Annotated in this window: 49 protein-coding genes (2 of these 49 cut by a window edge); 24 read left to right on the plus strand and 25 right to left on the minus strand. The window is 55.6% G+C overall.

Features of this window, described 5'->3' with window-relative positions; genetic code table 11:
- The 4 genes from CXF87_RS16125 to CXF87_RS16140 form a co-directional block, all read left to right on the plus strand.
- Positions 1 to 197, plus strand: partial view of a dodecin gene (locus tag CXF87_RS16125; protein WP_008959783.1) — the 3' portion only. 10 nt of this gene lie to the left of the window's left edge; only the last 197 of its 207 coding nucleotides appear in the window; the start codon falls outside the window, past its left edge; the stop codon is at positions 195 to 197.
- A 175-nt stretch (positions 198 to 372) separates the two neighbouring features.
- Entirely contained in the window at positions 373 to 1,746 is a 1,374-nt protein-coding gene (gene trkA, locus CXF87_RS16130; protein WP_008959784.1) for a Trk system potassium transporter TrkA, read from the plus strand.
- Between the two features lie 52 nt (positions 1,747 to 1,798).
- The gene (locus CXF87_RS16135; protein ID WP_101147329.1) at positions 1,799 to 3,247 is read left to right on the plus strand and encodes a TrkH family potassium uptake protein; all 1,449 of its coding nucleotides are present in this window, start codon (positions 1,799 to 1,801) and stop codon (positions 3,245 to 3,247) included.
- Between the two features lie 54 nt (positions 3,248 to 3,301).
- Positions 3,302 to 4,579: a TraB/GumN family protein gene (locus CXF87_RS16140; RefSeq protein WP_101147330.1), complete on the plus strand. Its 1,278-nt coding sequence runs from the start codon at positions 3,302 to 3,304 to the stop codon at positions 4,577 to 4,579.
- A gap of 16 nt (positions 4,580 to 4,595) precedes the next feature.
- Here the strand turns inward: CXF87_RS16140 and CXF87_RS16145 are convergent, their stop codons facing one another.
- The gene (locus tag CXF87_RS16145) at positions 4,596 to 5,399 is read right to left on the minus strand and encodes a tRNA-uridine aminocarboxypropyltransferase (RefSeq protein ID WP_101147331.1); all 804 of its coding nucleotides are present in this window, start codon (positions 5,397 to 5,399) and stop codon (positions 4,596 to 4,598) included.
- A gap of 179 nt (positions 5,400 to 5,578) precedes the next feature.
- Between CXF87_RS16145 and bioB the strand changes: the two genes are divergently transcribed.
- From bioB to bioA, 6 genes are read left to right on the plus strand one after another with little or no spacing between them, the layout of a single operon-like run.
- Positions 5,579 to 6,658 carry a biotin synthase BioB gene (bioB, locus tag CXF87_RS16150; protein WP_101147332.1) on the plus strand — a complete coding sequence of 360 codons (1,080 nt, stop codon included), beginning with the start codon at positions 5,579 to 5,581 and terminating at the stop codon, positions 6,656 to 6,658.
- Positions 6,645 to 7,808: an 8-amino-7-oxononanoate synthase gene (gene bioF / locus CXF87_RS16155; protein WP_101147333.1), complete on the plus strand. Its 1,164-nt coding sequence runs from the start codon at positions 6,645 to 6,647 to the stop codon at positions 7,806 to 7,808. The genes bioB and bioF overlap by 14 nt, the downstream gene beginning before the upstream one ends.
- Positions 7,790 to 8,536 carry an alpha/beta fold hydrolase gene (locus tag CXF87_RS16160; RefSeq protein WP_101147334.1) on the plus strand — a complete coding sequence of 249 codons (747 nt, stop codon included), beginning with the start codon at positions 7,790 to 7,792 and terminating at the stop codon, positions 8,534 to 8,536. Before bioF ends, CXF87_RS16160 begins: the two co-directional genes overlap by 19 nt.
- Complete coding sequence (gene bioC, locus CXF87_RS16165) at positions 8,533 to 9,315, plus strand: malonyl-ACP O-methyltransferase BioC (RefSeq protein WP_035564635.1); 783 nt, start codon at positions 8,533 to 8,535, stop codon at positions 9,313 to 9,315. The genes CXF87_RS16160 and bioC overlap by 4 nt, the downstream gene beginning before the upstream one ends.
- Positions 9,312 to 10,001: a dethiobiotin synthase gene (bioD, locus tag CXF87_RS16170; RefSeq protein ID WP_035564637.1), complete on the plus strand. Its 690-nt coding sequence runs from the start codon at positions 9,312 to 9,314 to the stop codon at positions 9,999 to 10,001. Before bioC ends, bioD begins: the two co-directional genes overlap by 4 nt.
- The gene (gene bioA / locus CXF87_RS16175; protein ID WP_035564639.1) at positions 9,998 to 11,269 is read left to right on the plus strand and encodes an adenosylmethionine--8-amino-7-oxononanoate transaminase; all 1,272 of its coding nucleotides are present in this window, start codon (positions 9,998 to 10,000) and stop codon (positions 11,267 to 11,269) included. The genes bioD and bioA overlap by 4 nt, the downstream gene beginning before the upstream one ends.
- A 119-nt stretch (positions 11,270 to 11,388) precedes the next feature.
- Here the strand turns inward: bioA and CXF87_RS16185 are convergent, their stop codons facing one another.
- The 7 genes from CXF87_RS16185 to CXF87_RS16215 form a co-directional block, all read right to left on the minus strand.
- Positions 11,389 to 11,829: a lysozyme inhibitor LprI family protein gene (locus CXF87_RS16185; RefSeq protein WP_198556119.1), complete on the minus strand. Its 441-nt coding sequence runs from the start codon at positions 11,827 to 11,829 to the stop codon at positions 11,389 to 11,391.
- Between the two features lie 157 nt (positions 11,830 to 11,986).
- Positions 11,987 to 12,700 carry an SIR2 family NAD-dependent protein deacylase gene (locus CXF87_RS16190; RefSeq protein WP_035564641.1) on the minus strand — a complete coding sequence of 238 codons (714 nt, stop codon included), beginning with the start codon at positions 12,698 to 12,700 and terminating at the stop codon, positions 11,987 to 11,989.
- A gap of 43 nt (positions 12,701 to 12,743) precedes the next feature.
- A complete protein-coding gene (gene aceK / locus CXF87_RS16195; RefSeq protein WP_101147335.1) occupies positions 12,744 to 14,504 on the minus strand; it encodes a bifunctional isocitrate dehydrogenase kinase/phosphatase in 1,761 nt (586 codons plus the stop codon).
- 86 nt (positions 14,505 to 14,590) lie between these two features.
- A complete protein-coding gene (locus CXF87_RS16200) occupies positions 14,591 to 15,085 on the minus strand; it encodes a CIA30 family protein (RefSeq protein WP_101147336.1) in 495 nt (164 codons plus the stop codon).
- 83 nt (positions 15,086 to 15,168) lie between these two features.
- Entirely contained in the window at positions 15,169 to 16,608 is a 1,440-nt protein-coding gene (gene eat, locus CXF87_RS16205; RefSeq protein ID WP_101147337.1) for an ethanolamine permease, read from the minus strand.
- A 128-nt stretch (positions 16,609 to 16,736) separates the two neighbouring features.
- Entirely contained in the window at positions 16,737 to 17,573 is an 837-nt protein-coding gene (gene eutC / locus CXF87_RS16210; RefSeq protein WP_101147338.1) for an ethanolamine ammonia-lyase subunit EutC, read from the minus strand.
- A complete protein-coding gene (locus tag CXF87_RS16215) occupies positions 17,563 to 18,978 on the minus strand; it encodes an ethanolamine ammonia-lyase subunit EutB (protein WP_101147339.1) in 1,416 nt (471 codons plus the stop codon). The genes eutC and CXF87_RS16215 overlap by 11 nt, the downstream gene beginning before the upstream one ends.
- A 210-nt stretch (positions 18,979 to 19,188) precedes the next feature.
- Between CXF87_RS16215 and CXF87_RS16220 the strand changes: the two genes are divergently transcribed.
- Positions 19,189 to 20,151 carry a helix-turn-helix domain-containing protein gene (locus CXF87_RS16220; RefSeq protein WP_101147340.1) on the plus strand — a complete coding sequence of 321 codons (963 nt, stop codon included), beginning with the start codon at positions 19,189 to 19,191 and terminating at the stop codon, positions 20,149 to 20,151.
- Here the strand turns inward: CXF87_RS16220 and mdoH are convergent.
- The 3 genes from mdoH to CXF87_RS16235 all read right to left on the minus strand — a co-directional run bounded on the left by mdoH (position 20,134) and on the right by CXF87_RS16235 (position 26,935).
- A complete protein-coding gene (mdoH, locus tag CXF87_RS16225) occupies positions 20,134 to 22,653 on the minus strand; it encodes a glucans biosynthesis glucosyltransferase MdoH (protein WP_101147341.1) in 2,520 nt (839 codons plus the stop codon). The genes CXF87_RS16220 and mdoH overlap by 18 nt on opposite strands.
- Positions 22,646 to 24,232, minus strand: coding sequence for a glucan biosynthesis protein G (locus CXF87_RS16230; protein WP_101147342.1), 1,587 nt, complete (start codon positions 24,230 to 24,232; stop codon positions 22,646 to 22,648). Before CXF87_RS16230 ends, mdoH begins: the two co-directional genes overlap by 8 nt.
- Before the next feature lie 357 nt (positions 24,233 to 24,589).
- Positions 24,590 to 26,935: a putative bifunctional diguanylate cyclase/phosphodiesterase gene (locus CXF87_RS16235; protein WP_101147343.1), complete on the minus strand. Its 2,346-nt coding sequence runs from the start codon at positions 26,933 to 26,935 to the stop codon at positions 24,590 to 24,592.
- 495 nt (positions 26,936 to 27,430) lie between these two features.
- Here CXF87_RS16235 and CXF87_RS16240 point away from each other — a divergent pair, with 495 nt between their 5' ends.
- The 4 genes from CXF87_RS16240 (at position 27,431) to CXF87_RS16255 (ending at position 30,495) form a co-directional block, all read left to right on the plus strand.
- A complete protein-coding gene (locus CXF87_RS16240; RefSeq protein WP_232774945.1) occupies positions 27,431 to 27,778 on the plus strand; it encodes a helix-turn-helix domain-containing protein in 348 nt (115 codons plus the stop codon).
- Between the two features lie 314 nt (positions 27,779 to 28,092).
- Positions 28,093 to 28,725, plus strand: a complete 633-nt coding sequence (locus tag CXF87_RS16245; protein WP_101147345.1) for a class I SAM-dependent methyltransferase — start codon at positions 28,093 to 28,095, stop codon at positions 28,723 to 28,725.
- Between the two features lie 96 nt (positions 28,726 to 28,821).
- The gene (locus CXF87_RS16250) at positions 28,822 to 30,216 is read left to right on the plus strand and encodes a PepSY-associated TM helix domain-containing protein (RefSeq protein ID WP_101147346.1); all 1,395 of its coding nucleotides are present in this window, start codon (positions 28,822 to 28,824) and stop codon (positions 30,214 to 30,216) included.
- Positions 30,217 to 30,219: 3 nt separating this feature from the next.
- The gene (locus CXF87_RS16255; protein ID WP_101147347.1) at positions 30,220 to 30,495 is read left to right on the plus strand and encodes a TIGR03643 family protein; all 276 of its coding nucleotides are present in this window, start codon (positions 30,220 to 30,222) and stop codon (positions 30,493 to 30,495) included.
- A 128-nt stretch (positions 30,496 to 30,623) separates the two neighbouring features.
- On the opposite strand, the gene CXF87_RS16260 is transcribed toward CXF87_RS16255, so the two are convergent.
- Positions 30,624 to 31,541: a LysR family transcriptional regulator gene (locus tag CXF87_RS16260; protein ID WP_101147348.1), complete on the minus strand. Its 918-nt coding sequence runs from the start codon at positions 31,539 to 31,541 to the stop codon at positions 30,624 to 30,626.
- A 92-nt stretch (positions 31,542 to 31,633) separates the two neighbouring features.
- Here CXF87_RS16260 and CXF87_RS16265 point away from each other — a divergent pair, with 92 nt between their 5' ends.
- The 3 genes from CXF87_RS16265 to zigA all read left to right on the plus strand — a co-directional run bounded on the left by CXF87_RS16265 (position 31,634) and on the right by zigA (position 37,884).
- On the plus strand, positions 31,634 to 35,050 hold the full coding sequence (locus tag CXF87_RS16265; protein WP_101147349.1) for a molybdopterin-dependent oxidoreductase: 3,417 nt from the start codon (positions 31,634 to 31,636) through the stop codon (positions 35,048 to 35,050).
- A 35-nt stretch (positions 35,051 to 35,085) separates the two neighbouring features.
- Entirely contained in the window at positions 35,086 to 36,414 is a 1,329-nt protein-coding gene (locus tag CXF87_RS16270) for a short-chain fatty acid transporter (RefSeq protein WP_101147350.1), read from the plus strand.
- Positions 36,415 to 36,657: 243 nt separating this feature from the next.
- A complete protein-coding gene (gene zigA / locus CXF87_RS16275) occupies positions 36,658 to 37,884 on the plus strand; it encodes a zinc metallochaperone GTPase ZigA (protein WP_101147351.1) in 1,227 nt (408 codons plus the stop codon).
- Positions 37,885 to 37,965: 81 nt separating this feature from the next.
- On the opposite strand, the gene CXF87_RS16280 is transcribed toward zigA, so the two are convergent.
- The 6 genes from CXF87_RS16280 to CXF87_RS16305 all read right to left on the minus strand — a co-directional run bounded on the left by CXF87_RS16280 (position 37,966) and on the right by CXF87_RS16305 (position 44,050).
- Positions 37,966 to 39,279 (minus strand): TRAP transporter large permease, encoded by a 1,314-nt coding sequence (locus CXF87_RS16280; protein ID WP_101147352.1) that lies wholly within the window; start codon positions 39,277 to 39,279, stop codon positions 37,966 to 37,968.
- On the minus strand, positions 39,279 to 39,785 hold the full coding sequence (locus CXF87_RS16285) for a TRAP transporter small permease (protein ID WP_035587466.1): 507 nt from the start codon (positions 39,783 to 39,785) through the stop codon (positions 39,279 to 39,281). The genes CXF87_RS16280 and CXF87_RS16285 overlap by 1 nt, the downstream gene beginning before the upstream one ends.
- Before the next feature lie 65 nt (positions 39,786 to 39,850).
- Positions 39,851 to 40,849, minus strand: a complete 999-nt coding sequence (gene dctP / locus CXF87_RS16290) for a TRAP transporter substrate-binding protein DctP (protein WP_101147353.1) — start codon at positions 40,847 to 40,849, stop codon at positions 39,851 to 39,853.
- 170 nt (positions 40,850 to 41,019) lie between these two features.
- On the minus strand, positions 41,020 to 41,658 hold the full coding sequence (gene leuD, locus CXF87_RS16295) for a 3-isopropylmalate dehydratase small subunit (protein WP_101147354.1): 639 nt from the start codon (positions 41,656 to 41,658) through the stop codon (positions 41,020 to 41,022).
- Positions 41,658 to 43,097 (minus strand): 3-isopropylmalate dehydratase large subunit, encoded by a 1,440-nt coding sequence (gene leuC, locus CXF87_RS16300; RefSeq protein WP_101147355.1) that lies wholly within the window; start codon positions 43,095 to 43,097, stop codon positions 41,658 to 41,660. The genes leuD and leuC overlap by 1 nt, the downstream gene beginning before the upstream one ends.
- Positions 43,098 to 43,243: 146 nt before the next feature.
- On the minus strand, positions 43,244 to 44,050 hold the full coding sequence (locus tag CXF87_RS16305; protein ID WP_101147356.1) for a GntR family transcriptional regulator: 807 nt from the start codon (positions 44,048 to 44,050) through the stop codon (positions 43,244 to 43,246).
- 214 nt (positions 44,051 to 44,264) lie between these two features.
- On the opposite strand from CXF87_RS16305, the gene CXF87_RS16310 reads away from it, so the two are divergent.
- Genes CXF87_RS16310 through CXF87_RS16335 form a run of 6 tightly spaced genes read left to right on the plus strand, consistent with a single transcriptional unit; the run spans position 44,265 to position 49,659 of the window.
- Positions 44,265 to 44,660 carry a nuclear transport factor 2 family protein gene (locus CXF87_RS16310; RefSeq protein ID WP_101147357.1) on the plus strand — a complete coding sequence of 132 codons (396 nt, stop codon included), beginning with the start codon at positions 44,265 to 44,267 and terminating at the stop codon, positions 44,658 to 44,660.
- A 40-nt stretch (positions 44,661 to 44,700) separates the two neighbouring features.
- Positions 44,701 to 45,594: an isocitrate lyase/PEP mutase family protein gene (locus CXF87_RS16315; protein ID WP_101147358.1), complete on the plus strand. Its 894-nt coding sequence runs from the start codon at positions 44,701 to 44,703 to the stop codon at positions 45,592 to 45,594.
- Positions 45,595 to 45,651: 57 nt separating this feature from the next.
- Positions 45,652 to 46,317, plus strand: a complete 666-nt coding sequence (locus tag CXF87_RS16320; RefSeq protein ID WP_101147359.1) for an isochorismatase family protein — start codon at positions 45,652 to 45,654, stop codon at positions 46,315 to 46,317.
- A 15-nt stretch (positions 46,318 to 46,332) separates the two neighbouring features.
- Entirely contained in the window at positions 46,333 to 47,286 is a 954-nt protein-coding gene (locus CXF87_RS16325) for a polysaccharide deacetylase family protein (RefSeq protein WP_101147360.1), read from the plus strand.
- A gap of 4 nt (positions 47,287 to 47,290) precedes the next feature.
- Positions 47,291 to 48,238, plus strand: coding sequence for a polysaccharide deacetylase family protein (locus CXF87_RS16330; RefSeq protein ID WP_232774946.1), 948 nt, complete (start codon positions 47,291 to 47,293; stop codon positions 48,236 to 48,238).
- Positions 48,238 to 49,659, plus strand: a complete 1,422-nt coding sequence (locus CXF87_RS16335; RefSeq protein ID WP_101147361.1) for an FAD-dependent oxidoreductase — start codon at positions 48,238 to 48,240, stop codon at positions 49,657 to 49,659. The genes CXF87_RS16330 and CXF87_RS16335 overlap by 1 nt, the downstream gene beginning before the upstream one ends.
- A 226-nt stretch (positions 49,660 to 49,885) precedes the next feature.
- Here CXF87_RS16335 and CXF87_RS16340 read toward each other — a convergent pair whose 3' ends face one another.
- From CXF87_RS16340 to tcdA, 7 genes are all read right to left on the minus strand, one after another.
- Positions 49,886 to 51,415, minus strand: a complete 1,530-nt coding sequence (locus CXF87_RS16340; RefSeq protein WP_101147362.1) for a sensor domain-containing diguanylate cyclase — start codon at positions 51,413 to 51,415, stop codon at positions 49,886 to 49,888.
- Between the two features lie 123 nt (positions 51,416 to 51,538).
- Positions 51,539 to 53,566: a RecQ family ATP-dependent DNA helicase gene (locus CXF87_RS16345; RefSeq protein WP_101147363.1), complete on the minus strand. Its 2,028-nt coding sequence runs from the start codon at positions 53,564 to 53,566 to the stop codon at positions 51,539 to 51,541.
- A gap of 81 nt (positions 53,567 to 53,647) precedes the next feature.
- Complete coding sequence (locus tag CXF87_RS16350) at positions 53,648 to 55,390, minus strand: SulP family inorganic anion transporter (protein ID WP_101147364.1); 1,743 nt, start codon at positions 55,388 to 55,390, stop codon at positions 53,648 to 53,650.
- 69 nt (positions 55,391 to 55,459) lie between these two features.
- Positions 55,460 to 55,888, minus strand: a complete 429-nt coding sequence (locus CXF87_RS16355) for a TIGR01244 family sulfur transferase (RefSeq protein ID WP_101147365.1) — start codon at positions 55,886 to 55,888, stop codon at positions 55,460 to 55,462.
- 29 nt (positions 55,889 to 55,917) lie between these two features.
- Positions 55,918 to 56,826, minus strand: a complete 909-nt coding sequence (locus CXF87_RS16360; protein ID WP_101147366.1) for an MBL fold metallo-hydrolase — start codon at positions 56,824 to 56,826, stop codon at positions 55,918 to 55,920.
- A 166-nt stretch (positions 56,827 to 56,992) separates the two neighbouring features.
- Positions 56,993 to 57,211: a DUF1653 domain-containing protein gene (locus tag CXF87_RS16365; protein WP_101147367.1), complete on the minus strand. Its 219-nt coding sequence runs from the start codon at positions 57,209 to 57,211 to the stop codon at positions 56,993 to 56,995.
- A protein-coding gene (gene tcdA / locus CXF87_RS16370; RefSeq protein ID WP_101147368.1) for a tRNA cyclic N6-threonylcarbamoyladenosine(37) synthase TcdA crosses the window boundary here: on the minus strand, positions 57,208 to 57,671 show its 3' portion. The gene runs 418 nt beyond the window's last position; the window shows 464 of its 882 coding nt (coding positions 419-882); the start codon falls outside the window, past its right edge; its stop codon occupies positions 57,208 to 57,210. The genes CXF87_RS16365 and tcdA overlap by 4 nt, the downstream gene beginning before the upstream one ends.

The following is a 57,671-nucleotide window of genomic DNA, read 5'->3' on the forward strand; positions in this document are numbered from 1 at the left end:
ACACCTACAAGCATGTAGAACTGACCGGATCTTCCGAGAAAGGTATTGAAGAAGCGGTACAGAATGCATTGGCCAAAGCATCAGAAACGATTAAGCACATGCGTTGGCTAGAAGTGGTCGACACCCGTGGCCACATTGAAGATGGCCAAGTGGCTCACTGGCAGGTCACGGTCAAAGTCGGCTTTACGCTAGAATAATCCTCACCTGCTTTTCAGCGGCGGCTGGTTTACACTGGCCGCCGTCTTTATTGCAGCGCATGATAAACGCTCCTGAATGAAAGTTTACGTCTTGAACGTCAGGACTGGGTCTTAAGACTGCCTCCTGGTCTTAGCGACATCGCGCTGGCGCTTTTAATGGAACCGATGCTCAGCAATGAAAATCATCATTCTCGGCGCCGGCCAAGTCGGCGGCACCCTGGCAGAACACCTCGCTCGCGAGGAGAACGACATCACTGTCGTTGATACCGACGCCAAAAAACTGCGCGACCTACACACCAAACTCGATATCCGCACCGTGACCGGCGCGGGCTCTTACCCTATTGTGCTGCGTCAGGCAGGCTGCGAAGACGCCGATATGCTGATCGCCGTCACCAACAGCGACGAGATCAATATGATCGCCTGCCAGGTCGCCCATACGCTGTTTCGCACTCCGACCAAGATCGCCCGGGTGCGTGCTACGGCGTATTTAACCCGTAAAGGCCTTTTTGCCCACGAAGCGATTCCCATTGATGTCCTCATCAGCCCCGAGCAGGTGGTCACCGACCACGTGCGCCGCCTGATTGAACACCCCGGTGCGTTACAGGTATTGGAGTTTGCCGGTGGTCTGGTGCAGCTGGTGGCGGTAAAGGCATTCTACGGCGGCCCGCTGGTGGGTCAGGATTTAGCCTTTCTACGCCGCCATATGCCCAACGTGGATACCCGCGTGGCCGCCATCTATCGCCGTAGCCGACCGATTATCCCCCGCGGCGATACAGTCATCGAAGCCGACGATGAGGTTTTCTTCCTGGCCGCTCGCCGCGATATTCGCGCGGTGATGAGCGAGCTACGCCGGGTCGAGCGTGATTTCCGCCGCGTCGTCATTGCCGGGGGCGGTAATATCGGCGAGCGGCTGGCGGAGCATTTGGAGCATAGCCACCAGGTCAAGATCATCGAGCACAACTTGGAACGCTGCACCACGCTCTCTGAGCGGTTGGATCGCACCGTGGTGCTCCATGGCAGCGCCACCAGCAAGCGCCTGCTGGAAGAAGAGAACATCGAAGAGTGCGATATCTTCTGCGCGCTGACCAACGACGACGAAGTCAATATCATGTCGTCGTTGCTCGCCAAGCGTTTAGGCGCCAAGAAGGTGCTGACACTGATTAACAACGCCGCTTACGTAGACCTGGTGCAGGGGGGCGAGATTGATATCGCCATTTCGCCCCAACAGGCGACCATCGGCAGCCTGCTGACCCACGTGCGTCGCGGCGACATCGTCAACGTGCACTCGCTGCGACGGGGTGCCGCCGAGGCCATCGAAGCGATTGCCCACGGTGACAAGCAGTCCTCTAAAGTGGTCGGCCGTACTATCCGCGAGATCGGTCTGCCCGAGGGCACCACCATCGGCGCGATTGTGCGCGGTAAAGAGGTCATCATTGCCCACGGCGATGTGATGGTTGAGAGCGGCGACCACGTGATTCTGTTTGTGATCGACAAGCGCCGCATCCGAGACGTAGAGCGCTTATTCCAAGTCGGTCTCACGTTCTTTTGATAACCCCCGAACCACTGCCGCTGGCAGCCAATAACAGGAGCATGCGACAACCATGAGTCTGCGGGTTATTTTGCGCATTTTAGGGCTGTTGCTGATGCTATTCAGCCTGACCATGCTTCCTCCAACGCTGATTTCACTCTGGTTTCGCGACGGCGTATGGAGTGCCTTTATTAGCGGCATTGCAATTTCGGTGGTGACCGGATTGCTGCTTTACCTGCCTAACCGCCGCGCGCAAAAAGAGCTGCGTATCCGCGATGGTTTTATTATCGCCGCAATGTTCTGGACGGTGCTGGCGCTATTTGGCTCGCTGCCGCTAATGCTGTTTGGCGAAGGCTCACTGAATATTACCGATGCGGTATTTGAATCGTTCTCCGGTTTAACCACTACCGGCGCTACCGTGATTACCGGCATCGACTTTTTACCCGAATCGATTCTCTACTACCGCCAGCAGCTCCAGTGGCTGGGCGGCATGGGGATCGTCGTATTGGCCGTCGCCATTTTGCCCACTCTAGGGGTTGGTGGCATGGCACTTTATCGCACCGAAATACCGGGGCCGCTGAAAGACTCCAAGCTCACCCCACGTATTACCGAAACCGCCAAGGCACTGTGGTATATCTACGCCACGCTTACCCTCGCCTGCATGATCGCCTATATGTTGGCGGGCATGAGCTGGTTCGATGCGTTAAGTCATAGCTTTTCGACCGTCGCCAACGGCGGGTTTTCTACCTATGACGCCAGTATCGGCTATTTTGATAGCGCCACGATTGAAATGATCTGCATCGCCTTCATGCTTATTTCTGCCTTCAGCTTTAGCCTGCACTTTATCGCCTGGCGGGAAAAAAGCCTGTTGCACTACTTTCACGACCCTGAAGCACGTTTTTTGATGCTGTTTCTGCTCGCCTTGTCTGTAATCACCGTGTTGTCGCTGTTGTTAACCAATACCTATGACACACTGCGCGGGCTACGCCACGGGGTTTTCCAAGTCGTCTCGGTCGCCACCACGGCGGGTTATAGTGTCGCCGACTTCTCCATGTGGCCTGGCGCCCTACCCTTTCTGCTGTTTGTCGCGGCGTTCGTCGGTGGCTGCTCCGGTTCTACCGGTGGCGGCATGAAGGTCATTCGGATTATCTTGATCCTTAAACAGGGCATGCGCGAGATTATGCGGCTGATCCACCCCAATGCGGTGATTGCGGTCAAAGTGGGCAAAGTCAGCGTGCCCGACAGCATTGCCCAAGCGGTATGGGGGTTCTTTTCGGTTTACATGTTGCTGTTCTTTATCATGTTGGTCGGGGTGATGGCGACTGGGGTTGACCAGGTAACGGCTTGGTCCACTGTGGGGTCAGCGCTCAACAACCTAGGCCCAGCGCTGGGTGAAGCAAGTACCCACTATGGTGAGATGCCCACGCTAGCAAAATGGATTCTGGTACTCGCCATGCTGCTCGGGCGACTGGAAATTTTCACGGTTCTAGTGCTGTTTACCCCCGCTTTTTGGCGGCGTTAAGCCCTGCATATCAGACATGCACTTCAGACCCCTTATTGATCTTGAGAGCCATTAATGTCCCACGAAGAAACGTCCCATCAAGACACGCCTCACCAAAAGACTGGGCCGCAGGCGGAAATGCCGGCCGCACTCCCGGCCACCAGTGGGCCATTAACAACGTTCACTATCGGTGAAACCCGCTACACGCTGTTGGGTACGGCCCATGTGTCGGCAGAAAGTGCCGACGATGTGCGCAAACTGATAGATAGCGGCGCCTTTGATGCGGTGGCCATCGAACTCTGCGATGCTCGTCACCACAGCATGTCGAACCCAGACGCCATGGGCGAGCAGGACCTGTTTCAAGTATTCAGGGAAGGCAAAGCGGGCATGGTCGCGGCGAGCTTAGCGCTTGGCGCTTTTCAACAGCGTATTGCTGACCAATCCGGCATTCAGCCTGGGGCCGAAATGCGCGCTGCCGTTGAAGAAGCCAGTCGTCTCAAGCTGCCACTGCTGCTGGTCGACCGCGATGTAGGCGTGACGCTAAAGCGCATCTACCGCAACGTGCCCTGGTGGCAGCGCTTTTCGCTATTTTCAGGGCTTATCGGCAGCGTGCTCTCGCGTCAGGATGTCTCTAAAGAGGACATCGAAAAACTCAAAGAAGGCGACATGCTGGAAGCCACCTTCAGCGAGTTTGCCGCCGAATCCGAAGCGCTCTATACGCCGCTGATTCGCGAGCGCGACCGCTACATGGCGCTACGGTTAGCCGAAGAGGCGCCGCCAGGGCGCTACCAGCACGTGCTGGTGGTGATTGGTGCAGGCCACTTAAAAGGCACCGGCGAACACTTGGAAGCACCACTGCCCGCCGACCCGAAAATAGAGCGCGAATCGTTGGAGGCCACTCCGCCGCCGTCCAAACTGTGGAAAGCTCTGCCTTGGCTGATTACCGCGTTGGTACTCACCGGCTTTGCGATTGGTTTTTCGCGCAATACTGACCTTGGCTGGCAGCTGGTACTTGAGTGGTTCTTGATTAACGGCATTCTCTCTGGTGGGGCGACCATCATTGCCCTGGCGCACCCGGTGACCGTGATTGCGACTTTCTTTGCCGCGCCGCTGACCTCGTTGAACCCAACGATTGGCGCTGGCTTTGTCGCCGCTGGGGTTGAGCTCTATATGCGCAAACCCAAAGTGCGCGATTTTTCATCGCTGCGCCACGATGTGACGCAATTAAAAGGCTGGTGGCAAAACCGCGTATCGCGCACCCTGCTGGTGTTTATTCTCGCCACACTAGGCTCTGCGGTGGGCACCTGGGTAGCCGGGTTCAGAATCGCCGGCGCCCTGTTTGGCAACGCGTAAAACGCCCTCACAGCGCTCATTCCTCTATGGGCGCTGCTTCTTGTTTGGCTAACAGGCGCCGCATCGCCGCGGTCGGCGAGTCGATTTTGTGATGCAGTCGGCTCGCCGCGTAGCTATCGTTAAACACCTCAAAGTAATCATCCAGCACATCCGCAGCGACCGTATCTCCGCCCTGACGCAGCAGCTCAATCGCCACTTCCGCAGTACAAAGGTGCGATTTTGACGCCGGTTTGCGCAGCCGATAACGCGTCTCCCGCTCGGTTCTCAATGGCAGCACAGGCAATGCATCCAGATAGGCGCTTTTACGGAACATGCGCCGCGCCTGACGCCAGGTGCCATCCAGAATGATAAATACCGGAATGCGCGTCTGCGCTTTCGCCGCATGCACCGCTTCGATACCCACCACCCGATCCGCGTAGTCGGGCTGGTCATCGGGAAAAATCACAAAGGGAGCATAGCGAGGGTCTTTCAACAGCGCTGACAGCTGTGCATCCGGCGCCGTACGGTACCAGGTAAAGATTCGCGTCTCGTTAAGCACATCACCAATCAAGCGACCGGTATTTGTCGGTTTGTAGTGCTCGATCGAATGCGTTAACAGCCACACCTGAGCGACGCTTTCCGCCTTCACTTGATAGGGGCACAAACAATTAAGCACCGGTAAATTGCACCCTTCACAGCGCGTGACAAAACTGCCGCGCGCTTTGAATTCACGCCTGGGCGGGCGCGGATGCTCAGCAGCTGAGTAATGATTTACGGTGTCATGATCAATAGAGTGATCGTTCAAAGCACTCTCATCAGCAGAGCTTTTAAAAGCAGACATCCGCGCTCCAAAGAGTGGGGGAAACTAAGAGTGAAAAAGGGCGCAGAGTATAAATGAGCACGGCGTCCTTTGACGAATATTTCCAACACCACCGTAAACCTAAAAATATCTCAACGTTGACACCCAAAGCGCAACGCCGCTAAAGTCTCGTCAACTAATACAGATAATAAGGTTTACAGATGACCGTGCATCACGAACAGTTCCTTCATGAACAACGCCACGACTGGACGCTAGAAGAGATCAACGCGCTTTTCGCGCTGCCGTTCAATGATCTGCTGTTTCAAGCCCAGCAGGTTCACCGTGCCCACTTCGATGCTAACGCGGTGCAGGTCTCTACCCTGCTATCGATCAAGACCGGCGCCTGCCCGGAAGACTGCAAGTACTGCCCCCAGTCCGGCCACTACAACACCCAGCTGGAGAAAGAGAAGCTGCTGGAGATTGAAAAGGTGGTCGAACAAGCCAAGGCCGCGAAAGAGGCAGGCGCCAGTCGCTTTTGCATGGGCGCCGCCTGGCGCAGCCCTCGCGATAAGGATCTACTGCTGGTCGAAGAGATGGTTCGTCAGGTAAAAGCCGTGGGCCTGGAGACCTGCATGACGCTGGGGATGGTCGACGGCGAACAGGCCAGCCGACTGGCCACGGCAGGACTCGATTACTACAACCACAACCTGGATACCTCGCCGGAGTTCTACGGCGAAATCATAACCACCCGCACCTACAGCGACCGGCTGGAAACCCTCTCCAACGTGCGCGATGCAGGCATGAAAGTGTGCTCCGGCGGCATTCTGGGTATGGGTGAGGATGCCAAGGATCGTAGCGCCCTGCTGCAACAACTGGCTAAGCTGTCGCCACATCCGGAGTCCGTACCTATCAATATGCTGGTGAAAGTGCCCGGCACGCCGCTGGAAAACGTCGAGGATTTAGACCCGATCGAGTTCATCCGCGCCATTGCGGTCGCCCGCATCATGATGCCGCAAAGCCATGTGCGGCTCTCCGCTGGCCGTGAGCAGATGAACGAATCGACCCAGGCGCTGGCGTTTTTGGCAGGCGCCAACTCGATCTTCTACGGCGACAAACTGCTGACCACCGGCAACCCCCAGGTGGATCGTGACCGCGCGCTGTTTGCCAAGCTGGGCCTGCACCCTGAGAAGCGCGAGACCTGCGAAAGCGAAGATATCCAAGCGGCACGCCTTGCCCAACAGGCACAGCAGCAGGTGCACGCCGAACGCGTTGCCGAGCTGGCGGTAGATGCCAGTGTCTGAAGCGTGGCAACAGCGCCTGGCCGACGCCCGCGCTCATCGTCAACAGACGGAGCGTTGGCGAATTCGTCAGGTAGCCAAAAGCAATACCCTCGACTTTGCGGGTAATGACTACTTAGGCCTCGCTCAAGACCCGCGCGTTAGCGAGGCCCAGGCGGCGGGCGCTCACCGTTACGGTGCAGGTGCAGGCGCTTCGCATTTGGTCAGCGGTCATCTGGAGATTCACGACGCCTTGGAAGAAGCGTTAGCGCGCTGGACAGGCCGCGAACGTGCGCTGCTGTTTTCTACCGGCTATATGGCCAATCTCGGCGTGCTGCAAGCGCTGGCTGATCGCCATACCGCTATTTTCCAGGATCGCCTCAACCACGCATCGCTAATCGATGGCGCCGCGTTAAGCGGTGCCCGCTCGCGTCGCTTTCATCACCGCGATGCTATTGATCTGGAAAGCCTGCTGGCGCGCAGTGAGTGCGCGCATAAGCTCGTGGTCAGCGATGGCGTTTTCAGTATGGATGGCGATATCGCCGACATTGCCACGCTGGTCGAAGTCAGTCGGCAGCACAGCGCCTGGCTGATGATCGATGATGCCCACGGGGTAGGCGTGCTAGGCGACAATGGCAGCGGCTGCGTGGGCAGCGCCTGGAGTAGTACGGACGTGCCGATTCTTGTCGGCACGTTAGGCAAAGCGTTAGGTACCGCAGGGGCATTTGTTGCTGGCAATGCCGAGTTAATCGATCACCTGATTCAGTTTTCACGCAGCTATATCTACACCACCGCCCAGCCTCCGGCCATCGCCGCCGCGACGTTAAAAGCGCTGGAGATCGTTCAGAGTGAACAGGGACTCCGCGCCCAGCTAAACACTAATATCGCTTACTTTCGCCATGAGGCGCTGCACTTGGGACTACCTCTCAGCGATTCGACCACCCCCATTCAGCCGCTGATCCTGGGGGACGAAGCGCGCACCCTAAGCTGGGCGTTACAGCTCCAGCAAAAGGGCATACAGGTGGGGGCGATTAGACCGCCAACGGTGCCCAAGGGTGAGTCCCGTCTGCGTGTGACTTTAAGTGCGCGCCACCAGCACGACGATATTGATCAACTGTTAGCCGCGCTCCACCACTGCCAGCACCAAGAGGCGTTATGCAGCCCCTGCGCTTAATCCTGCTCTCCGGCTGGGGAATCGACCAGCGGATTTGGCAGCCGCTCGAGGCGCACTGGCCCACCTGTCTAGCTGCCCAGACAGTAGAGTGGCCCGGCTACGGCGATACGCCCTCACTTGAGGCCAACGCGACGCTGGAAGAGCTGGCCGAGGCTATGGCCGAGTCGTTAGCCAGCGATGCGGTTTGGGTCGGCTGGTCATTGGGTGGGCTACTGGCTACGGCGCTACTGGCATATCTCCCCCCACCACGGGGCCTGATCCTGCTCGGTGCGGGGGATGCATTCTGTGTCAAAGACGAGGTCAGTGCCAAAGGGGGCGTCACTAGTGCCGAGCTGAGTGCCTTTCAGCGCGCCTTTCAACGCGACCCCACCGCAACCTGGCAACACTTTTTGCGCTGGCAGACACAAGGGGAGCCTAGCCCCCGGCAGGCTTACCGGCAACTGCAGGACCTGCTGGGCGATACACCGCCCGCCGATATCACCTCCTTAGCTGCCGGCCTGCACTGGCTGGCGTCGATTGATAATCGCTCAAGGCTAGCAGCCTCCCCTTGCCCGGTAGTACACCTCACTGGCGAGCATGACCCATTCATCAGCCCCGCCCAGCGCCGCATAAGCGAACCCCTAAGCGGTGTCGGCCACTGCCCGATGCTCTCGCAGCCCCAGGTGCTCGCCGCCGCGATTATCCGTCATGCTACCCAGATGACTAACGTCAGCACGGCGGTTTTATGAGCGACCTAACGCTGAACAGCGAGGTTAACTGGCAAGCACGGGTCGCCCACGCCTTTTCCCGGGCTGCGCCCCGCTATGATGTACTCGCCACTGCCCAGCGCCAAATAGGCGAAATGCTTTGGGATTCGTTACCTCCAAGCGCTTTTAACGTGTTGGATATGGGGTGCGGTACCGGCTACTGGACTCAGCAGTTGGCTGAACGTTACCCCCAAGCCCGCGTAACGGGGCTCGATATCGCCCCCGGCATGCTCGAACAGGCACGTCAGCGCTATAGTGAAAGTATCCACTGGCAACCGGGTGACGCTGTGGCCCTGCCGTTTGGTAAGCACACCTTTGATCTAGTGTTTTCCAACTTGGCGGTGCAGTGGTGTCGCAATATTGGCGCGGTGATGGAGGAGCTTTACCGGGTTCTCACACCCGGCGGGGAGGCGCATATCACCACGCTGCTGCCCGGCACCCTGGAGGAGATTGCCTTTGCCTGGCAGCGCCCCGAGGCGCTGCTGCAAATGCCTGATCGCGCCAGTGTCGAGAGGGCCATCGGCGAAAGCGGCTTAACCATCACCCGTCAGGCGGCCAGCGTTGAGCGCTTCAGTTACCCTGACTTGAAGGCGGTAATGGCGTCTATCAAAGGTGTCGGCGCTCAGATTGCCCGGCCACAGGCCAGCCTTAGCCGAAATGACGTCGCCGCCGCACAAGCGCGCTTTGAACAACTCCGCCAGCCGGAAGGCCTACCCGTGAGCTACCACTGCTTAACGCTGCACTTGGAAAAATCGCTATGAACGTCTGGTTTGTGACGGGCACCGATACCGATGCGGGTAAAACCCTAGTGACCAGTGGATTGCTCTATGCCGCCCGCCAACAGCAGTTGAGCACGCTGGGCTTAAAACCCATCGCCTCAGGCAGCCAAGCGACGCCTGAAGGCCTGCAAAATAGCGATGCCCTCGCCCTTCAGCATCAAAGCGTGCCGCCGGTCGACTACGTCAAGGTGAATCCCATCGCCTTTGCCCCCGCTATTGCGCCCCATCTTGCCGCGCTAGAGACGGGCCAGCCGCTTGAGGTTAGCGCTATCGTTAGCTTGTTGCGCGAAACGCTTAGCCAAACACCCAGAGATATCACCCTGATTGAAGGCGCCGGTGGCTGGCGCGTACCGTTAAACGCGCAGGAAGATTTCGCCGACCTGGCGATAGCGCTTGAGCTGCCGGTGATTCTGGTGGTTGGCCTAAAGCTGGGCTGCTTAAACCATGCCCGCTTAACAGCAGAAGCCATTCGCGCCGACGGCTTGGTAGTAGCAGGATGGGCGGGCAGCGTAGTTGATCCCGCTTTTGCGGCTGACACAGCCCGCTTTGAGGCCAATATCGCCCATCTAAACGCCAAACTCGCGGCGCCCTGTTTAGGCATTATTCCCCATCTTGATGCCCCCGACGCCGCAACTGCCGCCCCCTATCTCTCCCTGGAGCCGTTATGAACACGCCGGTTTGGCATCCTTATGCCCACTTAAAAACCCAAACGCCCGCGCCCAAGGTGGTGGGCGGTGACGGTACTCACTTTGTGCTCGAGAGCGGCGAACGCTTATTGGATGCCACCTGCTCCTGGTGGTGCATGATTCACGGCTATGGCCACCCGCGCCTGGTGGCGGCCATTCGCGAGCAGGCAGGTGAGCTGTGCCATGTGATGCTTGGCGGCTTAACCCACGACCCCGCCGACCAGTTGGCGCGCGAGCTGGTGCGCATTACCCCCGCCGGGCTGAACCACGTTTTCTATTCGGACAGCGGCTCGGTAGGCATGGAAGTGGCGATGAAAATGGCCCTCCAGTACCAGGTACTCACCGGCAACCCCGGCAAGCAAAAGATGCTCTCGTTGATGAAGGCCTACCACGGTGACACCACCGGCTGCATGGCAGTGTGCGACCCGGAAGAAGGCATGCACAGTCTGTTCGCCAGCCTACTCCCCCAACACCATTTCGCCCCGGCACCTACGGCTCCTTTTAATGCTAGCGCTGAACAGGTTGAACACGATCTTGGCGCCCTGCGCAGCGTACTTGAGCGCCACCATGAGGAGATCGCCGCCCTACTAATGGAGCCGCTTTTACAAGCTGCTGGCGGGCTTAATATGACCTCGCCGGACTATGTCACTGGCGCCAGGGAACTGTGCGATGAGTTTGGGGTGCTGTTGATTTTTGACGAAGTCGCCACCGGCTTTGGCCGCACCGGCAAACTGTTTGCTGCCAATCACGCGGGGGTCACGCCGGATATCATGGTGCTTTCCAAAGGCTTGACCGGCGGCTATTTAGGCCACGCTGCGACGCTCGCCACAGATCGCGTCCACGACGCCTTTGTCGGCGATACTCCCCAGCACGCCTTTATGCACGGGCCTACCTTTATGGGCAACCCGCTGGCCTGCCGCGTGGCGCTGGAAAGCCTGCGCGTCTTCGAGGAAGAGAATTACCTGGGCAAAATTGCCAAGCTCAGCCAGCAGTTGCAGCATGAGCTACTTGAAGACCAAGCGCTGAATGCACATCCGGCCGTGGCTGACGTTCGAGTCCTTGGCGCCACCGCCGTGATCGAAGCGCACTCCGCCGAGGCGCTAAAAGGCGTAGGCGACTTCGCCCGCGAGCGCGGCGTATGGCTGCGCCCCATTGACCGCTGGCTCTACACCATGCCCGCCTACATCACCTCGGAAGCGGAAATCACTCAGATTACCAGCGTGATGAAAGCATGGTTTCTTGAGTCGTAATGGCTCAGGAAAGCAGCAAATTACCCTGCTGCTTCCAACGATTCACTAGCGCCGGAACGTCTTCTCCGCCAGTGGCATTGATTGCCAGCACACACGGCGGGCCTCGTTCGCGGCGCGTATCACTGCAGTCCGTCCTGACCGTCGATCAGCACCAGTGTCTGTTCTGCCGTGACCCGCATCAGACATTGCGCGGTTGCAGGGCTACCGCCGGTGCCGCCACCCCATTTCGCCCGCTCGAAATCGCAGCGGGCATCGCGGTAGCCGATCCAGGCCCGTTGCATAGCCTTCAGCGTTGGCGCCTGTGCCGGTGTGTTCCAACTGTCATCCTCTGCCTCAGCGTCAGCTGAGGCGTACATCGCCATCAGGTCGCTGTAAGCGGTGTTTAACCTGTCGTCCCAAAACTGCCGTTCCCGATCTAGACAACCCCCCATAACGACGGTCGTGGAACCGCCCTCTGTGTCAGCCATGCAGGCATTAGCGGATTCACCAACGCAGGCCAGCCGAGCGTCACCCGATGCGTCAGCAAGGCAGGACTGCGTTGCCTCGTTCGAATAAGTCATATCCTGCGCGGCAACACCGCCCGTCCAAGCCATCACGATAACAATGCTACAGATTGCGCTCTTCACGTGCTTTTTTCCCTTTATATTTGCGTGCTCGGCGCCACCGCCCTGATTGAAGCGCCCTCGCAGAAGGCTGTGCCGAGCCGGTCTCGAATTTTTAAGACAACAGCAAATTACCCTGCTGCTTCCAGCGATTTACCAACGCCGGAACGCCTTCTCCAGCGGTGGTATTGATTGCCAGCACACCCGGCGGGCTGAGCATATCCGCCTCAGGGTCGACCAGCGCGCAGGGTGTGTCGTAGTCAATGTAAGAGAGCAGCGAAGCGGCAGGCATGACCGCCAGCGACGTGCCCACGACCAGCAGAAAATCAGCCTGGCTAACAAGTTCACAGGCATCTTCAAACAGCGGCACCGACTCTCCAAACCAGACCACATCGGGACGCAGCTGGCTGCCTTTATCGCAGACATTCCCCAGCTCAATCCCCCCTTTGGGCAGCGGGTAGCGCATACGCTCATCGATGGAAGAGCGTGCTTTTAAAATCTCACCGTGCAGGTGCAGCACGTGTCGGGAGCCTGCTCGCTCGTGCAGGTCATCGATATTCTGGGTAATGATACTGACGCTAAAGCCGCCTTGCTCCAGAGCAGCCAGCGCTTTATGGGCGGCGTTGGGCTTGGCACGACGGATCTGCTCGCGGCGCTGATTATAGAAATCCAACACCTGCTGCGGATTGCGCTGCCACGCCTGGGGGGTAGCCACATCCTCGACCGGGTGGTTTTCCCACAGGCCGTCGCTGGCGCGAAAGGTTTTAATCCCGCTCTCGGCGCTAATCCCCGAGCCGGTTAATACCACCAAATGCGGGCTTGCTGCCATGTTTACCTCGTCGTTTATGTTCCACTTTTTCTTAAGTCAAACACTAATATACTAGCTGCCCGATGCTGCCCGCAAAACGCTGCTTGTTACGGTAAGGATAAACATCGATGACGCGCCCATCGATGATGGCCTGCTGCAGTTCCAGCCAGTATTCCGGATCAAATAGCTCGGGGTGCTGCGCCATGAACATATCGCGCAGCGCCTTATTAGCGAACATGAAAGGGCCAAACTCCTCTGGAAAAATATCGTTAGGACCGATGGACAACGTATCCCCCCCCTGGAAGTCATTGCCCTGGGATTTGGGCATATGCCGAAAACGACACTCGGTGAGGTAGCAGACTTCATCGTAGTCGTAGAAAATCACCCTTCCATGGCGTGTCACGCCAAAATTTTTCAGCAGCATATCGCCGGGAAAAATATTCGCCGCAGCCATTTGCTTAATGGCATTGCCGTAATCCTTAAGCACCATCTCCTTCTCTTGGTCGCTGCACTGCTCCAGATAGATATTCAGCGGTGTCATCATGCGCTCGGTATAGCAATGTTTGATAATCACCTTATCGCCTTTCAACACAACGGTTGAGGGCGCCACTTCCAGTAAGTGCTCCAGACACTCCGGCGCAAAATGATCCTGACGGACAATAAAATTGGAGAACTCTTGCGTATCGGCCATACGCCCTACTCGGTCATGGCGCTTTACTAGTCGATACTTTTCGCGCACCACGGCGTGGGTCACGTCTTTGGCCGGGTCGAATTTATCTTTAATGATCTTAAACACGGTTCGAAAACTGGGCAGCACAAACACCGCCATCACCATGCCACGCACGCCAGGGGCAATAATAAACTGTTCCTCCCGCTTGGCGACCTGACGATTCAGCGCCCGGAAAAGTTCGGTTTTACCATGTTTGAAGAAGCCGATTGAGGCATAGAGCTCACCTTCTGGCTTATGCGGCATCAACTGCTGAAGATAATCGACAAACTCCCTGGGTACCGCCACCTCCACCTGAAAGTAAGCGCGGGTGAAGGAGAAGATAATCGACACCTCGTCAGTTTCGATCAATACCGTATCCAGGCTCAGGCTGGCATCGCCTCCTGCCTGCTCACCAAAACCCTCGCCGTGGAGTACCGGTAGCACCAGTGGCACCTGCTCACCGCCGCCGATAATCCGTCCCACCAGATAAGCCCCTTTATTGCGATAAAAGACGCTATTCAGCAGCTCGATTTCAGTATCATCGTCGTCCAACATCGCCGAGGGTAAGTGCTGCTGTAAGAAGGTGGCGCCGAGGTGGGTATCCTGGTCTATCTCCGCAAAGCGATTTTCGAAGGGAGCATCGATAAGCGCCCATTTGAGCGCAGCTTGCCAGTCGCCGTTAACCTGTTTGCGACGGCATAAGTCAATTCCCGAGCGGTGGGCGGCATCCTCCCGGGAGCTATACACAAACATCCAGTCGTTGCGAATATGGCGATGATGGAAAATCGCACAGAACAGCGAGTTAAAAAAGGTTTCAGCGAGTTCATAATCGAGTCGGAGGCTGATCAGCTCAGCGTAGTGGTTGCGCGCCTCTCGCCAGCACTCGCAGTGGGATACCACTTCGGGATCGAAAGTGCGCTTTAAGCGCCCCAGGGTAACGTCGATTTTCTCCTTATATAGATTGATCCGCTCCGCGGAGGCTTGCTGCGTTTCGCGCCACGCCGCGTCACGGAAACGACGGCTGGCATCGGCAGTAATCTCTTTAAAACGCGCACGGTACTCATCGAAGCCATGCAAAATCGTCGTCGCTAAGCGGTATGCAGGTGCGTGCTTCACGGGCCGTACTCCTGTGGATTTACGCTAGTAGCGTTGCCTAACGGTAAACTACATGCGAGACGACCTTGGTGGATACCCGTGCTCCGTTAGCGAACAGATTCAATGCGGCTGACCTGCAAACGGAAAGGCCCTGCCGTTCGATCCGCAATTAAAAAGCCGAGCTGGTGAATCTCGCTGGGCGTGACTGCGGGGGCATCGTTGAGCAGCGTGCCACGCCGCACCGCCTCAAAGACGCTCCAGGGGAAGTGCAGCGTTTCCCAGCTATCCTGAGCAGGCGTAAATTTCACTCGGTACGCTGAGGCATTGCCAAGGGAGGTGCTTTTCAGGCGCAACTGATAGGTACGCCCATCGCCCCGCACTGTCAGCGCTATTCCCCAGGCATCCGCCAGGGTTGGTTCAAAACCGTTGGGCTCGCGGCGAACCGAGGCAAAGCCCCCGCCGTTTTCCAGCGACACCTCGCCATGAAAGCGCCCTTCGTTGTCAGTAACGCTAAATGTGCTCTGAGAAACACCGCCCATTACGCCATCGTCAACCGCGTACCAGCGCTGCTGCTCGTTTGGGTTATCAAATGTCAACGCCATGATTACTCCTTCTCATTAGCTAAAAAAGCCTCTTTGCCGCAGGGCAAAGAGGCTCGTTCAGCCTAGGTGATTAACCTTGCAAATTATAGCTTCGCCGTCGTGACCGCTGGTTCTGAATCCTGGCTATCCAGCTCTTCAGGTGATGTGACCACTAGCGCAAACTCCTCCTCGGCGGTTTTCGCAACGAGATGATTCTTGCTATAGAGGAAGAAGTAGGCTGCGCCAACAATGAACAGCACAATGGTGTAGTTAAAGGCACGTGGGTCGAAGGCGTATACCCCGGTGAGCGCGACCAGGGAAAGCACCAGCGCAATGCCTGATGTGACAACACCGCCAGGGGTTTTATACGGGCGAGGCAGATCAGGCTGCTGCACACGCAGCATAATGTGGCTCAGTGCCATCAGTGCGTAGGAAATGGTTGCTCCGACCACGGCCATCCCCAGCATTAAGTCGCCTTCACCGCTGAGTGAGACTAAAAAGCCAAATACGCCCGGTACGATCAACGCCAAATAAGGCACCTTACGCCCGCTAGTCAGCGATAAGCGCTTAGGCAAATAGCCCGCCCGTGAGAGCGCAAATACCAATCGGCTGTAGCCGTAAATAATCGAAAAGAACGAGGCAATTAGCCCAGCCAAGCCCAGCACGTTAACCAGCGTGGCCAGGGTCGGGTTGCCCGCCTCGTTCAACGCATCTACTAATGGCACGCCGCTTTGGCCAATCATTTCGGCACCCGCCGCACCGGCCAGCAGCACCACGACTAACAGTGCAGTGAAGAGCAGAAACAGCATCGCCGCGATAATGCCTTTGGGCATATCTCGGGCGGGGTCTTTAGCCTCTTCCGACGCCAGCGGTACACCTTCCACTGCCAGGAACAGCCACATACCAAACGGCAGCGCCGCCCAAACGCCGTACCAGCCAAACGGCATAAAGGTGCTGGCGCCCGCCGCATCAGTGGGCGCAATATCAAACAGGTTGGCAGCATCGAAACTGCCTATCAGCGCGACAGCGGTCGCCAGAATGGCGAACACCGCTAGGCCACTAATCACCATCATGACCTTGAGCGCTTCCCCCACGCCTGCCAAATGAATGCCAATAAACACGGCGTAGAAAATCAGGTACACCAGCGGGCCGTCAATACCGATTAACGCCTCTACCGCGGCACCGATAAAGATCACAATCGCCGCTGGGGCCAAGGCGTACTCGATCAATACCGCCAACCCGGTTAAGTAACCACCGGCAGGCCCCATTGCCTGGCGGGCAAAGCTATAGCCACCGCCTGCTGCGGGAAGTGCCGCTGACATTTCCGCGAGCGACAGCACCAAAGCCAAGTACATCAGCGCCATCAAACAGGCGGCAATCGCAAAGCCACCCCAGCCCGCTTCAGCGATGCCAAAGTTCCACCCGGCGAAGTCACCGGAAATGACGTAGGAAACCCCAAGCCCTGCTAGCAGTATCCAGCCAGCGGTGCCTTTGCGTAGTTGGCGTTTTGCCAAATACACCTGATCAATCGATGGTTGTGTCATCGTTTTGCCCTTTCAGTGTGGAACGAAATCGTCGTCAGCGGCGTGCTGTTGTTTACTAACGCTGTTCCATTTTGTTATGTGACTGTTGTTGTTTGATCGTTGTTATAGGTGTCGTTTTTGGGGCGAAGCTAATCCGCCACCAGGAAGTTACGCGTCGAGCCTGATGCTGATTCGCCTTCCAACACATCGTCTTCGCTGCGGTCTTTCAACTTAACGCCAGACAATTTGAGCTGGCGGGCCTCTTTTAAGAGTAGAAAAAAGCGTCTAGCGGCCTCCTCTATTTGCAAACCCGCCGGGCGCACGTTGGAAATGCAGTTGCGCCGGTCATCCTTAAGCCCCGGTTCCGGTGCCCAGGTCATATACAGCCCTAAGCTATCTGGCGAGCTTAGCCCTGGTCGTTCGCCGATCATCACCAGCACGGCGTCAGCATTGAGCAGCCCTCCAATCTCATCGCCAATGGCCACCCGCCCCTGCTCAACAATCGTTAACGGCGCTAGCTGCCAATCGGCGGCGTCACTGCTCAACATCTGATAAAGCGTGCTAAGAAAGGGCGCGCTGTTTTGCTGCACGGCCAGCGCGGAAAGCCCATCGACCACAACCACCGCAAGGTCATAGCGTTGCTGAGAAGTAGCCGCTTGCTGCAACTGCTCTCGGGTCTCGTCGTTAAGGCGACGGCCATAGTCGGGTCGTTGCAGATACATGGCGCGGTCTTGAGCGTGGCTGTGTAGGCGAAGCGGCGCCTCAGTCAAATTGAGGGCTTGGGTCAGCTCGTTGGAGAGCGTTTCCACATCCAGCGGACAGTGAACCGCATCCTGGGCTTGGGCATGGGCTAACTGAAATGCCAGCAGTTTGCTGGTCGGCAGGCTAACCCCAGCGCGCCCCAGACCAATGCGCGCATCGGTAAAGGCATTTAGCCGCTCCCAAGGGTTTTCCACTACGATGGGGGATGAGGGTTTATGTGACATGTCGCGGCTCCTTGGGCAGGTGGCGCAGGCTGTTGGCAAAGGCGGCGGGAAGCTGGTCATTGAGCCGGTGGGTGCTGACATCCTGGAAAATCTGCATCTCTTCGAGCCAGCGTTCAAATTCGGGCGCGGCCTTGAGCCCCAGGACTCGCCGTGCGTAGAGGGCATCGTGGAAGGAAGTCGTCTGGTAATTGAGCATAATGTCGTCGGAGCCGGGAATGCCCATAATGAAATTGCAGCCCGCCACGCCCAGCAGCGTCAGCAGGTTATCCATATCGTTTTGATCGGCTTCGGCGTGGTTGGTGTAGCAGACATCGCAGCCCATGGGGACGCCTAACAGCTTGCCGCAGAAGTGGTCTTCAAGGCCCGCACGGGTGATCTCCTTGCCGTCGAACAGGTACTCGGGGCCGATAAAGCCCACCACGGTATTGACCAGCAGCGGATTGAACTTACGCGCTACCGCGTAAGCGCGGGCTTCGCAGGTTTGCTGGTCGAGCCCGTGGTGGGCATCGGCGGAGAGCGAGCTGCCCTGGCCGGTTTCGAAATACATCACGTTGCGGCCCACCGTGCCGCGATTGAGCGACTGCGCCGCAGCTTCGGCTTCGGCGAGAGTACCCAAATCAAAGCCAAAGCTGCGGTTGGTGGCTTCGGTGCCGCCGATCGACTGAAAGACCAGATCCACCGGGGCGCCCTGCTCGATCGCCTCCAAGGTGTTCGTTACGTGGGTAAGCACGCAGGCTTGGGTGGGAATTTGATACTTCTGAATTACCTCATCCATCAGGCGCATCAGCTTGACGCTCTGGGCGACGTTATCTGTCGCGGGGTTGATGCCAATGACTGCATCGCCGCTGCCATAGAGCAGGCCATCTAAAATACTGGCCGCAATACCGGTTACATCATCGGTGGGATGGTTGGGCTGAAGGCGTGTCGAGAGCCGCCCCGGCAGGCCAATCGTATTGCGAAAAGCGGTGGTGACCCGGCACTTTTTAGCCACCAGAATCAAATCCTGATTGCGCATCAGCTTGCTGACGGCGGCGGCCATTTCGGGGGTAATTCCCGCTTTTACTTCTGTTAATACGTCACTAGTTGCGTGATCGGATAAGAGCCAGTTACGAAAGTCGCCGACGGTGAGGTGACGTAGGGGAGCGAAGGCGTCGGCGTCATGATCGTCAATAATCAGCCGGGTAATCTCATCCTCTTCGTAAGGAATCAGGGCCTCATTCAAAAAAGTGGTAAGCGGGAGGTCGGCGAGTACCATTTGAGCGACCACGCGCTCTTCAGCGCTCTCCGCCATTACCCCGGCCAAGCGGTCGCCGGAACGAGGCGGTGTGGCTTTGGCCATCAACTCTGCCAGGCTTGCAAAGCGATAGCTGCGGCTTCCCACCGTGGTGTGATAGGTCTGCGCCATAGAGCGGTCCTTTTTGTCATGACTGCTTTACATCGCGCTGGCTGCGCGTTGAGGTACGAAACTTGCTTGTTTCCACCATAGCGCTATCACTAGAGAGGGAGTATCGAGTTTTGGCAAACCCAAGAATATTTAATAAATTTAAATAAATACATAAAGTTAGGACGTTAGTCCAGCAATATTGAATGCATATAACGCCACAAGGAGAGCCCCATGACCACGCTCGACAACGCATTTGCACCAAAAAGATGCGTTCAGGAAGCGTTCGATGCCGATGAGCACGCGCAAAACCTGACGCGCTGGCAGCAGGAGTACGACCAGCTCAGCCCTGGCAGCTTCTATGGTCGCCTGGATGAAGTGGCATTAGAAACGATGCAAGTTTTCAAGGAGCACACCGGACAAGCGCTACGCCAGCAGTGTCGGGTATGGCCAAACTCGCTATGGATCGGCATCCCCACGACGCGACATGGCACGCGGATCAATGGCCAAGCGCTTAGCGAGGGCGACGTCATGTGCCGCCCCGGTGGGCGGGATTTTGAATTGGTGACGCCGGAAGGATTCGACATCTATGGGCTGGTGATTCAATTGCCAGCGTTAGCAGAGGCGGCCAAGCGGCAGGGGATGAGCTTAGATACAGGCTGGCACGTCATGCCCCGTCGGCAAGCGGCGACCGAAACGCTCAATGCCGTCGCGTTTCTTATCGAGCGCCTGCTGACTAGCCAAACGCTGGCAATTGCCAGCCATATACATCAAGACATTCTGCTGATGGCGCTGCTTGAACTCCTGCAAGCCGAACAGCCTAGTGCAGAGCTGCCCCCCAGCTACGCGCACCGCAAGGAAGTGGTTGACCGGGTGAAGCGCTACGTGGACGAGCATATGGATGGCCCGGTCACCATGGATGAACTGTGCCAGTTGACCCATGTTAGTCGGCGCACGCTGCAGTACAGCTTTACGGCCATTTTGGGCATTAGTCCGCTGCAGTATTTACGTTTAACGCGGCTCAATCGTGTCCGTCGGGCGCTGCGAGCCGCATCACCCGAACAGTCGGTAACGGAAATAGCCACTTACTGGGGCTTCTGGCATCTGGGCCAATTCGCCCACGACTATAAGCAGCAGTTTGGTGAGTGTCCGTCACATACGCTTAACCCAAAAGTAAGCTTAGCTAAAGGTCGGTAGATCCGTGGATTCACGCCCTGGCAGACCCAATTCAAACCAACTGTGATGCGCCTTACTATCGACCCATAGGTGATAGTGCAATTGAGATATCATCACTGGATCATCTAGAAAATCCAATCGTTCCAATCGACTCATCCCCGCTGGCCCCATCAACACGGCGCGAGAAACCCGCTCGGCTCGGCGCTGGCGTATGGGCTCGACATCGGTGTGCCGTGATGTGCCTAAAGCCGTCGCCAACGCATTAGGCACGGGCTCTACCACCACTCGGACAAAAGAGGGTGCCGACATCCCGGTGTTCATCTGGGCAAGCAAACTCACCATGCGTCGCAGCACCCGTGGTGGCTGCGTTTCTTCAGGAATCCGGAAAAGCCGCTTTTGAAAGCAGAACCGCCCTAACGAGACACGGCTCGACAGTGCCGATACCGGGATAGACAGCATCAAAGCGACGACGATGGGCGAGAGCCACCAAAGAAAGGTAGGCTCCATAACGTAAACACCCGCTGCCCACACAGCTCCAATGAGAGTCTGTGTCCAATGAGCTCGGATGGCATCCCCCCATGTCGTATCGCTATTTTCCCGCGATGGTGAGCGCCATTGCACCGCCCACCCCATTACTGACGTGAGTACAAACCGGGTATGAAACAGCATTCTTACCGGCGCTAACAACATCGAGAATAGCGACTCGAGCACCATGCTCGTCAATACCTTGAGCGGCCCGCCATAGTGGCGGCTACCTTTTATCCATACCAGCAATACGCTTAGCAACTTGGGCAAGAACAGCAGTAATGCCGTCACGCCGAACAAGCCCACCGCTAAGGTGGGATTCCATTGCGGCCAAACAGGAAACAGCATCCCCGGCTCGGGAAAGTAGTCGGGCGTGCTAAAGCTATGCACGGCTAGAAGTGCGGTGGAAAGAATTAAAAAAAGGCACCATAGCGGCGCTGACAGATAAGACATTAAACCGGTCAGGAAGACGGCACGGTGTACCGGATGAATACCTTGTGAGAAAAACAGCCGGAAGTTCATCAAATTTCCGTGACACCAGCGCCTGTCGCGATTGAGCTCATCCAGCAAATTAGGCGGCATTTCCTCATAGCTGCCTTCCAGTTTATAGGCAATCCACACCCCCCAACCCGCACGTCGCATCAGCGCCGCCTCGACAAAGTCATGGGATAAAATCTCCCCCGACATGGAGCCTTTACCGGGCAGCGGCGCCAGTATGCAGTGCTGCATAAACGGGGCCAGACGAATGATCGCGTTATGGCCCCAGTAGTGCGACTCGCCCAGTTGCCAAAAATGGAGCCCGGCGGTAAATAGCGGCCCGTAAACCCGCGTCGCAAACTGCTGCATGCGGGCGTACAGATTTAGGCGCCCCGAAGCGCGTGGTGCTGTTTGGATAATGCCGACCCTGGAGTGCACCTCCATCATTTGCACCAGTCGGGTCAGGCATTTGCCGCTCATGACACTATCGGCATCCAGCACCACCATATAACGATAGAGCGCCCCCCAGCGACGGCAAAAATCGTCAAGGTTACCGCTTTTGCGTTTGACACGGCGCTGCCGACGGCGATAGTAAACTTGGCCGAAAGCATTCAGGTCACGGCACAACACCAGCCAGGCGTAGGTTTCTTGAATGGCAATATCGGGATCAGACGTATCGCTCAGGATGAAGATGTCAAAATGCCGATCATTACCCGTGCTGCGCAAAGACTCCAGGGTGGCGCGCACGCCGGCAAATACCCTGGCAACGTCCTCGTTACATATGGGCACCAGCAACGCTGTGCGCGCCTCATCATCAATCGGCTCGTCACCCACCTCGCTATCAATGGCGTAACGGTCATGGCGGCGTAATAGCTGGAAAAACCCCATCAAGGCCGTCCAAAACCCGGCCGATACCCAGGCGAATAGCAGCACAAACAACGATAGGATAGTGATCTCAAGCCACTGCAGGCCTTGGCCGGGGAGTACAGTGCGCATCTGATTGGCGGCAATGATACTTTGACCAAAAATCAGCACCAGCAAAATCCAACGACGCCTTCTGGCGACCCACTTCCAGGACGCGGAGGGTGACTCTCTTCTGCGCTTTCGAAAATCCCCGTTAGCCCAGCGCTTGAAACGTCGACCAATATTTATGAAAGGATTGGTCGACCACTTCTGGGGGGCCAACGGCGTGCGTTTCATCGGTGGCGCAGTGCGTAGACGCGTAATGCCAGATGCATCCGTTGACAATACCTCTGGCGGCGCTAACGGCGGCTCTGCATAGGCAAGCGCCAAGCGTCGTCCCACTGATAAGGCCGCTGGATCATCACTATTTTTATTCTGCCAATCACCTTCACCCTCGCTATCTCCACCCAACGCAGCATGTAGCGAAGCCATATCCTGTTTATCAAGGTCACCGACTAATAACGAGTAGCGCTCCTTACGATCCCGGGTCTCCAATGCCAATCGTTCTAAATACAGATCCGTTGGCGTTGCCTGGGAAGAGGACATTGTCTCAGCCATTAGCGGGCAGCCTGTAATACCAAGTCTCGGACATTTGCTTGCCCTCGAGTACTAGCTTGGCCCTGATATCCAAAGGCTGGTTGCCATTATCGCGCTTCACGTTAACAAACACACGCCAACCGTTGGTCGCTGGATTATGCACAACGCGACTATTGGCTAATTCGCCATTATCGCCAACGCTGGCCTCTACGCTCATATTGGCATCGCTGGGGATGCCGGAAAGCGAGGGCCCGATAAAATCGAGGACGAAAGCGAGCGTACCGTCAGGCTCACGCACCAGATTATCGCGTATCACTTCTCCCCGTGAGCGACGTGTTTCTTCAACCCACGCAAGCTGAGGATCAAGGTGACGGCTTTCATCGGTTGTAAACGTAATACGGTAATCGAACGCCAGCGGTGTTTCAGGATCATGCGTTTCGTCAGCCAACCACATTGATACGATGTTGTCGTTGGTCTCGTTGTCGGTGGGAATCTGGATCAACTCAACGCTACCGGCCCCCCATTCGTTTTGTGGCTCAACCCAGGCGCTTGGGCGCAGATCATAACGTGCGGCAATGTCCTGATAATCGCTAAAATTGTGACCACGTTGCATCAGTCCATACCCGCGTAACTGAGGCGTTGCGTGTCGATTCATCATCAATCGGGCTGGATTGGCTAGCGGGCGCCATGCCCACCCATTCTGCGCATCATTGATTAATAGGCCATTAGAGTCATGGATTGCCGGGATATAGTGTTGTGTCGAAGAGGGCTGTTCTGGGCCGTAAAGGTACATACTGGTGAGTGGTGCTATCCCCAATTTCTCGACCGCCCGGCGCAAATATAGCCGCGACTGTACGTCTACTAAGGTGTCTTCTCCGGGGCGTAACACGAAGCGGTAGGCACCGGTAACGCTAGGCGAGTCAAGCAGGGCGAAAATCGTCAAGTACTGACTTTCTAGGCTAGGCTCGATGATCCACATTTCGCTAAAGCGAGGGAACTCTTCGCCTGAGGGCAACCCTGTATCAACAGCCAGGCCGCGCCCTGAAAGACCATAAACCTGCCCTCTGCCAATTGCGCGAAAATAGCTTGCCCCCAGAAAGACCATCACCTCCTCATTGCGATTTCCTTCCTTGAGCGCATGGTTGATCCTGACACCAGCAATACCAACGCCATCGCTATTTTTCGCTTCGTCGGAGATACCTAAATCACCGTAAGTGAAGTCATCTGGGTTATAAGCAAAGCCATGCACCTCACCGTCCTGATCAATGCTGTTTAATTGGATGGCGCTGTCATAATGCATCCCTTCATGGATAAAACTCAGGGTGAAAGGTGCGCCTCTACCGCTCCAAACGTCGCGATCTCGCTTGTACTGTATTTGCGCATACTCTGCAAAGCTGAGTTCGCGCAGCTCATTGGGCAACGATGTTTCCGGGGCGCGGTAGCCCTGCTGCGCGAGTTCCTCTGCTTTTTTAACGACATCATCAAAGCCAAACGCAAAAGCCTCAACAGGAATGCTTCCAATCAGCAGCCCACCTAGAACGGCTAGAGAAAAAAAATCGTTACGGCGTGAAAATTTACTCTGTGGGGTCGATCCACTCATTTAGCGTAATCCTCCTGTACAATCCTTTGACTGAATTCAAATACGCTTATTTGCCGAATCGACATACGTGAGAGACCATTCGATCAGCTAATTGCGTCCTTTTGCTATTGCTCGCCATCGCCAACATACACACCATGCGCGCATGTAAAGATTAGATTACATTTTAGGTATAGCATGAGTCTAGACTACTTGGCACCCTGACTGACCGAGCTTTTTGAAAGGACTGAGGCAAAAAATTAGAACTTACTCAGTATGTTGAACCGCGTGGAGAGGCGCTACATTAAGCGGGTGGTCTATTACAAGCCGTAGTTTTACGAAAACCCTTCGCCAATACTTAACCTATCTCTACCTGTTAGATTAGCAGAGCCAGCGCTGAACAAACTGATCGGTGACCAGAGGTCGGTCAAAGTAGTAACCTTGCCCTTGGTTGCAGCCAAGTGAAAGCAAGGCGGCGATTTGATCTTTGCTTTCAATACCTTCGGCAATGGTTTCAAGCCCTAGCGTGTTCGCCATGGCGATAATCGTCGCCACGATCACACGGTCATTGTCGCTAGTGAGCATATCGCGGACGAACGAGATATCGATTTTTATTTTATCGGCGGCAAAGCGCTTCAGGTAGGCAAGCGATGAGTAGCCGGTGCCAAAATCATCGATAGATAGCCCCAGCCCCTTGCCCTTCAACACTTCGGTCATGGCGATCGCTTTTTCAGGATTTTCCATGATGCCGCTTTCGGTAATTTCCAAGCTAAGTTGCGAGGGCTCGATGCTGAAACTAGCACAGCTATCGAGCAGGTTGGCGACCAAGTTTTCTTCCTCGAACTGCTGGGCGGCAATATTGATCGCTAGCTGCCCCGGCATTGAATAGCCCTGAGCCCGCCACTCAGCCAGCTGTCGGCAAGCTTCTTCAATCACCCAATAACCAAGCGCTACAATCATCCCACGCTCTTCGGCAATGGGAATGAATTTACCCGGAGATACGTCGCCAAGCTCTTCATCATGCCACCGGCACAGTGCTTCGGCGCCAATTAATTGGCCACTGTTTAAATCCACCTGAGGCTGAAAGTGCAAGCTTAACTGTTTTTCTGCAATAGCGGACGCTAAGCGCTTGGCGATATTCAACTGCTCAGAGATGACGCGCCCCATCCAGGGTTCAAATACACAGGTGGAAAGTTTTTGCCGCTTGGCTTGATACATGGCGATGTCAGCATGCTTCAACAGCTCCAAGGGCGTTGCCGCATGCTGGGGACAAAGCGAAATACCGATGCCCATTGAGAGTTCAAAGGAGTGCTCCTCAACCAGCATCGGGTATGCCATGCTATCGCACAACCGTTGAGCGGCAGCTAACGCGCCAATCGCTCCGACTCCAGGGCAAACGACGACAAACTCATCGCCCCCTAATCGGGCCAAAAACTCATCCTTCGTTAGCGACGCTGCAAAGTTGCTAGCAACGCCCTTCAGAACTAAATCGCCCAGATCATGCCCTGCGGTATCGTTGATCTCTTTAAAATGGTTCAGATCAAGCAGCAATAGCGCCAACTCAGGGGTCTTCGTATCGGCGAAGACTCGCTCTAAGTGGCGCATAAAAGCGGCCCGATTAGGCAATTGAGTGCCAGGATCACAAAAGGCCAATTGCCGTATACGCACTTCGTCTCGCTGACGCTCAAGCTCTGAAGCTGCACGCGCCGCAAATATCTGCAGCACATTACGCACGATATCCACTTCATCTAGCGGCTTTTTAAACATGACGCCCATAAGGCCCATCGGCTGACCGTGACTGTTATCAAGCCGACGTCCTACATAGCCATTTACCCAACTTAGGGCCCCGTTGCTCTCCTTAGGCAGCATGATGGCGGCACCCTCATGAACGATACACTCCTGCTCAACCATCACCTTATGGCAGGGAACCCCAGGCAGATAATAGGCAAAATTATCCTGCAGTTGACCATTTACATATAGCGTTAAGGTATGCGAAAAATCTGAATTCTGCTCGTCCAACAACGCAATAAAGCCCACTTCGGCAGACAGCGCCTCCGCCATATGGGCGGTTAGTTGATGCAGAAACGCCCCACCACTTGTTGCTGAGACCGCAGTCGCCACGCTAACAACCGCTTGCTGAAAGCGTTGCTGTTCATTAATGGTATTAACCAGTGTTTCATTCTGCCGACCAATACGCTGCAGCGCCCGCTTCTTATACTGTAGCCGCTCTTGGGTGTGGCTTTCCGATAACTGACGTGCCAGTTCAGCCCCTGCTAGCGCGGAAGCAATACGTAATACGTAATCGGCATATATAGGTAGTACCAAAGGAGAGGAGTGCATCAGCGCAATAACGCCTAAAAAGCTGCCATCAGGCGCTGTGATAGCGATGCCCCAATACCCTTCAACGTTGAGTAAATTTAGCCGCTTATCATTCGGGAAGTGCTGGCAAACCCGAGAGGAAATAAAATATGTTGATAGATCAGCTACTTGTTGGCATAGCGTGGCTTCCAAAGCATAAGGAGCCCCCTCACTGAACGCTTCATGTGACCACATGGCCAGCGTGGTCGCCATTTCACGGTGGCTATCGATATGCTCTACAACGGCATGATCCACCTTGAGAATACCCGCTAAGGACCTCACAAGGTGGTGAAAAAAGCCCTCTTCGCTGACGTAAGATAGCTTATCCGCTAACTGTCGAAAAATTTCTGGTGCCGAGGTAAGAGACATGGTATTAAACGCCTTCGGATTAGTCGTGCCAAAATCAAGCTACTTGCCAGCTCTTTCTGAACAGCATTATTAAAAACATCACTTATACCCGTCATATAAAATATTCCAGCATCTACTCAGGCTTCAAAAACTTTAATTAAAAAATCAAGCCACTGACACCCATTCACTTTAAAAACCTTCCAGCTAGAAGCTCAACACTACTAAAAATTAACTCATACTTTATTATTAAATATTGACATATAACTCTCTTTTCCTTTGCAGCATTAACCTACCCGTTTCAAACTTCCAGGCTTTACCCTGAGCATTTAGGCTTTTTCTTTTTTAAACACTCAATTAACCTTACCTCCACCAACCACTAATACTTCAAACAGCAACCATACGAAACAAAAAGTTACCCTTATCATCCAAACCAACCTTAGAAGTTGATATTCAACCCAAACAGCCCTTCATGTCAATAGGTCGTTCCTCAACTATTTAGGTCTAATGGAGGATGTTGTGAATAAAACAGAACAGGATCGGCTCGCAGGCAGTATTGGCAGAGCCATTGCCAAACAAAGGGTTCGCAGTCAAATGACCCAGGAAGAAGTCGCTGAGCGCTTAGGCGTTGGCAATGAAGCCGTTTCTCGCATTGAGCGCGGGCGGGTGATACCCAATATTGTGCGTCTAATAGAACTTGCGGAGGTTTTTAATTGCGAAGCTGCAGAATTACTCGGCCAAGCAAGCTTTCATATTGATGATCAGTCAAGCAGAATGAAACAGCTTCTGGCACCTTTAAACCAAAATGATCGACAACTAGTGATCGATTTAGTGGAGAATTTAACGACGCGCTTGCAGCAAAGGTAACTATATAAGATGACAAGCACATGTTCTTGTCATCTTAATACAAAGCAATCGTGGCAATCGCCACATAGCCCCATAGACAACTAGTATTCTCTATTATTTCAATAATATTTTATAATAGATTGACTACACTTTATGGTATTTAACACAGCACAATTGACTTCACACATTAATCTTATAAAACCAGAATTAAGAATCTCTAATGCACTAGTGCACCCTATTGGTCGCACAACCATTTTTATGCTATAGAAAAGCCTGAGATAAATAGTCAGGTTTTGCTACTCAGCCATCGCAGCGTTGCGCTGCAAAGAGGCGCTATGTTCAACACGACTGCTTGGAATCGCCTGCGCTATACCGCTTTCGCCCCTTTTTATGACGTGGTTGCTGCTCGTGCTTTCCGCAGGCCAAGGCGTATTGCGCTAGGCCAGGTCGATTGGGAGCCAGGTATGCGGGTGTTATTGGTCGGCGCCGGTACAGGGCTAGACCTACCTTTTCTGCCTCATGACATTGAATTACATGCCACCGACTTAGCCCCAGCGATGGTTAAGCGCACGGCTAAACGGGCTGAAACGCTACGCCGCGATGTGGAGTGTCGGGTGATGGATGCCGAGGCGCTCAACTACCCCGACGAGCACTTTGACGCCGTCATCATGCATCTGGTTATTGCGGTCATGCCTAACCCACAGCGAGGGCTTGCAGAGGCACACCGTGTGCTGAAATCAGGCGGCCAGCTGTGTGTGATGGATAAGTTCCAGCCGGATGAACAGCCTGTTGGGGCGGGCCGACGCCTGTTGAACCATTTGACATCAGCACTTGCCACCGATATTACCCGCCAAGCCCAACCACTGCTTGCGGAGGCTGGCTTCACGACTCGCCACGATGAACCCGTGCTGATGAATGGCCTGTTCCGTGCGCTGTTAGCTACCAAACCAGCGCTTTCTAACCGTTAAGCATGTGACCTTTCACCGCTGCCTGCACGCTGGTGATTGCCGAGGGGATTGGCTACTCTGGCAAGCTTCTTCGCCGATCATGCTCGGATTCTTGTCATGCCACCGCCCTCTTCCGCTCGTACCCAAAGGCTTCTGTTTGCCCTGCTTAGTCGCCTGCACTTATATATTGGTCTTTTTATTGGACCTTTTATTCTTATTGCAGCGCTATCAGGCATTGCTTACCTGCTTAGCCCGCCTCTTGAAGCGTGGCTCTATCACGACACGCTCTACGGGGAAACTCAGGGTGACCCACAGCCGCTGTCCGCTCAGATTGCCGCTGCTCAGGACTTCTCAGGTGATGCTACGCTCCCAAGCGCCGTTCGCCCGGCTCCTGAGCTCGGCGACACCACGCGCCTCATGTTTAACGCAACGAACCTTGGCCCTTCGGAACATAGAGCGGTGTTTATTGATCCTATTTCGCTCACCGTGACAGGCGATACAACGGTTTACGGCACTAGTGGGATTTTACCGCTACGCACAGCGATTGATCATTTTCACCGTCAGCTGCTGATGGGTAATGTAGGCCGCCTTTACAGCGAATTAGCCGCGTCGTGGCTTTGGCTTGCTGCCTTGGGTGGCGTCATATTGTGGATGTGGCAGCGCCCTGCGCTGAAAAGGGTTTCTGGAGCCCCTACAACCCGGCGACGTCACGCCACGCTGGGATTGGTACTCTCCATCGGACTGCTGTTCTTCTCGGTGACGGGGCTTACTTGGTCGCAATGGGCGGGGGGCAATATCGCGGAGCTGCGCAATGCCTGGGGTTGGAACACGCCTAGCGCCTCAACAGCACTGATCGATACTGATAGCCAAATCACTGACGAGCATGCCGAACATCACGGTCACGCATCTCCCGTTTCAGCCAGCACACCACTAATGCCAGAAGATTTTGATCGTGCGCTCATGGCGGCACGTGCGGCAGGGCTAACGGCAGATCGCATTCAACTCTCTCCACCAACCAGTGAAAACCAGGCTTGGCGGGTAGCAGAAATTGATCGGCGTTGGCCCACCCAGGTGGACCAGGTCGCGCTGCATCCGCACAGCATGGCGGTGACCGATCAAACCGACTTTGCCACGTTCCCTTTGGCCGCCAAGCTCACCCGCTGGGGGATTGACCTGCATATGGGGGTTCTCTTTGGCTTGGTCAATCAAGTAGTGCTGGCATTGATCGCTGCCGGGCTTGTGACGCTAATGGGCTGGGGGTACGCCATGGCATGGCGGCGGCTGCGCACGGCGAGTGGTCAGCGTTTGCCCACGGTTTCAGAGCCATGGTTACTGCTCCCGATCAAAGCCAAGCTCAGCGTGCTGTTAGTTGCTATCGCGCTAGGTCTGGCGCTACCCGTTTTAGGCGTTAGCCTTGCGATGTTCATCGTGATCGATGCGTTACGCTGGTATGTAAAAAAGCGTTACACTGCCCGCCACCTAAATGCCCACTCTTCAAATACATCAAGGTGATCGATGCCAAAAGCACCCGTTAAACGCTTTCGTCGCTTACCCGATGACGAGCAGTCACGCGTTATCGAGATGGCCTGGGAAGACCGAACGCCGTTTGAAGCGATTGAAACGCTGTTTGGTTTAGCCGAACCGGATGTCATAGAGGTAATGCGCCACCAGCTCAAACCCGCCTCGTTTCGCCTATGGCGTAAACGCGTCACCGGCCGTGCCACCAAGCACCAAGCTCTGCGTTCGCCCGATGTACTTCGCGGCTACTGCCCGACGCAATATAAGCGCTGATGATTGGAAAAAGAAATGCTTCCGAAAGCGTCCTCTCCAATACGCGCTGGTTGACAGTATTTAACAGACCCTAAAGAAGGGGCTGTTTCATCAATGACGGGTAGTTTTGCCTTACCTAGAGCCCATTTTTAATCGCTCACACTTCCCCAATACCCGCCCTGTTTAAGCAATCCTTTCAAATGGTGAGTAAAAAGTTGGGCTTCGGTAGAGCACGGTTCTTTTCTACTTAACAGGCCAATGCCCATTCCGGGCACATCTTCTGCTAGTTCACGTCGCGATAAGTGGTCGCCATCCAGCGACCAGGGACGAAACACTAGATTGGATAAAATCGTCACGCCGATACCCATGCCGACTAAACTGCGCACTGCTTCAATAGAGCGGCTGCACGTAATCACTTGTGGCCTACGCGGCTGCCTTTTCCAGTAGCGCTCCCAGGTGGCTATATGCTCATCCATCTCTAGCAGAATAAAGGGGTATTCACACACGTCATTTAACTTAACGTGAGCTCGGCGTAGCAAGGGATGACCTGTGGGTGCCCATAGCCGCCGTGGGGAGTCAAACAGCCGTTCACAGTGAAAGTCTTCCGCAGGGGACACGTTATCGATGACTAACAACCCAAGGTCAATGTCGCCAGCCCGCAGTTGCTGTTGAATATCTTCGATACTGGCTTCAGAAATAGTTAGCTGAACACCGCTTAATATATTTAGTTGCCCTTGAAGTAAGCGGGGCAGCATGTAGGCCGAGATAGTTTCGGTTACCCCGAGGCGCAAGGTGCCACAGGGCTCATCTGGCAATGACCGAACGCTTTCTCTAGCCTGCTGCGCTTCGTGAAGTAGGCGAACAGCATATTGCTGCAGAGACTGCCCTGCTGCAGTGGGCAACAACCCTTTGGAATGTCGTGTGAATAACAGGCAACCCAAATCGTTCTCCAGCGCTTTAAGCGAGGCTGACATTGAGGGCTGGGAGATATGGCAACGTTGCGCCGCCATAGAAAGCGTGCCGGTCTCTATGATGGCCAGGAAGTGGCGTAATTGCTGCAGCGTCATAGATAAAACCTATATCAATCGACTTGAAATACATATTAGCTTGATGCGTTTGTGGAGCGATAGGATGAATTAAATGTTTCGAGCACTTACCTATGGCATCTACAACACTTACAACGACTCCCGCCGCCGCCCTTCCCGGCTTTTGTACGCTGTGCCGCTCTCGCTGCGGTACGCTCAATCATGTTCAAAATGGCAAGCTGGTGGCGGTTGAGGCATTGGCAGGCCACCCCACTGGCCGCGGTACCTGCGCAAAGGGACGTGCGGCGCCGGAGCTGGTTAATCACCCTGAACGTATTTTATATCCCCTTAAGCGCACCCGCCCAAAAAATGGTGGGGACCCCGGCTGGAAGCGTATCAGTTGGGAGGAGGCGCTAACTGAGATTGCCGACCGCTTGAACGAGATCCACGCTCGTGGAGCTGAGCGAGTTGCCTTCGCTGTTACTACCCCTAGTGGCACGCCACTTTCTGACAGCATCGATTGGGTGGAGCGCTTTATCCGTAGCTTTGGCAGCCCCAATACCATCTATGGCACAGAAATTTGTAATTGGCATAAAGATGTTGCTCATACCTTCACTTTTGGCTGCGGCACTCCCAACGCGGACTACGCCAATGCGCGACTTAACGTGCTGTGGGGGCACAATCCTTCCCATGTGTGGCTTTCCCAAGCTGGTGAGTTAGGGGTGGGCCAACAGGCGGGGGCCCGGCTACTAGTGATTGATCCTCGTGAAACATCGCATGCACGACAGGCCGATTTGTGGCTTGCTCCACATCCGGGTACTGATGGCGCTCTGGCGCTATCAATTGCCCATCAGTTGATTCTTACGGGCCGTTTTGATGTTGATTTTATTCGCCTTTGGAGCAATGCCTGTTTGCTGGTGGACGTAGCCACGGGACGCTATGTACGTGACCCCCTCAATCCAGAACGCTTTATGGCATGGCATTCCGAACAAGGAGCGCCTATTGGTTTGGATAACCGCTTTAAGACTTCTGAGTCGTTAGCTGCCCAACTTGCCCTGGAGGGAGAGTATGAACTTCACCCGGAGAGTATGGAGGTAATCCGCTGCCGCCCTGCTTGGAGCTATTACCGCCAGGCCTGCGCCGAATGGCCTTTGGAGCGTGCCGAGCAGGTAACAGGTGTTAAAGCTGAACAGATTTTACGCGCGGTGACACTGATAGGTGAGGCTGGTGATGCCGTTAGCTATCACGGTTGGACCGGCATTGGCCAGCACACCAACGCGACGCAAACTGAGCGTGCTATTGCGACGCTTTATGCCTTAACGGGTAGTTTCGACCGCCCTGGCGGTAATCGCCGCTGGAGCACACCGCCGAGCAACTCCGTTAACGGCTTAGAATTAATGCCAGAGGGACAGCGGGAAAAAGCACTGGGGCTTGGTAAACGCCCCCTTGGCCCGGCAGCCAGTGGTTGGGTAACGGCGGAGGATGTTTATGCGGCGATTGAAAGCGGCGTTCCCTACCCCATTGAGGCGTTATTCTGCTTTGGCGGCAATATGCTGGTTTCACAGCCTGAGGCCGAGCGCGGTGAGCGTGCTCTTGCCGCTCTCAACTTTCATGTGCATTGCGATCTTTTCCATACGCCTACTAATGCCTTTGCCGATATTCTGCTGCCGGTGAATACCCCGTGGGAACGGGAGGGCTTGCGCATCGGTTTTGAGATTAACGCTGAAGCAGCACGCCATGTGCAGTTACGCCCTGCCATGGTGTCGCCACGTGGTGAGTCCCGTGCTGATTACCAAATCGCGTTGGATCTTGGTTGCCGCTTGGGCATGGCAGAGGCGTTCTTCCACGGTGATATTGAGCAAGGTTGGAACCATATGCTTGCCCCAATGGGGCTTGATGTAGCGACACTACGCCGCCGTCCTGAAGGTATTCGTTTACCGCTGGAGCAGCTAACTGAGCGCCATACATTGCTGGACGCAAAGGGTCATTGTCAGGGTTTTTCAACGTTAAGCCGCCGGGTAGAACTCTACTCCCAAACCTTGGCAGAGAATGGCTACCCGGCGGTGCCCTCGTATGTGCCACCACAACCAGCCACTTCCGCCGAATGGCCATTGACGTTAATCACGGTGAAAAATGGCTATTACTGCCACTCCCAACAACGCCAGTTGGCCTCTTTGCGCCGCCGGGCGCCCGAACCGAGTGTGTCTATCTCACCGGCACTTGCCAAGGCTAAAGGGCTAGTGGAAGGCGCTTGGGCAGAGATCCTTGGTGAGCAGGGTAGTGCACAGCTGTGCGTTAAGCTCGATGAGAACCTAAGCAATAATTTGGTGGTAGCCGAATATGGTTGGTGGCAGGCCTGTCACGACCTCGGTCGTTCTGGTTATGCGCTGCATGGTCTTGGCTCTGCCAATATTAATGCCGCACTTTCTGCTCGCCGACGCGACCCGCTGAGCGGCGCGTTGCCGCTGCGTAGTGCTGCCTGCGACCTGCGTCCTGCGGAAATACCGGGTACTCGTTGGAGCGGCTTTCGCCCTATGCGCATCAGCGCGAAGATTCAAGAGAGCGAGGATGTGACCTCGCTGTGGCTAACCCCATCCAGCGATTTTCCATTGCCTTCTTACCTACCCGGCCAGCACGCTACTTTCCGCTTTTCTATTGATGGGGCCTGGATAGAACGCACCTATTCGCTTTCCGGCGCGGCTCCAGCTCAGTCAACGTCCGGGATGAGTTATCGCATCAGCGTGCGCCGCTCCCACTCGTTGATAGAGAGTCCAAGTGTATCGCAGCACATTCATGACCAGTTGCAGGCTGGCATGGAGATTGGCATGAAGATGCCTGGCGGCAACTTCACTCTGCCACTTCGTCATCGGCATCCGTTAGTACTTATCGCTGGTGGCATTGGTATTACGCCTTTTCTATCGCTGCTGGAAACCCTGGATTCCCAAGGTGCTGGCACGATGCCATCAGTCACGCTGCTGTACGCCAACCGTAGCGGCCAGAGCCATGCGTTTCGTGAGCGCCTCAAAGAACTCTGCCAGCGCTTGCCCCGCCTCCAGGTGTTGGATGTTTACAGTGAACCTAGCCCCAGTGATATCGCTGATGGTGCTTTCGATCATGCCGGCATTGTGGATGAGCAATTGCTCTTCTCACACGTGGGGCACGATGCCCGCGTCTACCTTTGTGGCCCCACCGTCATGATGGATGCCCTACGTGGCCTACTGGTAGCCCAGGGCATATTACCTTTTGAGATTTTTCACGAGGCGTTTTCCGCCCCCTCACGCCCCGTCTTAGACGCTATGCAGCCGCGCCGCATTCATTTAGCACGTTCACAACGCGAATTTGTTTGGCAGCCTCAGCACGGCAGCTTGCTTGAAAGCGCAGAGAAACAGGGTATTCAACTGCCTAGCGGTTGCCGTGTCGGCCAGTGTGAAAGCTGTTCACTCACTCTTATGGAGGGGGACGTTCATGTCTTGGTAGATACCCCAGCGGAGGAAGGGCGCTGCCTGACGTGCCAATCGGTTCCTTTGACCGACCTTAGTTTGGATGCTTGACCTGCTTTTCACATAAACCCGGGAGAAACGAAATAATGATAAAACATTTCACCAATGGCTGTGTGCGGCTGTTCGACCGTTACCTGCCCGACCCTTTTGTGCTTGTTGTGCTCATTACCTTGGTAGTGTTCTGTGCGGGCATACTATTTGAGGGCCAAAGCCCAGTAGCGATGCTTGATCATTGGCGCGGAGGATTTTGGTCACTACACACCTTTGCCATGCAGATGGCGCTCATCTTACTTACTGGCTTTATTGTTGCTAAGGCGCCGCTGTTTACCCGCCTGGTAGAGCGCATCGCGAGCGTTGCGCGTACGCCCGAGCGTGCTATCGTGCTAGTGACACTAACCTCTCTCATCGTAACCTGGGTTAACTGGGGCATTGGCTTGGTTATTGGAGCCATTCTCGCCCGTGAACTGGCACGCAGAGTTCCCCTGGTGGATTACCGGTTGCTGATAGCCAGCGCTTATTCCGGCTTTCTTGTTTGGCATGGTGGGTTATCCGGCGCGGTCCCACTGACACTGGCTACCCCCGGTCACTTTCTGGAAAGCAGCATTGGCCTTATTCCTACCAGCCAGACGCTTCTCAGCAGTTTTAACTTATTCATCTTAGCGGCGCTTTTGGTTGCTCTGCCGCTAACCAATCGGCTGATGATGCGCAACATCGACCAGCCAGTAACATTGCAGGAAGTCGTGGAAGTACATCCTGAGGTTTTGCCTGCGAAGAGTGACGATGATGATATGCGCCCCGCTCAGCGATTGGAGCGTTCGGTGTGGTTAGCACGACTGATTGGGGCAATGGGGTTAGCCGCGATGGCGGTTTACGCATTGGCTAATGGCGGTGGACTTACGCTAGACGTGGTGATCTTCGCACTACTGTTCATCGGCATTCTATTGCACGGTACTTTGCGTCGTTATCTCGATTGTGTGCAGGAAGGTATTTCGGGCGCTAGTGGAGTGCTGATCCAGTTTCCTTTCTATGCTGGCATTATGGGCATGATGAGCGCTTCAGGCTTAACCTCCTCCATGGCTCAGCTCTTCATTGAGCATGCCACACCAGCTACTTTACCTGCGCTTAGTTTCATTTCTGCAGGGATTATCAATATTTTCGTACCTTCAGGCGGCGGCCAATGGGCAGTACAGGGACCCATCCTGATGGAGGCAGCACAAGCTTTGAACGCAGATATTGCCAAGGTTGCCATGGCATTTGCGTGGGGAGATAGCTGGACCAATATGCTTCAACCTTTCTGGGCACTACCTGCATTAGCGATTGCTGGGCTCAAAGCTCGCGATATTATGGGGTTCTGTGCGGTGATCTTGTTAGTCTCCGGCATCATCATCGGCGGCACTTTGCTCATTCTTCCTTGAGATACGCCCAGAATGATTGAGTAGAGTGTATAAGTAACCTATTTAGTAGGAGCAATGCTCGATCACTCATGAGAAGAGGCTCATCAATACTTTGGGCCTCTTCTCATTGATTATGTGTGTTAAATACTCATTTACTAAGCAACGTCAATCATACTTCATTATTTCCAAAACAAGCCTTTATCTAAACGTCTCTTTATTGTTATATTATTACATAGCATAAACCCGTTTAGAGGTGACCTAGCAATGACCGCATTTACTCCCCTTCCCGTGACGGTGCTCTCGGGTTTTCTTGGTGCCGGAAAAACAACCGTACTCAATCATATTCTGGCCAATCGCGAGGGGCGTCGGGTGGCGGTGATCGTTAACGACATGAGTGAGGTCAACATTGATGGTGCACTGGTGCGCGGTGGCCCTGGCGAATCGACGCTGGATGGCGACGTGGCACTTAACCGTTCAGAAGAGCGCTTGGTAGAGATGAGTAACGGCTGCATCTGCTGCACTCTACGCGAAGACTTGCTGGAAGAAGTTAGCCAACTGGCCCGAGAAGGAAAATTCGATTACCTAGTGATTGAGTCCACCGGGATTTCCGAGCCGCTGCCTGTCGCGGAAACCTTCACCTTTGAGGACGAAAGCGGCCAGAGCCTTTCCCACGTCGCCCGATTAGATACGCTGGTGACGGTAGTCGATGGCGCCAATTTTCTTGACCAGTATCGCGAAGCGCAAAGCCTCGCCGAAGCCGGTGAAAGCTTAGGTGAAGACGACGAGCGCAACGTTGCCGACCTGCTGGTCGATCAAATCGAGTTTTGCGATGTGCTGCTCATCAGTAAGACAGACCTCATCAGCGAAAAAGAGCTGGAGGCCTTGAAGGCGATTTTACGCTCGCTGAACCCTGATGCAGAACTAGTGCCGATTACCCAAGGCGGCGTACCGCTCGATAAAGTACTCGATACCGGCAAGTTCAATTTCGAGCGCGCCCAGCTCGCTCCAGGCTGGCTAAAAGAGATGCGCGGCGAGCATGTACCTGAGACCGAAGAGTACGGCATTGGCAGCTTCGCTTACCACGCCCGTCGGCCCTTCCATCCGCAGAAATTCCACGATTTACTCAACCAGGAGTGGTTCGGCAAAGGCCTGTTACGTTCCAAAGGTTTCTTCTGGCTTGCCACCCGCCCTCAGGCCGCTGGTCAGTGGAGCCAGGCAGGCGGTATCGCTCACCACGGCCCGGCAGGTGTGTTCTGGAAAGCGATCCCCGAAGAGCGTTGGCCAACGGATCCAGAAACGCGACAGTTTATTATGGAGAAGTGGCAGGAACCGTTTGGCGATATGCGCCAGGAGCTGGTGTTTATCGGTCAGAACCTGGATCAAGCCAAAATGCGTGAAGCGCTGGACGACTGCCTGCTAAGCGAAGCGGAACTGCTGGAAGGTATGAAAGCATGGAAGAAATTACCTGATCCGTTCCCCTCCTGGGAGTAGGTGATAACAGCACGACTCAAGTACCACAAGAGAGGCCGAAGCCTCTCTTTTTTTATTGCTTTTTTTTGCAAGCCAAGTCGCTTACCGCAGCATACTGGGCAACCAAGTAGCGAGGCCCGGAAACACGATCAACACGGCGACCAATAGCATCGAACAGAGAATGTAGGGAATCGCGGCCGAGTAGATTTCACTCATGGTCGTGCCCGGCGGTGCTACCCCTTTCATCACAAACAGTAACAGCCCCAATGGTGGTGTTGAGAAGCTGATTTCCAGTGCCAGCAACACGACGATACCGAACCATACCAAATCAAAGCCGAGCGCCTGAGCCAGCGGAAAGAAGATAGGCACGGTGAGCATCATGATGGAGATTTGCTCCATAAAGGTGCCCAGCACCAACAGTACCGCAAACATGGCTAACAGCATCAGGATGGGGGAAAGATCAAAGCCTGTTGCCCAACCGATCAACCCCCCCGAAGCGCCCGAGAAACCGAGCAACTGGCTGAAGGTGGCCGAACCAAAGACGATCAGATAAGCCATCAGCGTGACTTTTAGCGCGCCGGTGACCGAAAGCTTAAACGCCTCCCAGGTCATGCAGCGGAAAAGAAACGCCAGGATAATCACGCCCAAAGCCCCAAAGGCCGCGGCTTCTGAAGGCGTAGCAAACCCCATCAGCATCATCGCAACAATGATCACCATCACGCTGAGCATGGGCAGAATATCGGTCACTATCAGCTTGAGCTTGGCGCTTAGCGGCACTGGCTCCAACTCATAGACAGGAGCGGCATCCGGATCCAGCTTGGTTTGGATGAAAATGGTGACAATATAGAACCCCGCCAGCGTCAGCCCCGGCAAAATACCCGCGATGAGCAGCGCGCCAATATCCACTTTTGCCAAGGTTGCCAACAGTACCGCCAATGCAGAAGGCGGAATAATAATCGCCAAGCCGCCGGTACCTAGAATGGGGCCAATGGCCATTTTCTTCTTATAGCCGCGTCGCTCCATTTCCGGTACCAGCAGCGACCCCATCAATGCCGTGGAGCCCATAGAAGAACCACTCAGCGTGGAGAACGCCGTGCCGCCAACCACCGTCACATAAGATAAGCGCCCCGGTAGCTTGCCCATCAGTTGGTCAACGGCATTGAACATTTTCATGCCCAATCCGGTTCGGAAAAACAGTTCTCCCATCAGTAGAAATAGCGGAATGGGAACTAGGTTGAAGCTTGAAAGCGCGCCGAAACCGTTATTGAGCATCTGTAGGATGCCGGTTTGGCCACCCATAAAGTGCCAGGCACCGATGACGTTAGCGGCTAAAAATGCCAAGGCTATCGGAGTGCCAATCGCCATAAAGATAAGTATCAGCGAGAGCAGAAAAGCGAGCGCAAAGTACCATTCCATTATTCTTTCATCCCCGCTTCGCCGCTGTGAAGTATTTCATGGCCCACTACAAAGCGGCCAAACTCAATCGCCATTAACGTAAAGCTAATAGGGAATACGATGGTCAGTATCCACTTCGGCACAAAGTAGGCACGCACGTCATAGTCTGTGCGCTCAATGTTGAGCAGAAATAGATCCAATCCTTTCCACGCCAGCACGCCGCACACCACGACACATAGCAGCGATACCCCTCGGCTTAGAATGTTGAGCGCTGGCAGAGGCAGGACGGAGGTCAGCAACTCAATATGCACGTGCCCTTTTTGACGCACCAACCAGGGTGCCCCTAACAGGGTGAGGTAAAACATGGCGTACTCGGTAGAAAGGAAAAACCACGCAGAGGGCTGGAGCCCCAAATTACGGATGACCACCGAGAGCACTACGGCCACCATCAGCCATACCAGCATGATAGCGGCCAGAAGAGCCATGCCATTGAGTAGCAGCAAATAGCCGCGTTGTGCGTAGCGCATAAAAGGCCCTAACGAAAATAGCCACACAAAAAGGGGCGCTCACTAGTGCAGCGCCCCGCTTGTCTTTATAGGTCGTTAAATTTTTCGATCAACGTATCGTAGTGCTCAAGCCCCATGGGATGACGCTCCATCTGGCGGCGCATACGCTCCCAGGTGGCATCACGGGCCGCATCTGAGAAACGCTGTGCAGCTTCACCTTCCAGGGTGATGACCTGCATACCATCGGCCTCAAGCTGAGCCTGTTGCTCCTTGGCTAATTCAGCCAGTTGTTCGGCGCTGTCGCGCTCATGCTCAATAGCGACTTCCTGAAGAATTTGCTGGGACTCTTCGCTGAGCTGGTTCCACTTGTCCAGGTTGACGATCACGCCCATATCGGTGGAGAAGAAGGCAGGGTCAACCCGGTAGTTAAGAAAACGATCCCAATTGAGGTCTTTCAGGCCAATCTGCGTCCAGCCGGTCGCGTTCACCACACCCCGCTCCAGGGCCGCGTAAACATCGGTGGTCGGTAGGCTGATTGGCTGTGCGCCCAGGTAGTCCTGGAAGAAGGCGTCATACACCGGGTTACTGCGTAGGCGAAGGCCCGAAACGTTTAGATTACCTTCGCCATCGACGGTGGGCTCATCAATGGTGTAGAAATTGTAGCTGACCCCACTGTCGAACCAGCCCAAATAATAGGTGCCCATCTTCTCTTGGTGAATTTCATTGAGCAGGTCGATGCCGCCATTTTCACGCGCGTAGATCGCATTGGTATTAGAGGCCACCATGGCATCGCGCTCTGGCACGGTACCGGCATAAAAGCTTGCCGCGGTGTAGGCCATATCCACCACGCCGTTGCGCACTGCATCAGGCTGCTCGGAAAGACCGATTACTTCAGGACCGCCACGCACGTTAATCTGCACCACGCCTTCACCGCGCTCGTTTACTTTATCGACAAACTCCAGAAAGCTCTGGGTATAGATGAGCGAAGGGGGAAAGGCATGCACGGCGGTGATTTCATCAACGGCCAGCGCTTGAGCGGAAGCTAGGGCGGTGAGCATGCCCAGGGTAAGCGTTACTTTTTTCATTCGTTAGTCTCCTGCACGAGGTAGTCTGCGTTATAGCGTTTATTGTTTCTGTTGCATTCTTATAAGTCGTTTTATAAAGCTGTTGTTGATTAACCTTTTTTATAAACGTCTGCTGCAAGCGTGCGTGCTGTTTTTATTGAAACTCATTCTGGGGGTAGCCATTGCTGCCACTACCCTTTACTGATGATGGCGTTTTCTGGCGGCTGCGCCGACGTCCAAGGAAACTGTGCTGAATACCGAGCAGCAAAATCGGTAATGGTGTCAGCATGCTGGCGGGTCATATCAATGTCATCCCAGCCATTTAGCAATTTAGTGCGCCAAACAGGGCTAATCGAAAAACTGACCTCTACTTCTGCCACACGGACGACCTGCTTCTCTAAGTCAACGTGTATCGAAGCGGGTGCATCGCCTAGGGCTGCCAGCAAACGCTCGGCGTCGTCCTCTTCCACCACCGCAGGCAGCAAGCCGTTATTGACGGCGTTCGACGCAAAAATATCGCCAAAGCTCGGTGCCACCACACAGCGAAAGCCGTAGTCGACCAGCGCATAAACCGCCGCTTCACGAGATGACCCTGCGCCAAAATTGCGCCGACTAACCATCACTTCAGCACCGCTAGCATTGGGGCGATGAAGAATAAACTCGGGGTTAGGTATGCCCTGCTCATCGTGGCGGACGTCGTAAAGCAAAAACTGGCCATAACCGACGCTGCGCGGTTCTTTCATAAAGCGCGCAGGAATCAGTTGATCGGTATCTACATTAGCCGCAGCAAGGGCAACGCCAAGGGCGTCGAGTACGGTAATCGGTTGCATTAGTGCGCTCCTGAAGCCTGAACGGATGAGTCACTGCCCGCCGTTAGCGTCCGCACATCGGCCAGCCGTCCACTGACCGCCGCAGCGGCCACCATGGCAGGTGACATCAGATGAGTACGCGCCCCTGGCCCTTGGCGGCCTTTAAAGTTGCGGTTGGTAGTGGAAGCACAGCGCTCGCCACTCGCCACCAAATCACCGTTCATGCCTACGCACATCGAGCAGCCGGAGTGGCGCCATTCAAGTCCTGCATCAATAAAGATACGGTCTAACCCTTCAGCTTCGGCTTGGGTTTTGACCAGTGTTGAGCCGGGCGACACCATACCGGGCACGCGGCTTTTGTGACCCACCAGCACCGCCGCAGCAGCGCGCAAGTCTTCGATACGCGCGTTGGTGCAAGAGCCAATAAATACCCGGTCAATGGTGATATCGGTGAGCTTTTGCCCCGCCGTTAGGCCCATATAGGACAAGCTATCCCGAGCCTGGCGCGCTTTCGCCGGATCGCTCAATTGATCAGGGTCGGGCACCGCGCAGTCAATCGGCAGCGCTTCTTCGGGCGACACGCCCCAGGTCACGATCGGCGCAATCTCATCGGCACGCAACGTCACCTCAAGATCAAAGCTGGCGCCTGGGTCGCTGTAGAGCGTGGACCAGTGAGCGCAGGCTTGGTCGAAAGCTTTCCCTTTCGGACTCCAGGGGCGCTCGCGCAAATAGTCGAAGGTAGTCTGGTCTGGGGCAATCATGCCGCAGCGGCCACCACCCTCAATGGAGAGGTTGCACAGCGTCAAGCGCGCTTCCATGGAGAGCGAGCGAATCGCCTCACCGGCGTATTCGATGGCGTAACCCCGTGCACCATCCGCACCCAAACGGGCAATCCAGGTGAGCGCGATATCTTTAGCAGTAATGCCTTCGGCCAGCTGGCCTTCCACCGTGATGCGCATCAACTTGGGTTTACTTTGCCACAACGTTTGGGTAGCCAGCACATGGGCAACTTCTGATGCACCAATGCCAAAGGCAATACTGCCAAAAGCACCATGGGTAGCGGTATGGCTATCGCCACACACCATCACCATCCCGGGCTGAGTGAGCCCCTGCTCGGGACCTAGCACATGCACGATGCCCTGGCGCGGGTCATCCAAACCAAACAGCGTCACCCCATGCTGCTGGGTATTTTGCGAAAGCTGCTCGATCATTGAACGCACTTTGGGATCGGCAACGCCTGCCAAATCGCGGGCTAGCGTCGGTACGTAGTGGTCAGCAATGCCAAAGGTTAAATCGGACCGGGCAACGGGCAACGCACGCTCAGAAAGCTTATTGAACGCATGGAAAGAGCCTTCATGGACGAAGTGGCGGTCAATCCACAAAAGGCTTTGACCGCTGTCACTGCAGTGAACCTCATGGGCTTGCCAAACTTTGTCAAACAGCGTGGTTGGGGTACTCATTGTCTTCGCTTGTTGCCTCGGCCTTCGTTGGTCTTATCGTTCTCACCCCAATACAACTAGCGCAATTTCACAACACAGGTCAAATGTATTTTTTGAAATTTTAAATCTGTATTAAATTTAATACATTAAAAAATCAACCAATCACACTACTCATCCTTCCCGTTGGTGGGCATTCCACCTACCTTGGGCTCCCAGTAGCGTGAGTGTTCATCGCCGTTTCGCTCCAGATCAATTTGGAAGCGATACCGATCCGGACGATAGAGCGCATCGAGATGTTCAACGCCTCGACCCTGCTCATCAAATACCACACGGGTCAGCGAGATCAGCGGCGAACCTACCGGTACATCCAGCGCTTCTGCGACCTCGTGGCTAGCCAACGTAGCGGAGATCGATTGGGAAGCGTGATCGACCTTCACACCGCTACGCTCAAGCAGCACAAACAGCGGCGTATTGGCTAAATCCATCTCGTTGTAGTGCAGAGCGATAGACTCCGGGACGTGGGTCACCAGATGGGAAAATGGCTTATCGTCGACCATGCGCACACGCACCGAACGCTGCACCTTGCCACTCGGCCCCATGCCCAGCCGCTCACGGATCATTTCCGGTGGCAGCACATAGGCAAACTCCAGCAGCCGCACTTGGGACGCTTGGCTCATTTTGACCATGTTGGGCATCAGGTTAGACACGCTGGCGGTCATCACCGTAGCGTCCAGCGGCTGCTCCAGCACTACTGTGCCCACTCCCGCCTTGCGCTCTACCATTCCTGCTGCTTGCAACGCCTCCATGGCACGCCGAACGGTGACTCGCGAAACGCCATGCTGCTCCGCCAGCTTATTTTCGCCTGCTAATTTACTGCCCGCAGGCAGCCGCCCACTCAAAATGGCATCTTTCAGTAGCAGATAAATACGGTGTGATTTGGTGCCACCCACCGCAGAGGTTTTTGCCTCACTCATCCATGCCTCTCCTCAGGATGTGGTTCAAAAAATTCATAACAGGCTTGACGCAGGGACAATAATAGACATAAAAATGTATTACATATAATACATATCGACAGCCAATCAATAACACAATTACTCACGCTTGAAAGCCATTATTACAGAACCAGCGTCTTTGGGTATCGCTTACCACACGATCTAAAAGGCACCGCTGGCATAAAGAGAATTGACGATGTCATATCCAGATAACCACAGCACAGAGCAGGTGCTCGCCTTCTTAACCGCCATGGAAGCGCGCGACCTAGCCAGTGCCAAGCGCTACCTTGCGACTCACGTGGTGATGCAATTCCCTGGCGCGCCGCCCATGCAGAGACTAAACGAGGTCGTGGAGTGGGCAAAAACCCGCTATCGCCGTGTGAGCAAAACATTTCACGCAGTAGATCAATGCTTATATCCAAACCACTGCGTGGTGGTCTGCCATGGCGAGCTAACCGTGGAGTGGCTGGATGGCAGCACGTCAACCGGCGTGCGCTTTATTGACCGCTTTGAATTAACCGATGGCCTGATTACCCGCCAGGACGTTTGGAATGACTTGGCGCTAGCCGCTAGAACAAACAGCCACTGCTAACACTAAACGTACCTTTCGCTTACCCAATGACGAGATAGTTATGACACGCCAACATCACGCGAAACACCAGCCCGCCCAGCTTAAACAACAGTTGCAAGACAGCTCCATTGTGGTCGCTCCCGGCGTGTTTGATGCACTGGGCGCATCACTGGCCGAACAGGCAGGGTTTGATACCGTCTATCTTTCTGGCGCCAGCTTGGCCTACACCCAACTCGGGCGGCCAGATATTGGCCTGCTCAGCATTACCGAAATTTGCACCGCGATGTCGCATATCCGCGAACGTACCAACCTTTCCGTGGCGGTGGATTGCGACACTGGCTTTGGCAATGCCATGAACGTGATGCGCAGCGTGCGTTTGCTTGAACGCGCGGGCGCCAACGCCATTCAGTTGGAAGACCAGACCTACCCCAAACGCTGTGGCCACCTGCGTGGCAAAACACTGGTCTCCAAGAGCGAAATGGTGGGTAAATTGCATGCAGCACTGGACGCACGGGAAAGCGATAGCACGCTGATTATTGGCCGTACCGATGCGCTGGGCGTGGAAGGCACCGACAGCGCCATCGAGCGTGCCCAGGCCTACTATGAAGCGGGCGTGGATATGCTGTTTATCGAAGGTATTCGTAGCGATGAAGATATCAGCAAGATCATGACCCAGTTCAAAGGCAAAGTGCCGATCATGGCCAATATGGTCGAGGGCGGCGACACGCCGCTGCAGAACGCCCAGGCGCTGGAAGACCTTGGCTTCTCGCTGGTGATTTTCCCCGGCGCACTGGTGCGGGCGATTACCCATATGGCCAGCCGTTTCTTTGCCACGCTGAAACAGGACGGTACTACCGATGCCTTCCGCGACCAGATGCTCGACTTCAAACAGCTTAACGACTACCTAGGCACCCAGGCGATGCTGGAACTTGGCGAGCAGTACGACAATCGCTAACGCTCGCTTCCCAACGCGTGCCAATGATTTATAAATTAATAACTTCAGGAGACGACCATGCAGACCACTGATAAAACGGCAAAAGAGATCTTTAACGACGTGATGGCCAACCCTCAGCGGGTGCCCTTTGGCTTTGGCAAGAAAGCCGTGCTGGTGAATGTAGACCCGCAAAAGGCCTACACCCGTACCGATCTCTTCAAGACTGCCTACGAAACCGACCCCAAACAGCTGGAGTACACCAACCAGCTGGCGCGCGGCTTCCGGGCGAAGGGCTGGCCGGTGGTCTGGACCCATGTCGCCTTTCTGGACTCCGCTGAAGATGCAGGTGTATGGGGCACCCGCACCGATACCCCCGACTCACTGCAAAACATTAAGTACGGCTCCGAACGCGCCGAGTTCGACGATCGCTGCGAGATCGACCTCAGCCGCGACGTGATCTACACCAAGCGCATGCCTTCGGCATTTTTTGAAACGCCGCTGCAGTCACTGTTGGTATGGCATCAAGTTGACACGGTGATCATCACCGGCGGCTCCACCTCGGGCTGTATTCGCGCGACCGCCGTGGAGAGCTTGTCCCGTGGCTACCGCACCATCGTGCCGATGGAGTGCGTCTCCGATAAACACGAAAGCTACCACTACGCCAACCTGACCGACCTGCACCTTAAATACGCCGATGTCATGCCCGTTGCTGAGGTGCTGGCGTGGCTTGAGGGCGATGCATAAGGCGAGGAGCTAGCGATGAAAGAGTCATTAGGCGTTTACGACTACTGGGCCTACGACCAACGCCCCAAAATTACTTGGCCCGGCGGAGCAAAGGTGGCCTTCTGGGTTGCCCCCAATATCGAGTATTACGAACTCGACCCGCCGCAGAACCCAAGCCGCAAGCCGTGGCCGCACCCACACCCGTCGGTACCCGGCTACAGCATTCGCGATTACGGCAACCGCGTGGGCCACCAGCGCCAAATGGCCCTGTTGGATAAGTACGGCATTCGCGGTTCGGTATCGCTTTCCGTGGCGCTCTGCGAGCACCACCCTGAAATTATCCAGATGTGCAAAGAGCGCGATTGGGAGTTTTTTAGCCACGGCATCTACAACACCCGCTACACCTATGGGCTAAGCGAAGCCCAAGAGCGGGCGATGATTCGCGACAGCATGGAAACCATTCATCGCCATACCGGCCAAGCCTGCGCGGGGTATCTGGCGCCTGCGCTTTCGCATTCCGAGCGCACTCTGGACCTGTTTGCCGAAGTGGGCGAAGAGCTTTTCGGCGAGCGGGGCGGGCTTTATACCTGCGACCTGTTCCATGACGATCAGCCCACACCGGTCAGCGTTCGCTCCGGCAAGCGGTTTATCTCCATGCCCTACTCGCTGGAGATGAATGACACCATCGTCTATGCAGTGAATAAAGTTGAGCCGCGCCAGTACGCCACCATGCTCAAGCGCCACTTTGACCGTCTGTACTTAGAGGGCGCGGAGTCCGGCACCGTGATGTGCATTCCCACTCACAACTATCAGGTGAGCTGCCCCCACCGCATCAAGGCGTTTGAAGAGGCACTGGAGTACATCACCGGGCACCCGGATGTATGGGTTGCCACCGGGCGCGAAATCGCCGACTACTATCTCGAACACTATTACGATGCCGCCCTCGACAGCATCCAGGCCCAGGCCGCCACCGTACGCAGGGAGGGCTAATCCTATGGCATCCAAAGACATGGCGCTCAACGACGACTATCTCGACTACCCCTTGCGCCGCCACGGCTACGACCACGACCGCTATGCATGGTCGATGCTAAGTGAACGCGCGCCCGTTACCTGGCCCGGCGGCAAGACATTGGCGGTGTGGATCAATATTTCGCTGCAGTTCTACCCGCTCAACCAGCGCGGCGAGCCGTTCAAGGTGCCCAACGGCATGACCATGCCCTACCCAGATCTGCGCCACTTCTCGCTGCGCGATTACGGCAATCGGGTGGGTATCTACCGTGTTTTGAAAGCGCTGGCCGCGCACAACATCACGCCTACCTTTGCGATCAACGCGCAACTGGCTGAGCAGACGCCCTATCTGGTGCAGCGCTTGAAAGAGCACGGCGGTGAATTTATCGCCCACGGCTGGAACATGGATCACTTGCACTACGGCGGCCAACCGATTGAAGAGGAAGCCGAGCTGGTCAAACGCTCCGTGGACACGCTGCGGCGGGTGACCGGCCAACCCGTTCGCGGCTGGCTAAGCCCCGCCAAGCACCAGAGTTTCAACACCCTGGACCTGCTGGCGGAAAACGGCATCGAGTACTGCGCCGACTGGGTGAACGACGATATGCCTTATGCTTGTGAAACCAACACCGGCAGATTGACCATGATGCCGCTGGCCACCGAGATTGAAGATCAGTTTGTGATGAGCCAGAACCTGCACTCGGAAGACTCTTGGGTGACACAGGTAAAAGACGCCTTCGATTTCCTGCTGGAAGAGTCCCGCGAGCAGGGCGGGCGACTGTTTGCGCTGAACCTGCACCCCTGGCTGGTGGGTCAGCCCCACCGAATTGCTTGCCTGGAAGAAGTGCTGGCGCATATCAGCGGGCACCCAGACGTCTGGCAAGCCCCAGCGGGTGAGATTCTGGATGTCTTCCACCAAGCTGCGGAGCAGGCGTAATGGCGATCATTCCCTACACACACGAAGGCTTTGATGCCCACCTGCCGCTGCTGATTATCGGTGCGGGGGCCTGCGGCCTGGTAGCGGCCCTCGCCGCCCAGAAAGCGGGCGTTGAGCTTGCTGTTCTAGAGCGCGACTCCCTGCCCCGTGGCAGCACGGCGATGTCGTCGGGGTTTATTCCCGCCGCCAATACGCGCTTTCAGCATGAGCTGGGCGTCACGGACTCTGCTGAGGCCATGGCGGAAGATATTCAGAAAAAAAATGGCTTTGAGGCCGACCCAGCCATCGTCGAACTGCTGGCCAGCCAATCCGGCCCAACCATCGAATGGCTGGCGGATCAGCATGGCGTACCCTTTGAACTAGTAGAAGGCTTTCTCTACCCCGGCCACCGCCACCTGCGCATGCACGCCACGCCGAGGCGCACCGGGGAAGAGCTGATGGGTGCGCTGCTTAACGCTGCCGAGTCGGTGGGCATCGATATTTTGACCCAGGCACGGGTAGTTGATTTGTACGTTGATGCCACACAGCGAGTGCGGGGCATTACGCTCGAACGCCCAGATGGTAGCCGCGAAACCATTGGTTGCGATGCGCTGATCCTGGCTTGCAACGGCTATGGAGGTAACGTGGAACTGGTGGAGCGCTATCTGCCGACGCTAAAAAATGCCTTGTATTACGGCCATGAAGGCAACCAGGGCGACGCCTTGCTGTGGGGTCAGGCCATGGGCGCGAGCACCAAAGACTTAGGTGCCTGCCAGGGGCATGGGTCACTCGCTACGCCCCACCAGATTTTGATTAGCTGGGCACTGATGATGCAGGGCGGCATTCAGGTCAACCTAAACGGCGAGCGCTTCTCCAACGAGCACGGCGGCTACTCCGAACAGGCGGCCAAGGTGCTGGCGCAACCTGATCAGGTGGCCTGGAACCTTTATGACGCCCGCATTCATGAATCCGCACAGGCCTTTGAGGATTACCGCAATGCCCAGGAGAGCGGCGCAGTGCGCAGCTTTGCCAGTATTGAAGAGATGGCAACTGGCTTGGGTCTGCCACTAACCACACTGCAGGACACCTTCGCGGAAATGCAGCAGCATGCCGAGCAGCAAACGACGGATACCTTTGGCCGCCGTTTTGAACCCGCCAACCTACTCAAACCGCCCTATTACGCTATTCGCGTAACCGGTGCGTTGTTTCACACTCAGGGGGGGTTAGAAGTGAATCGCAAGGCCCGCGTGCTCAATGCACAAGGGCAGGCGCTGCCCAACCTGTTTGCTGCAGGGGGCGCGGCGCGTGGGGTGTCGGGTTCCAACGACAGTGGCTATCTTTCCGGCAACGGGCTGCTGAGTGCTGTGGTGCTGGGCGCAGTGGCAGGTAAGAGCGCCGCTGAGTTGCTACACTTGAAGCTCAGTTCTGCCGCACTTCCTTAAGCCCTTTCCGCTGGGCACACAGCGCATTGTCCACTCACGTTCCTGCGGTGGGCACTGCGCTGCTTAAAGACTGCGATGCTGGTCAGACTGCGGACGAGGAATTTCAACTCACCACTCTTAGACTCCATTATATGAAAAGAGAGAGGCCGCGGCCTCTCTCTAAAGTGGTAAATGATGAAGCTCACTATGCCCTTATACTTCCAATAACGTTAATATTCGCTTTTAGTTAGTGGCCATATATCGCAATGCCACAGCGACCACTGTGTTTAACAAAATACATGGTTTGGTCGGCTGCATTCATAAGCTCTCGACTATTGGCAAAACCACCATCGCTGAGGCAAGCAATACCGGTAGAAACGGTGACATGGATGGACTGACTTTCCACATAGGCTATAGGCTGTTCAGCCAGTTGATGTGCTACTTTTTTCGCTAATAGCTGGGCGGAATCGGCGTCTTCATCAGGCATTATGATCATGAACTCTTCCCCACCGAAACGTCCGGCTAGGTCGCTATCACTTATAAGCCTTCTGATGAGCTTTCCAAAGTTTTCGAGTATTACGTCCCCCACCAAGTGCCCATATCGGTCATTGATCGTTTTAAAATGGTCCAAATCAATAAACGCCACCGAAAGAGTGCGCCCCTCCTCCCGGCATTGGGCAAAATGTTCGCTTAGTTGTTCTTCCAACCATCCACGATTAGCCAGCCCTGTGAGCGGGTCTATGCGGCTGCGGACTTCTAACTCGCTTTGACGCTTAAGTAGGTTTGCTAGCTCTGACTGTTGCTGTTCTAAGCGCGCATTCAAAGCCAATGTTTGTTGGAATAAGAGATCCTGTGCTTCCGCTAATAGTGCTTCGCTATCCTGGTTTTTTGGGGCCGTAATTTCTAGGACATCTGCTAATGAGGGAAGCTGCTTTTCAATAGTGGCGAGCAGTGCAGCAAGTTCGATTTGCTGGGCTTTTGTGTGGCTTTTAAGCTTGCGCATTACACTGACCAACGAATGGGCAGGAGAAGGGGCAAGCCAGGCATCGGCGATATGCCCTGAAAGGCGCACACAGAATAAGTCTATTGGAGCGGAAGCATAATCCGCATGACTGGTACCAATCGCTTCAGCAAGATTTGTGGGAACGCCCCATTTTGCTGCTAACCAAGCACCTACGGTAGCGTGATCGCAGCCAAACAGCAGTTGCTCTGAATGGCTAAGATCGGAGTGGTGCGTTGGTAGCGGCTCATAGATGGCTTCAACATCATCAGGATAAAGTGATTTTAGAGCCAATACTCCTATGTCCTGCAGAAGCGCTGCCGTAAACACAAACCCTGCTTCCCCAGGACACAATTGCTCTGCCATGTAACGCGCCGCAATAGCAGCAATTAAAGAGCGACTCCATACCTGCTGCAAATAAGCAGCTTGGTCTTTATGTTTGAATAAGTTAAAACTTAGCGTGGTGGCTAGGGTAGTGTCTAAGCCAACACGCGCCACCGCCTCTTGGCAAGTATGGATGGTCGGTGCGCTACGAGCGTAATAAGCGCTGTTGGCCAGCGCCAATAAACGTATGGTTAGTATGGGGTCCGTTTGAATGGCCTCCGCATAGGCCTTCACACTCGCATTTGGCGAGCGAGCAACGTCGAGCACTTTAATCGCGGCTGACGGTAGTGTCGGTAGAGTGAAGCAGTTATTAAGCCCTTCGCGTATAAAGTCGGGCAAGGCAGAGGTTAAGCTGAGCTTTTGGCTGTTGTCGGTTGGTTGAATAGCTAGCATTTCGGTTCCCTTGGCGAAGTATGGCTCCGAGTGTTAGCACCCAGGCGCCTAACTTATAGTTCTTCCCTGGCTAGGAAGGTACGACAACTCCAAAGCTTAGTCTAAAATCCTGTTTTGCTGAACTTAATGCTTGAATTCAGGTTTGTTAGCCATTGATTTTTGCCTACTCGCCACCCACTCACGCACTTGTGGATAGGCGCGCTGCTCGAACACGGCGAAGCCCTCAAGGCGACGGGCTTTAAGCGGGGTAAACACGGGCATGGTTAAACCACATAGAAAATGCGCCAACCGATGCGCGCTGGGAGGCTGGCCGAACTGTTCAGTGTGCCGCTGAATGAACGGAGCGGCATAGTACTGAAACTCCGCATTGCTCGGTACAGGCTGCGGCGGCGCGTCCGGTAGCGTTACGGGTTGACCATAACATACCGAGCAATGCCCGCAGCGGCCCTGCTCGGTGTCGGATGGCGTGTCAAACGTGCGATCACCGAAGTGCTCCGCTAATCGCCGCGTCAGGCAGCTCTCCGACTCAAAGAGCGCCAACATCGCCTGTAGCCGCTCTATCTCGATGCGTTCACGACTCAGGCAGTCGTCGTATAGCTGGCGAGCCAGCGCTTCTATCGGCACAGTCGACTGGCATATCTCATACACATCAGTCATCCGCTTGCCTTCCAGGGTCAGCCAGCCCTTATCCTGAAAGTACTCAAGCGCGGTGATCACCCGGCTGCGGGAGGCATCGACCTGCTGCGCCTGTCCCACGCGAAGCAAGCGCTCGAAATCTACCGTGCCCCAGGTGCGAGCAATGGGGATATGGTCAACCAGTAGACGCACAAAGGCCGCCCGCTCGCCTTCGAAACGGCTCACCAACGCCTCCGGCTCGATGTGATAACGCAGCCGATACTCGGCCAGAAACGCAAAACGCGGTGCAATCACCCCATGCATTTCCAGCCGCACCAGCAGCGTCTTAAGCGGCAGGAGACGGATATTGGTATCGCGGGAAAGCGTGTTGAGCAGCACTTCCCACTGGCGGTCTGGCGTGTTGGCGGCGGATGCGATCTCCTCAAGCAATCGAACAATGCCGCTGTATTCCGGCGTGTCACCGTAGACGAAGTTCTCCAGCACCCGCAGACCGTCACGCCCGGCCATGGTCAGGCAGGTGGAAGGCAGGCCATCGCGACCTGCCCGGCCAATCTCCTGGCTGTAGTTCTCGATGGATTTAGGCAGGTCATAATGCACCACGTTGCGAATATTGCCCTTATCAATGCCCATGCCAAAGGCAATGGTGGCCACGATGCAGGGCGACTCACTGCTCATGAACTGACGTTGAATCTCGTCCCGCCGCTGGGAGTCCAGCCCCGCGTGGTACGCCTGAGCGGCGATGCCCTGAGCCTTCAGGGCGCTGGCGACCTGTTCTGCCGTTTGTTGGAGTGTCACATAGATGATCGTCGGCGCTTCGCTGCCCGGCTGCATCTGCGGCCCTAACCACTCAACAAGCTGCTGCTGGCGATCTTCCATGGCCGGCGCGACCAGCAGCTCAAGGTTTGGGCGATAAAAGCCGGTAGTTACGATATGTTCTGGGGCGATGGCAAACTTTTCGCGCATATCGGCAATCACCGCTGGAGTGGCGGTGGCAGTGAGCAGCAATACCTGGGGAATGGCAAACTCACGCTGGTAATCCGGCAGTTTGAGATAATCAGGTCGGAAGTTATGCCCCCACTCGGAGAGGCAGTGGGCTTCATCGACGACCAATAGTGATATCGGTACCTGACGGAGAAAATTCCGGAAGCGCTCGTTTTTCAACCGCTCTACCGAGACCATGAGGATGTTCAGCTCGCCGCGTTTAGCCCGCTCCATGACTTCGCGGGTGGCGTCGCGCTCTTGGGTGGAGTCGATACTTGCGGCGGCAATGCCGCGGGCTTGCAAAAAGGCGAGCTGATCCTGCATGAGGGCAAGCAACGGCGACACCACCAGTGTCAGGTGCGGCAGATGCAGCGCGGGTAGCTGATAGCAGAGTGATTTCCCCGCCCCGGTGGCAAAAATTGCCGCCGTGGAGTGGCCCTTCAAGACGTGCGATACCACTGCCTGCTGGCCGCCGCGAAAGTCGTCAAAACCGAATACTGCTTTTAGCGTCTGCTGCGGCGAAGCTGAGGTCATGGCCATTTCCTGGAGAGTCGTCAAGGCATCAGCGGCTAACCTAACGCGTTCACGCTGTTTTCTCCAATCATCAACAGCACGCTAGGGCAACGTGGCCGGTAGCTGACTCTCACTGGCCGGATGCGCCAACGCCTGCCAGGCGTCGTAGGTGGTAAAGAACACTTGGCCGGTGAGCTCGTGATAAAACGCCGTGTGCTTTAGTCGGTCCATCACCGGCCCTTTCACCTCGGCCAAGTGGAGCATGGCACCGGCATCTTTCAGCCGACCGTTGATCGCCTCCAGGCTCTCCAGGGCCGAAGCATCGATGACATTCACTGCCTGACAGATGAGCACAATGTGCTTGATCGACGGCGAGCGGGCGGCCAGCGCCATGACGGTATCTTCGAGATAGCGAGCGTTGGCAAAATAGAGGCTTTCATCAATGCGCAGCATGGCGACATGCTCGTCGGTTTCTACCTGATGGCGCTTCACATTCCGGAAATGCTCGGTGCCCGGCACCCGCCCTACCACCGCACTATGGGGCTGGCTGGTGCGGTAAAGGTGTAGCCCCAGCGAGAGCACCACCCCGCAGATAATGCCCACTTCCACGCTATGAAGAAGCGTCAGCAGCAAAGTAGCGACCATCGCAATGCCATCGCTTCGGGAGTATTGCCAGGTTCGCTTTACCGCAGGCAAATCAATCAACGTCCCCACTGCCACGATAATCGTGGCGGCCAGCGTGGCGGTGGGTAAAAAGACCAGTAAGTCAGTGAGTAGCAGCGTCGCCAACACAATCCCAAGCGCGGTAAAAGCTCCCGCCAGCGGCGTCGCCGCCCCGGCTTCAAAATTGACCACCGAACGCGAGAAACCGCCCGATACCGGCGAGCCGCCGCTAATGCCAGCGCCAAGATTCGCCATGCCGAGCGCAATCAGCTCTTGGTTAGGGTCAATACGCTGACGGCGCTTGGCGGCCAGGGTCTGCGCCACGGACACCGACTCTACAAACCCTACCAAGCTGATCAGCAGCGCCGCCGGGAGCAGATCGAGCCACAGCGATTGATCCAGACTCGGTAGCGTAATGGCAGGCAGGCCACTGGGCACAAAGCCCACCACATCGACCCCGCGCTGCTCCAGTTGGAGGCCCCAGGCCAACAGGGTGGTCACTACCACGGCCGAAATAGGCGCGGCTTTCACCATTAACCCTGCCCAGCTGGCAGGCATTCCCAGCTTGGTCAGCCAACCATTCAAGCGCTTGCGACACACCCATAGATACACCCAAACGCCAAGGCCAATCAGCAGCGTTATGACATTCACCTGCTGCCACTGTCCCAATAGCGCTCTCAGCAGTTCCACCACGTTATGGCCGGATGCTTCGACACCCAAAATGTGCTTCAACTGGCTAATCCCGATCAAAATTCCCGAAGCGGTAACAAACCCGGAAATCACCGGATGGCTGAGGAAGTTGACTAAAAAGCCCAGCCGAAGCACGCCCATCGCGATAAGAATCAGCCCAGAGAGCGCGGCCAGCACCAGCGCCGCACCGATATATTCCGGGCTGCCCGGCGCGGCAAAGCTGCTCAGCGCCGAGGCCGTCATCAGTGCTGCCACCGCCACCGGTCCTACCGCTAAACTCGCGCTGGTGCCAAAGATGGCATACAGCACCAGCGGCAGCATGCTGGCATAGAGCCCCATTTCCGGCGGTAACCCTGCCAGCATGGCGTAGGCCAGCGCTTGCGGCACCAGCATCAGCGTGACGATCACCGCGGCAAGTACATCCCGCGTGAGCAAGCCCCGGTGATAGGTTCGCAACCAGCCGATTAGCGGCACCCAGCGCTCAATGATCATGATGCAGTCTCATAATAGGTATCTGCTGATACAGGGCCTTCGTACTAGGGTTTTACTCATCTTCGATTTTTATTGGGCGCTCCGTTCAAGACCTTGGCGCTGATCTTCCAAGTCAACCCCTGCCGCATGGGCCGCCGTAAACAGCTCCGCCAAATCGCACTGCTCGTGCTGACGCTTCGCGTAGGCCCACAGGTGCGTGGCCCGCTTACCTGAGCGGCAAAACGCCAATAGAGGGCGCGGCAGCTCTTGAAGCGCCTCAGCAAAGGCGCGAATGTCAGCTTCGCTGTACTCGCCTGGCTTCACGGGGATATGCACCCAGGCAAGGCCAAGCTGCTCGGCTTTTTCGCGATAGCGCGCCTCGTCGGGAAAGTCCTCGCTCTCACCTTCGATGCGGTTACACACCACCGCGTGAAAACCACGGGCTTTTACCTCCTCCAACTCATCCACCGTCAGCGCTGAGGTGATCTCAACGCCTGGCTCTAATGGCTTCGTTTGCATGACCACACCTCATATTGGTTTGGATATCATCAATCCCAGGCCGCACCTTCCAGCGCATCCAGGGGGATTTTCAGATAGCGCTTGCCGTTGGCTTCTGGCTCCGGCAGGCGACCACCGCGGGTATTCACCTGCAGCGCGTGCAAAATCAACTTGGGCATGGGCAGCTCGCTATCCCGCTTGTGGCGCAGAGCGATGTACTCCTCCTCGCTTTTGCCTACCAAGTGCGGGTTGTTGGCTCGCTGCTCATCGACGCGGCTCTCCCACTGCGGTTCACGGTCGTCGGGCATATAGTCGTGGCCGGTGAACAGCCGCGTATTGCCCGGTAGTGCGAGAATCTGCTGGATGGAGTTCCATAAGGACTTGGCATCCCCACCGGGAAAATCGGCTCGCGCCGTCCCAAAATCAGGCTGAAAAAGGGTGTCATGCACAAAGGCGGCATCACCGATGACGTAGGTGATGGAGGCCAGCGTATGGCCAGGCGAGTGCAGCACGCGGGCGCTGAGTTCACCAATAGCAAACGTATCGCCCTCGACAAACAGCGTGTCCCACTGGCGACCATCGGTGGGCATCTCCGGCCAGTGATAAATCTCCTTCCACAGGGCCTGCACTTGGGTGACGTACTGGCCAATCGCCGTCGGTGCGCCGGTTTTCTCTTTTAGGTACTGGGCTGCTGAAAAGTGGTCCGCGTGGGGGTGCGTATCCAGAATCCACGCCACTGTCAGCCCCTTTTCCTCGATATATTTCAACATTGCATCAGCGCAAAAGGTGGCCGTTGCGCCAGACTTTTCGTCGAAATCCAGCACCGGATCAATAATCGCGCACTGCTTGGTGGCAGGGTCGCTGACGATGTATTGGATGCTAAAGGTGCGTGGATCAAAAAAGCCCGCCACATCAGGTGCGCCTGTGCCTGTGCTTTGAGAAAGGGCAAAGGTCTGCATGCTTATCTCCCGGCTACTTGAGTAGTGTTGCCTGACGCCAAAGCGCCAACAATTGTTATAAAGATAGCTGATTATGGAATATAAGCAATAACAACCACAAAAACGCCGCCTCCCTGCTAACAGGGGGCGGCGACAATAAGAGCGACGATGGAGCAATCAATACGGGCTAGAACTTTTTCTCCAACGCAAAGCGCGGCTGGGTGTTGCCTTCTTTCGTCACGCTCTCCATGAACATCGCCAGCGGGCGCACCCAAAGACCGTAGTCGCCATATAGCGCGCGGTAGACTACCAGCGGTTCTTCGCTTTCGCTGTGCTGGGCGGTGCCCATTACTTCGTAAAGGCTGCCTTTGTAGTGGCGGTAAATACCGGGAACGGGAGTGGTCATTCGCTTTCCTCTTGGATGGCCTGAGTGGCGGCGGGCTGATTCGCTTTCTTGGCGAGGCGCTCCAGCACTTTGGAGGCGGCAACAAAGCCAAAAGTGCCAGTGAGAAAGGTCGCCGCGCCAAAGCCAGAGGCGCAGTCCAGCCGTGTGGCCTCATTGCTGCCGGGCTTTTGCAGGCACACTTCGCCGTCGGCACTGGGGTAGACCAGCTGCTCGTCGGAGTAGACGCACTCCACCGAAAAGCGCCGCTTGGGGTTGCGGGAGAAGCCATAATCGCGACGCAGCCGCGAGCGCACTTTGGAGAGCAGCGGGTCATGCTCGGTGCGGGTCAAATCCGCCACTTGGATGCGCGTCGGGTCGGTTTGCCCACCCGCCGCGCCGGTCACGGTAATCGGCATTTTGCGCCGCTTGCACCAGGCGATTAGCGCCGCTTTGGCGATCACACTGTCGATGGCATCCACCA

Source organism: Halomonas sp. MES3-P3E (genome assembly GCF_002836035.1).
Lineage (GTDB): Bacteria > Pseudomonadota > Gammaproteobacteria > Pseudomonadales > Halomonadaceae > Vreelandella > Vreelandella arctica.

What these genes read in the sequence shown, in the direction of transcription:
- trkA (WP_008959784.1), top strand. Translation starts at nt 373, where the DNA reads ATGAAAATCATCATTCTCGGCGCCGGCCAAGTCGGCGGCACCCTGGCA.
- CXF87_RS16135 (WP_101147329.1), top strand. Translation starts at nt 1,799, where the DNA reads ATGAGTCTGCGGGTTATTTTGCGCATTTTAGGGCTGTTGCTGATGCTA.
- CXF87_RS16140 (WP_101147330.1), top strand. Translation starts at nt 3,302, where the DNA reads ATGTCCCACGAAGAAACGTCCCATCAAGACACGCCTCACCAAAAGACT.
- CXF87_RS16145 (WP_101147331.1), bottom strand. Translation starts at nt 5,399, where the DNA reads ATGTCTGCTTTTAAAAGCTCTGCTGATGAGAGTGCTTTGAACGATCAC.
- bioB (WP_101147332.1), top strand. Translation starts at nt 5,579, where the DNA reads ATGACCGTGCATCACGAACAGTTCCTTCATGAACAACGCCACGACTGG.
- bioF (WP_101147333.1), top strand. Translation starts at nt 6,645, where the DNA reads ATGCCAGTGTCTGAAGCGTGGCAACAGCGCCTGGCCGACGCCCGCGCT.
- CXF87_RS16160 (WP_101147334.1), top strand. Translation starts at nt 7,790, where the DNA reads ATGCAGCCCCTGCGCTTAATCCTGCTCTCCGGCTGGGGAATCGACCAG.
- bioC (WP_035564635.1), top strand. Translation starts at nt 8,533, where the DNA reads ATGAGCGACCTAACGCTGAACAGCGAGGTTAACTGGCAAGCACGGGTC.
- bioD (WP_035564637.1), top strand. Translation starts at nt 9,312, where the DNA reads ATGAACGTCTGGTTTGTGACGGGCACCGATACCGATGCGGGTAAAACC.
- bioA (WP_035564639.1), top strand. Translation starts at nt 9,998, where the DNA reads ATGAACACGCCGGTTTGGCATCCTTATGCCCACTTAAAAACCCAAACG.
- CXF87_RS16185 (WP_198556119.1), bottom strand. Translation starts at nt 11,829, where the DNA reads ATGACTTATTCGAACGAGGCAACGCAGTCCTGCCTTGCTGACGCATCG.
- CXF87_RS16190 (WP_035564641.1), bottom strand. Translation starts at nt 12,700, where the DNA reads ATGGCAGCAAGCCCGCATTTGGTGGTATTAACCGGCTCGGGGATTAGC.
- CXF87_RS16200 (WP_101147336.1), bottom strand. Translation starts at nt 15,085, where the DNA reads ATGGCGTTGACATTTGATAACCCAAACGAGCAGCAGCGCTGGTACGCG.
- eat (WP_101147337.1), bottom strand. Translation starts at nt 16,608, where the DNA reads ATGACACAACCATCGATTGATCAGGTGTATTTGGCAAAACGCCAACTA.
- eutC (WP_101147338.1), bottom strand. Translation starts at nt 17,573, where the DNA reads ATGTCACATAAACCCTCATCCCCCATCGTAGTGGAAAACCCTTGGGAG.
- CXF87_RS16215 (WP_101147339.1), bottom strand. Translation starts at nt 18,978, where the DNA reads ATGGCGCAGACCTATCACACCACGGTGGGAAGCCGCAGCTATCGCTTT.
- CXF87_RS16220 (WP_101147340.1), top strand. Translation starts at nt 19,189, where the DNA reads ATGACCACGCTCGACAACGCATTTGCACCAAAAAGATGCGTTCAGGAA.
- mdoH (WP_101147341.1), bottom strand. Translation starts at nt 22,653, where the DNA reads ATGGCTGAGACAATGTCCTCTTCCCAGGCAACGCCAACGGATCTGTAT.
- CXF87_RS16230 (WP_101147342.1), bottom strand. Translation starts at nt 24,232, where the DNA reads ATGAGTGGATCGACCCCACAGAGTAAATTTTCACGCCGTAACGATTTT.
- CXF87_RS16235 (WP_101147343.1), bottom strand. Translation starts at nt 26,935, where the DNA reads ATGTCTCTTACCTCGGCACCAGAAATTTTTCGACAGTTAGCGGATAAG.
- CXF87_RS16245 (WP_101147345.1), top strand. Translation starts at nt 28,093, where the DNA reads ATGTTCAACACGACTGCTTGGAATCGCCTGCGCTATACCGCTTTCGCC.
- CXF87_RS16250 (WP_101147346.1), top strand. Translation starts at nt 28,822, where the DNA reads ATGCCACCGCCCTCTTCCGCTCGTACCCAAAGGCTTCTGTTTGCCCTG.
- CXF87_RS16255 (WP_101147347.1), top strand. Translation starts at nt 30,220, where the DNA reads ATGCCAAAAGCACCCGTTAAACGCTTTCGTCGCTTACCCGATGACGAG.
- CXF87_RS16260 (WP_101147348.1), bottom strand. Translation starts at nt 31,541, where the DNA reads ATGACGCTGCAGCAATTACGCCACTTCCTGGCCATCATAGAGACCGGC.
- CXF87_RS16265 (WP_101147349.1), top strand. Translation starts at nt 31,634, where the DNA reads ATGGCATCTACAACACTTACAACGACTCCCGCCGCCGCCCTTCCCGGC.
- CXF87_RS16270 (WP_101147350.1), top strand. Translation starts at nt 35,086, where the DNA reads ATGATAAAACATTTCACCAATGGCTGTGTGCGGCTGTTCGACCGTTAC.
- zigA (WP_101147351.1), top strand. Translation starts at nt 36,658, where the DNA reads ATGACCGCATTTACTCCCCTTCCCGTGACGGTGCTCTCGGGTTTTCTT.
- CXF87_RS16280 (WP_101147352.1), bottom strand. Translation starts at nt 39,279, where the DNA reads ATGGAATGGTACTTTGCGCTCGCTTTTCTGCTCTCGCTGATACTTATC.
- CXF87_RS16285 (WP_035587466.1), bottom strand. Translation starts at nt 39,785, where the DNA reads ATGCGCTACGCACAACGCGGCTATTTGCTGCTACTCAATGGCATGGCT.
- dctP (WP_101147353.1), bottom strand. Translation starts at nt 40,849, where the DNA reads ATGAAAAAAGTAACGCTTACCCTGGGCATGCTCACCGCCCTAGCTTCC.
- leuD (WP_101147354.1), bottom strand. Translation starts at nt 41,658, where the DNA reads ATGCAACCGATTACCGTACTCGACGCCCTTGGCGTTGCCCTTGCTGCG.
- leuC (WP_101147355.1), bottom strand. Translation starts at nt 43,097, where the DNA reads ATGAGTACCCCAACCACGCTGTTTGACAAAGTTTGGCAAGCCCATGAG.
- CXF87_RS16305 (WP_101147356.1), bottom strand. Translation starts at nt 44,050, where the DNA reads ATGAGTGAGGCAAAAACCTCTGCGGTGGGTGGCACCAAATCACACCGT.
- CXF87_RS16310 (WP_101147357.1), top strand. Translation starts at nt 44,265, where the DNA reads ATGTCATATCCAGATAACCACAGCACAGAGCAGGTGCTCGCCTTCTTA.
- CXF87_RS16315 (WP_101147358.1), top strand. Translation starts at nt 44,701, where the DNA reads ATGACACGCCAACATCACGCGAAACACCAGCCCGCCCAGCTTAAACAA.
- CXF87_RS16320 (WP_101147359.1), top strand. Translation starts at nt 45,652, where the DNA reads ATGCAGACCACTGATAAAACGGCAAAAGAGATCTTTAACGACGTGATG.
- CXF87_RS16325 (WP_101147360.1), top strand. Translation starts at nt 46,333, where the DNA reads ATGAAAGAGTCATTAGGCGTTTACGACTACTGGGCCTACGACCAACGC.
- CXF87_RS16330 (WP_232774946.1), top strand. Translation starts at nt 47,291, where the DNA reads ATGGCATCCAAAGACATGGCGCTCAACGACGACTATCTCGACTACCCC.
- CXF87_RS16335 (WP_101147361.1), top strand. Translation starts at nt 48,238, where the DNA reads ATGGCGATCATTCCCTACACACACGAAGGCTTTGATGCCCACCTGCCG.
- CXF87_RS16340 (WP_101147362.1), bottom strand. Translation starts at nt 51,415, where the DNA reads ATGCTAGCTATTCAACCAACCGACAACAGCCAAAAGCTCAGCTTAACC.
- CXF87_RS16345 (WP_101147363.1), bottom strand. Translation starts at nt 53,566, where the DNA reads ATGACCTCAGCTTCGCCGCAGCAGACGCTAAAAGCAGTATTCGGTTTT.
- CXF87_RS16350 (WP_101147364.1), bottom strand. Translation starts at nt 55,390, where the DNA reads ATGATCATTGAGCGCTGGGTGCCGCTAATCGGCTGGTTGCGAACCTAT.
- CXF87_RS16355 (WP_101147365.1), bottom strand. Translation starts at nt 55,888, where the DNA reads ATGCAAACGAAGCCATTAGAGCCAGGCGTTGAGATCACCTCAGCGCTG.
- CXF87_RS16360 (WP_101147366.1), bottom strand. Translation starts at nt 56,826, where the DNA reads ATGCAGACCTTTGCCCTTTCTCAAAGCACAGGCACAGGCGCACCTGAT.
- CXF87_RS16365 (WP_101147367.1), bottom strand. Translation starts at nt 57,211, where the DNA reads ATGACCACTCCCGTTCCCGGTATTTACCGCCACTACAAAGGCAGCCTT.